Raw genomic sequence first — 57,671 nt, 5'->3', positions numbered from 1 at the left:
CAGAATGCAGTGAAAGCCCTATTGGCGGATGCTCAGGTAAAAGCCCGTTGGTTAGATTTAGCCAAACGCGAACCCACCGAGAAAAACCCGCAGCGCACGCTGTTGGAAAAAATGCTCACCAACTACACTGCCAAAAACACGGCGGATTATTTTATCCATAAAGATTTAGGCGGCTTTTTGCGCCGCGAGCTGGATTTTTACATTAAGAATGAGGTGATGCACCTGGATGATGTGCAACATGCCGAAACCTTTGCCGATATTGAGAAGAACCTGCGCCTGATTCAAACCCTGCGTGCAATTGCACTGGATTTGGTAACTTTTTTGGCGCAACTGGAAGATTTCCAGAAAAAGCTGTGGTTGAAGAAGAAGTTTGTGGTGTCTACGCAGTATTGCATGACGCTGGATCGTGTGCCGGAAAGCCTGTATCCGGCCATTGCCGCTAACCCGTTGCAATGGGAACAGTGGGAACAACTGGGTATGCTGGATGGTGACAAGGCGGATGTGTTTAAGCAAGCCGAGGTGGGCAGTGTTGATTATTTGAAAGAACACCCGTTTTTGATGGTCGATACGACGTTGTTTGATGTGGCATTTAAACACGCGCTGTTGGCGGCGGTGGATAATCTGGATGAAAGCCTGGATGGGCTGTTGATACATGGTGATAATTTTCAGGCATTGAATTTGTTGCAGGAGCGGTATCGGGAGCAGGTGAAGTGTGTTTATATTGATCCGCCGTATAATACGGGTGGGGATGGATTTTCGTATAAGGACAATTACCAGCATTCAAGCTGGATGAGTATGTTTGAAAATAGGGCGATTCTATCTCGTACTTTAATGCAGCAGGATTCAGTATTTTTTTGTAGCACTGATGACATTGAACAGGCAAGTTCGAAATTCGCTCTTGGCAATGTTTTTGGAATGGACAACTTTATTTCCAACATCATTTGGCAAAAAAAATATGCGCCTGCGAATGATGCTAAATGGCTTAGTGATGATCATGATTATGTGTCTTGTTTTGCGTTAGATAAAAATCAGTGGTACCCAACTAAGCTAATTCGCTCTGACAAACAAAACCAAGGCTACACTAATCCTGACAATGACTCGCGTGGTTCATGGATGTCTGATAATTACACCTGTAATAAATCAGCAGATGAACGACCTAATCTTTATTATCCAATAATTAACCCAAATACAGGTGTAGAAATTTGGCCATCAAATAAAGCTGTGTGGCGTTATTCAAAAGGCTTCCATGAAAAAAATGTGCAAGAAAATCTTGTTTGGTGGGGAAAGAATGGAGACAACTCAACACCAAGATATAAACGTTTTTTGAATAATTTAGGTGGAGTTGTTCCTCGTACAATATGGATGTACGAAGATGTAGGACATACTCAGGATGGTATTCGTGAATTACGAGCATTAATACCAGAAACGTTTTTTACATCTCCAAAAACAGTTAGGCTTATTAAACGAGTTATTCATATTGCAGGAGTCGGTAATATTCTCGACTATTTTGCCGGTTCTGGTACAACTGCCCATGCAGTAATTGACCTCAATCGCGAAGATAGTGGTAAGAGAAAATACATCCTAGTCGAACAAGGCGACTACTTCGACACCGTCTTAAAACCACGCATCCAAAAAGTCGTCTATTCAGCTGACTGGAAAGACGGCAAAGCCACCGCACCACATACTGGCCTATCTCATGCCTTCAAAACCCTAAAAATAGAAAGCTATGAAGATACCCTAAACAACCTGCAACTGCGCCGCACCCAAGCACAACAAAGTACCCTGGACAGCCTTTCAGAAGCCGCCCAAGAAGACTACCTATTGCGCTATATGCTGGATATAGAAAGCCGTGGCTCCTTACTATCCGTACAACACTTCAACAAACCGTTTGATTGCAAACTCAAAGTCGCCATAGATTCCGCAGGTGCCTACCAAGAACGCAACATAGACCTGATAGAAACCTTCAATTACCTCATTGGCCTGCGCGTAAAACACATCGACAGCCAGCGCGACAAAGGCTTTATAACCCTAACAGGTTGGTTACCCTGCGGCGAAAAAACCCTCATCTTGTGGCGCGATGTAGAACAAGTTGACTACGACACTCTAAACCGCCTGTGCGACAAACTCGCCATCAACCCCGCAGACAGCGAATTCGAAATCGTCTACATCAACGGCGACCACAACATCCCCGCCGTATTCACCAACCTGGAAACCGAAGGCGGCATCACTAAAACCCTTAAAATCCGCCAGATTGAACCGGAATTCTTAAACCGGATGTTTGCGGTAGAGGGGAATTAAACATGGCTAAGCCATCCACGCCCACGCTTTCTTTTGAACAACTGGTGGTTGCCATCGGGCAAGTTCATGCTGAAATGGCCGCACAAGCAGGCCGTGCGGTCAACATAAGCCTAACCTTGCGTAACTGGCTAATCGGGGCGTATATCGTCGAGTACGAGCAACAAGGTTCTGACCGCGCCCACTATGGCGACAGGCTGCTGGAACGTTTGTCACATGATCTTCTGAAGGCCGGTGTTGTTAGGACAGAAGAACGCGAATTGCGCCGCTACCGTCAGTTCTACACCACCTATCCGCAAATTCGGGATTCACTGCCCCCCGAATTAAAAGCGCAACTCTCGCAACATGGCACCACAGCAATTCCTAAGATTCGGGATTCACTGAATCCCGAATTGACAACCTTTAGCAAAGAGATAGTGGGCAAACTTTCCTTCACCCACATCGCCGAATTATTGAAATGCGACGACGCGACAAAACGAACTTTCTACGAAATGGAGTGCATCCGGGGTAATTGGACGGTGCGCGAGCTAAAGCGACAAATAGCCAGCCTTTATTATGAGCGCTCAGGGCTTTCGACCAATAAACAACGCTTGTCTGAACTGACACAGGCCAGTGCGGAAGCGGCAACACCCACCTTAATGATACGCGACCCGTATGTGTTCGAGTTTTTGGGCTTAAAGCCACAGGAGGTCATGAGCGAATCGCACCTCGAAGACCAATTACTCGACAAATTACAGGAATTTTTGCTGGAGTTGGGGCACGGCTTTTGTTTTGAAGCGCGGCAAAAGCGCATTTTGATTGGTGAAACCCATTATTTTATTGATATGGTGTTTTATCACCGTATTCTGAAATGCCATGTCTTGGTCGAGCTGAAACTGGCTGAATTTAACCATGAAAATATTGGTCAATTGAATACCTATGTGAGCTGGTATCGCCAAAATATGATGACAGAAGGCGATAACCCGCCAGTCGGTATTCTGTTATGTACGCAGAAAGACCATGCCTTGGTGGAATACGCGCTGGCCGGTATCGACAATGGAATTTTTGTATCCAAATACCTGCTGGAACTGCCCAAAAAAGAAGATATGCAGCGGTTTATTGAAGCGCAACTGGCCGATGACCAACTCGCGCAAATGGATAAAAAAGGACCAGCCCATGAGTAAAACCGCAAAACGAAGCTTCCACCAGGAACTCGTCCTTAACCAATGGATGATGAGCTTTTTTAAAGACGGTAACCTTGAGGGATTAAAAAACCGCTTGGGTGAAGATCGGCATGAGGGCATAGAAGACGATGGCCAAAGTGGATTTTTCCATGCCCTTCAACACAACTTGTTTGAAGTAGATCGTATTAGCCAGCACGATTTGCGCCGATACGACCTGAACATTGTGCAGCACTGGAACGCTATTACGGAGCAGCGCAACCAACAGGAAAATTCCGTGCTGAATATGAAATATTTTCAGTACCTGTCGCTGCTGTTTACCGAGATTTACCTGGACTGGTATTTCAATCACCGTCAGCAATTGCTGGATGGATTGAATGCACAGATGAAAATCTACAACGACGCTGAAAAAGATACAGCGCACCGTTTTCAGTCCTTTGATGCCGATGAACTTAACAAACTGGCGTTTTGGAATGCTACCGGTAGCGGCAAAACCCTGTTATTGCACGTCAACATCAAACAATATCTGCATTACTTCCAAAATGGCAGAACCACCGCTTATCCCGATAAAATCATTTTACTGACCCCCAACGAAGGCTTGTCACACCAGCATTTAGCCGAATTAAAACTGTCGGGCTTTGACAACTTCCACCTGTTTGCCAAAAACCGTGGCGACGTTTTCAAAAACGCTATTGAAGTCATCGACATCAACAAACTCGGCGACCAAATGGGCGATAAAACGGTCGCCGTGGAAGCGTTTGAAGGCAATAATCTGGTATTGGTCGATGAAGGCCATCGTGGTACAGGTACAGCCGCCGGTGCCTGGATGAGTCGGCGCGAGTCTTTAGTGCGCGGCGGTTTTGCTTTTGAATATTCGGCTACGTTTGGGCAGGCGGTCGCTAAAGGCTTAACAGTGGAAAAGGCCGAAGAAGACTTGCAGAAGAAAAAAGCCAAAATACTGTTTGAAACCACCAACCTAAAAAAACTCGACGATGATCAAAGGCAACGGTTAAATCTGTCCAGCGAAGAAAAGCGCAAGGCGCGAACTTTAGCAACACGGGAAATTTACGCCAAAAGCATTCTGTTTGATTACTCCTACAAGTTTTTTTATGAAGACGGCTACGGCAAAGAGTCGTTGATCCTTAACCTGAAAGACGAGGATTACGAACAAGAAGACATTAAACGCCAGTACTTCACCGCTTGCCTGCTGAGTTTTTATCAGCAGCAATACCTCTGGCACAGCAATCGTGCAAAACTAGCTGACTTCAACATTGAAAAACCATTGTGGATTTTTGTCGGCAACACCGTTGCAGGGGAAGATTCGGACATTTTGAATGTACTGAAATTCCTGGCCGGTTTTTTAAACGACGAGGCAAAAACCAAGCTGTGGATAAAAGATTTACTCGCCAATACCGCCCGTCTGCTGGATGGCAAAGGCCGCAATATTTTCCATGATCGTTTTACACCGCTCATGGCATTCAGCGCCGATGAGGTGTACGCCGATATACTCAAAAAGCTGTTTAATGCTGAATCCAGACAACGTTTAAAAGTCGTCAATCTGAAAACCAGTAAAGGCGAACTGGTATTACGCGTTGGCAATGCCGAGCCATTTGGTTTGATTAATATTGGCGATGATGCCGGTTTTTTCAAAGAAGCTGAAGCGATAAATCAAGTTCCAAAATCTGACGCTGATCCTGAAATAAAAAAGAAAAAAGCTTTAGAATCATTTGATACTGAAGCAGATGACTTCGGTGGCTCTCTATTCGGTACGCTCAACGGTAAAGACAGTCAGTTGCATGTCCTAATCGGCTCGCGTAAATTTACCGAGGGCTGGAGCAGTTGGCGCGTATCCACGATGGGCTTGCTCAACATGGGTAAAGGCGAAGGTTCGCAAATCATCCAGCTATTTGGACGTGGTGTGCGCCTAAAAGGTCAGGATTATTCACTTAAACGTAGCATACCGAGCCAGCGGCCAAAGGGAGCACATCTGGAACGTCTCGAAACACTGAATATTTTCGGTGTCAACGCTGGTTATATGGCCACTTTCAAAGATTATTTGAAAGAAGAAGGCGTTACAACACCCGATGAAATGATCCAGCTAGATTTTAAAACCCGTGCCAATCTGCCAAAAAACTCCCTGAAAACACTGGCATTGAAAGACGGTTACAAAGATAACCAAATCAAGGGGTTTAAACGCACACACTTTCCGTGGCTATACGAAGTACCCGCCGAATTTAAGGATAAAATCAAAAAAGCGCATATCGAGCTGGATTTATATCCCAAGATTGAGGCAATGGCAGCTGGGAAAAGCCTTGATGGTGTAGCATCCGTTGTCAACATCAGGCAAGTGGGCAAAATTGTAAAAACGATAATGGTAGTGTTCGATTTTGACCGCATTTACCTGGCAGTACAGGCATTCAAACAACAACGCAGCTGGAGTAATTTGCGTCTGGATAGTTCACGGCTGATGAGCTTCTGTTTAAGCCGTGATGACTGGTACACCTTGTATATCCCCTCATCTGAGTTGACGGTCATTACTATTGCTGATATCCGCAAACAAGAAGATATTTTGATTCGTTTGCTACAAGACTACACTGACCGTTTTTATAAATCGCTGAAAAACGCCTATGAAGGTCAGTTTTATGATGTGGTGCATTTAAAAACAGACGATGATAGTTTACTTAAAGTTGTTCATTTTGACATCGACAATAATGAAGACGGCGAAGCTTATGAGAAGAGAATCCAGGCGTTACAGGTGCTTGTAACAGATGAAAAAATAGGTGAAGCCAGCCAGTGGAATGCAGGGCAAATGGTTGCCATTTGTTTTGACCGCCATTTATATTATCCCCTGTTCGCTATTGAAGGCGATGTACCGCTAAAAATGCGCCCACTGGCATTCGATGCGCCTAGTGAAGTGCAGTTTGTGCGCGACCTTGAAACCTTCTACAAGTCACCATTGGGTCAGCAAATGATTGGCAAGCGCAGTCTTTACCTGTTACGCAATGCAGATACCAAAACCAAAGGTTTGGGCTTTGCTTTGGCGGGTAATTTCTATCCAGATTTTTTGCTGTGGCTGGTGGATGACGAAACCGGCGAGCAATGGTTAAATTTTGTCGATCCAAAAGGCTTACGCCAAATGAGCCTGAATGATCCCAAGCTTGGGCTTTACAACGAAGTAAAAGTGATCCAAGAAAAACTGGGTGATCCGAAATTGACCTTGAATGCTTTTATAGTTTCAGGAACTTCGTTTAATAGTCTTTTGAATGTTTCATGTGAGCAATCTGAGCTGGAAGAACGAAATGTGTTTTTTATGGTTGATGGGGAGCAAAGTTATTTGCACAAGATGTTCAAAAAATTTATTTGAATATTGATATTTTCACCGTTCGCCTATTTAGGTAGCCAGTTCGACAGATTGCAACTGAACTGCCTAGTAAATCACAGCAGGGAAACAACCAACTAACCTCAAAATATTTTGTTGTACGCATTCAGCGGGGTCATAAAGCTATGCTCAACCCCATCGATAATCAACATACTCAGTGTTATTCCCCGAAATGTCTTTAGCATCATTTCGGTAGTGGGTTTGGTTGTCGCCCGCTTGGGTTGCCTGCATAAATGCCCGCCAGTTTTTCATTTTGTTCCTGCAAAGTTTTACGCACCTCAAACTCCACTAGGCATAATACCCGTAGGCAAATGGTAAGCTGCCGTACCAGTCCTTTGACACGGGTTGTTGAGCTCAAATATATCGCAGTGTCAAGCCCAGCACTTTGCCCCGGAAGCGGTTGAAGCCACGCTCGACGATATATTGGTCTCGGGGAGTACCTATTTTTTAAGGCGAGCCTCCAATGCCCGTTTAAGCCCAGTGAATTAATAATCCGACGTGTGTATTTCCGCCTCCTGAAGATGGTTTTCAAATCGAGCACGCTTTCGTTGTCCAAGCCATTTATTTGGGGCATTAGCAGTTGTAAAATGTCACCATAAACAGCGAAAGATTCGCAGCATTACTGACGGAGTCCTCCTTGGTGCTCATAAATTTCAGGCTCCCAGTATTGTTTTGCGTCTCGGAAGTTGAATGTAAAATTTACAAGTGCTGATTTGTTTTTGGATTTATGATTGTTTTTTATAATTACTTGAATTTATTGAAATTAAGAGTCTTAATTAATTTTTTCTATGAATTCATTGATCGCTGTTTCAATTATTTGCTTGATAGCTGTAACTTGATTCTGATCTTTTAATTTTATTGCAATGATATCATTACGACTAGATAACTCTGCAAATATTTTCTTACCTATTTTAAAAGTTGTTGGTTCTGTTATTTCCTTTGTATTATTTTTTTGAAGTACAAACGCCACTAGCTGGGCTTCTGTTTGAAGCTCTCCTGATAGAAGCATATTTAATCCTTGAATGATTTTACTTTCTTCTCCCTTTGCTATTTTTGCTGCTTGCGTTGCTCCAAGACAAAATGGTTGGTTTTTTATTAACCCTATCGCATCTTTTGGTAGTTTTTCAAATGAAAATAAATATGAAATAAGTGTAGGTGTAACCCCTGCCCTTTCTGCTATGCTTTTTTGTGTTTCACCTGTGTTATTTTGAATAATTTTAAATCCTTCGTATTTTTCAAAATCAGATAAATCTGATGTGAAAAAATTTGAATAAAATGCGGCTTCAAATACTTCGTTATCAGATATCGTTTTAATATCAGCTTCTATATGTGTTCTTCCGAGTTCTTTATAAGCCGCTACTCTGTTATGCCCTGCTACTATTTCATATTTATCTTCTGCAATTTTTCTAACAATAATAGGATGTACTAGCTGATTTGAAGCCAAATTGGCTTTTAGGTCTTCAAACTCTCCCGATTTTAGTTTACGCATTCTTTCAGGTACAGAAACTAATTGTTCTATCGGTAATAATTTGTTTTTTAGAACCTCTATCTCTGCCTTCGCTTTTTCAAGTTCGGCTGCGGTTCTTTGTTGGCTCATCAATACGCCAGGCCCTGATTTTGGTGCAAATGGTTTGTCGATATCTGATTGTTGAGGGTTGATGCCGATTGTTTTGAGTAGTCGTTCATTTTTTTTCATATATATTTAACTTTTTGATTTTAAAGGAATTAAGACTCTTAATTTGATAATTTATGCTAGCCTCTTTTCCAGGCTTCGTAAAGTTCTAAAAGAACTTGATCAGCCAGCTTATCCAATGGCTCCCTAAATCTTTTATATGCAGTTGATTTAACCTCATCGTAAGAAAGGTCAAAAATGGTTTTTAATTGACTGGTTGTTTCTTTCGGAATTTTAGAGTCTGGAATAATGACATCCCAAAGATATTCTTTAAAGCTATTTTTAATCCAACTTTTAATTATATTGCCTGTTGTGAAATCATCCTTTTCTAGCTTAGCTTTATTTATGATTACGCCAATGAAATCAAATTTTTTATCTTCAAAATAGCCTGGTAATAATGAGGATATTTCAGTAAAAACCCCGTAGAATTGAGTAAGTGATGCGAAATCTAGAGCTTCAAGGGGACATGGCGTTAAAATACCATCTGCCATAGCCATAGCGTTTTGAGTAAGATATCCAAGTGATGGTGATGTATCCAAAACAATTACATCATAAATATCTCTTAGTGGTTTTATGCCTTGATTTAGTTGATCCCAAAATACATACCCTTCTTTGCTTGCATTTGCAGGTAAGATGTATTCGGCACCTAAAACTTCAGAAGATGCGGGTATAAGGTCAAGAAAATCCCAATAAGTATTTTGTACTGCATACATTAAATCAGGTTCATCCTGATAGATAAATGGCATAATAGTTTCTTCATACTGAACCTCTACTTCAGGACTTATACCAAAAAGCGTTGTGGCGCTACCCTGAGGATCTAAATCAATAAAGAGAACTTTTAATCCCCTTAATGTTAAAGCTTGTGCAAGTGAAACCGAAATTGTTGTTTTACCAACGCCCCCTTTGTAACTGGCAACTGCAATAACTTTTCCTTGTTTCTTTTTTGGTAGGGGAGGCAGCTTGCCAATAAGTTTAATTAGTTCAATTGTTTCTTTGAGGGTATATGATTTGTAATTGTCACTAGATTTAACTTTTCCTCTTGTACTTTCGATAGAAATTTCAGCGGATTTAAATTCTGATTTAGTCATTTCACAGAGATCTGCTACTTGGTTAGTAGTAAATTCAGGAGGTAATTTTCTAGGGAAAGGTTCAAGCATAACTTGTCTAACTGCTTCAAGAACAGCTTTTGCATCAGCTGCAATATTTGTAACTTGAGTTATGGATATTTTTGGCCTAGGTTCTAGAATAGCTTTTACAATACTTTTCTGTTCTTGTTCTTTTTTAGGAGAAAAGTCTTTTTTAGGGCGTGCCATGTTAATTTCCTTAAAATTTAGTTTTATGTATTTAAAACTAGAAATAGAATTTAAACAAGACATAATTAAAAATTAATTATTCAAGCGTAAATTTACTCACCTTTGATGCTGTTGGAAAAATACTTTAGTTTGATTATAAATTATATTTGTCTTACAAATTAATGAGTTGTATTAAAACTAATTAATTGTTATCGATTTTTATTGTTTGAGGGATTTATGTTGTTTAGTTTATAATAACAGCTTAAATAGTTTGAATTACGTTTAAATTATTTAATATCAATTGCTTGCGTTATTTTAGGTGAGTAAAATAACGTCTCTTGGTGGTGTTAAATCCGTATCTTTACGTTAATAGGTGAGTGAAATTACGTTTCTTGGTGAGTTAAAATCCTTTTGATGTGGTTCTTAAGGTGAAGTATAATTAAAATATCTCTCTTTAGGCTAGTGTTATGGCAAAAACTAAAATTATTCATAAACCTAATGAATTAATACATATTATGCCAACACTGGAGCAACGCGTTTCAGGCACAATGAGGTTGCTTTATAATGCGGTAATTTTACTTTCTCAGCAAATGGGTAAACAGGATGAATATGTTGCTGTTTTAAGTGATGTATTACATTTGTGTAACTTGTCTTCTGATTTTAGAACAATAAAGAAAACATTTAAAGACATCAGAAGATTGGATTTTGAATGGCGTTATGTTGATGGTGTTATAGATGAGACGAGAGTTTTGGGGTTAATTGATGAACCAAGATTTATTTCTCGTAAGGGTCATCCTACTCTTGTTACTTGGAAATTAAATAAATTAATACAAGATAGATTGCTTGATCCAGCGATGTTTTTTACACGCATTAATTTGGAGATGATGACTAAGCTCACTAGATCTGGGGCATCGTTGGCTTTATATGAGATTTGCGCAAGATACTTAACAAATAATAAAGCGGGTGGCTCAGGAAGAACTGGAAAGCATGCGCTTGATTGGTGGATTCCCAGAATTGTTGGATCGCTTGAATATAAGCCAGAATATAAGTTTTTAAAACGTGATTTTATTAAACCAGCGTTAGAAGAAATTAACAATTTAACTGAGTTAAGGGTTGAGTTACAGGAATATAAATTTGGTCGTACTGTTAGGGAAATTGAATTTATAATTTCTAAACGTGTTGATCGTTCAAATGCCATTGAATATAAGGTGGAAGATAATTTAGACGGGGGAGGGCAGGGACATCTTTTCGGTAGGGTGTTAAGTTTTGGCATAAAACCAGAAGTTGCAAAAAATATTTTAGAAAGCTATGAAAATCATGATTATATAGGCCGTCATATCGATGGTCTTGAAATTGCTATCACAAAAGGAAACGTAAAATCACCAGCTGCATGGCTAAGCTCGTCGCTTGCTAAAAATTGGGATCATTCGAGTGTAGGAAGTTTGTCTAAAAAAACTGTATCGAGAATAGGTGTTAAGAATTCGGATGATAACACTAATAAACATAATGGTGATTTGATAGTGAGTTCTCCAGTTATTTCTACTGAAGATAGAGCTTTGGCATATTCTAATTTTGAGGCGTTGGCTGAAAATTTAAGAACTGATTTAATTAACCAGTTTTTGAATAGTTCTAGTGGATTTGTAAGAAGTGAATATGCCAAAAAGAAACTAAAATCATCTATTTTTTTGATTGGTTTTAAACAATGGCTTGTGCTAGAAAGTCATATACTTGCAAGATGATGTGTCAACACTTTTCCGGACACAAAGTTAAGCAGCTTTGAACTGCATTTCATAGTCTACTGGTGACAAATAGTTATTGGTGGAATGCAAACGCTCCCGGTTGTAAAAGACTTCAATGTATTCGAATATATCCTGCTTCGCCTCACTTCTGGTCTGATAACGCCTCTGATGAATCAGTTCGGTTTTTAAGGTATGAAAAAAGCTTTCGGCAACCGCGTATCCCAGCAATTGCCTTTGCGGCTCATACTTTGGATAATGCCGTGTTCGAGAAGCAGCGTCCGATGACTATCAGGCGTACTGGCTACCCCGATCCGTATGCCAGATTAGCCCTTTACCCGGTTTACGTTTCCATATTGCCATCAATAACGCGTCGTTAACCAGCTTGGCTTGCATACGTTCTGACATTGACCAGCCAACCATCTGCCGTGAAAATAAATCAATCTGTAAATTGACACAATTAATGAAAAGCGTAGTATTGATTTAAAAGTGTTTTTTCATTAATTGTGTCACCGTAGTGTTGAAAAATGACACAATGAATGAAAAATTTTTATAAACATGACATAAATAATGAAAAATCCTTACCCAAAAAATTGCGTCTTACCGGGAGCTGACCGTCATGTTTTCCTGAGGGATTGACCGTTTTTTTCATTAATTCTGTCACTGCTTTTTCATGAATGGGCCGGCGTTTTCATTAATGGTGGGTGCTAATCAACAAAAGGCTCTAAAGTTTCACGGGATTTAGTGACAAATTTGTTGTTAATTTGATTTTTTCTGAACAAGATGAGCTTCAACTTTTTTACTGTACTACTGGTCAACACCCAGCACCCTTTTACCATATTCTCTTAATGCACCATTAGGTGCAAGGTAACGATAAAGGGTTGGCTTGGTGATGCCTAGCTCTTTGCAAAGCTCGGAAATGACGGTTTCTTTTTGCCCCATTGCGGATTGAGCTAATCTTACTTGAGCTTTAGTTAATGAGAATTTTGCACCACCTTTTCTCCCTCTTGCCCTTGCCGCCGTTAAAGCCGCTTTTGTTCGCTCACTGATCAATTCACGTTCAAACTCTGCCAAGGCCGCAAAAATACCGAAAATTAGTTTTCCACTGGAAGTAGCAGTATCAATATTAGCCCCCTGTCCAGCCAACACTTTAAAACCAACACCTTTTTCAGATAACTCATGAACGGTAGTAACCAGATGTTTTAGATTTCGGCCTAGCCTGTCGAGTTTCCAGACTATCAAAAAATCACCCGCCCTTAACGCCTTTAGGCAGGATAACAAGCCGGGACGTTCGTCATTCTTACCGGACGCATAATCACTATAAATATGATCTGGCGTGATGCCATGCTCTATTAGAGCGTCGATTTGGGGATCAAGAACTTGGGAGCCATCGGATTTTGAGACCCTCGCATAGCCAATTAACATAACTTTACCCGTTTCATAAACGACCGTTTCTGTAACTCATAATTTTATAGGCTTAACGTGGCTTAAACAGTAACATAACCAGTTAATCATACAAAGTATCATAAACATGATAACACTATGTGAAACTATGACACTATAAGAGGCCGTATTGTTTTCATGGTGTAAGTGTTAAATGCCTAAAATAAAGATTTTCAACACCTCAGAAAAAAATGCCTTTGAATCGCCGCCTGTGTTTAATAGTCTTGAGCGCAGGAGATTCTTTACCCTGCCGCAGATGCTCAATGAGGCAATGGGAAACTTGAAGTCTCCAACGAATAAGGTCTGTTTTACGGTGACGGCAGGTTACTTCAAGGCGCGGCACCGATTTTTTGCCCGGCAGTTCCATCAAACGGACATTGCGTATGTTGCCAGGCAAATAGGCGTACAGATTGATGATGTTGATACGAGCGTCTATGACAAGGCCACGTATCTTCGTCACCAACACATCATTTTGAATTACTTCGGCTTTACCCTCTTTGATACTGTCGCAAGGGCATTTGCCAAACACGAAATATTAATCATGTTGCGCGTTCAGTTCCGGCCAAAATTAATTTTATTGGATATCATCCAGGTATTAACGCGTAAGGAAATTTCCCTGCCCAGCTATAACGTGTTGGCCGCTTTGATTGTCGAAGCGATTAATGAACATCAGCACGGCCTAAATAGAATCATCGAAGCCAGTCTGAACAAAGCCCAGCAAGACACGCTTGATGCCTTGCTGGAAAAGGCAACAGGATCGGGTTCTGACGAAAAATGGCGTTATCAAATTACGCTGCTTAAAAAAGCGTCCCAATCAACCCGGCCTTCGAAAATCGAAGCCAATCTTGCTGATCTACAAAATTTGATGGCACTTTATGTCGAATTTAAACCCGTAGTAAACCAGCTCGGTTTAAGTTATGAATGCTTGCGCTACTACGCCTATTCCGTTATCAAAGCTCAGGTTCATCAGGTTTCTCGCCGAGCAAAGCAGGATCGCTATTTACATTTGATAGCTTTCATTGTCTACCAAACGCTGAAACTGCAAGACATGTTAATAGATGTTCTGCTACTGGCCGTCCAATCTGCGATCAATGCCACTTATAATGAACATAAGGAAATTTGTTACCAAGAGATGGAAAGCCGGAATCAGTCCGTCACACAATTGGTTGACGGCCTGCAGAACGATTTTAAAAGCACCTTGGCCACAATCAAAGCCATCATTGCTGATGCGGGATTAACCGCAGACCAAAAAGTGGTGGCAATAGGGGAAACCATTAATCACCCCGTATCCAAAAAATCCGGCATTGAGCAACGAATCAACAAATTCAAGGATGAACTGACCACCCTTCAGCAACAAGGCATCGGTTATTACGACCTACTGGAAAAACGATCCCTCAAACTACAAGGCCGTGTTGCCGATATTGTGCGGCAAACGATTTTTGATTCAAATTGCGGCAAGCCACTGTTGCTTGAAGCCATCGTGCATTACCAAAAAAAGTCTGGAAATATCGACAAACAGGCACCGATAGCGTTTTTAACGCCAGAGCAACGTAGCTTGATCGTCGCTCAAGACGGCAAGTTCCGGGTATCTCTGTATAAGGCGCTACTGTATCTTGCGGTTGCGGATGCTATCAAATCGGGTGTCCTCAACCTGATTCATTCAGAAAAATATCGCTCCCTGGATGACTATATGATCCCAAAACCCGATTGGGATGCAAACCGGGATGAATATTTGTACCGGGCAGAATTAACCCGCTATGCTGATTGTCAGGCAACGTTGAAGGCATTGTCACAGGCCGTTGATTTACGCTATGAGGAAACTAACAACCGCTTTACAGCCGGCGGCAATCCACACCTGACGTTTCGTGGTGATGGCACGTTCCATGTTTCAACGCCCAAGCTTGAGGAAATGGATAGCTTGTCATTGGGCAGCATATTTCCGGAGCGGAAATATATCCCTTTGCTTGAAGCGTTGGCCACGGTTGATAACGCGACCGGATTCCTGGAAGAATTTGAGCATTGGCAGATGAAACACCGGCAAACCAAACCGGCCAAGAAAGTTTTTTTCGCGGGAATCATGGCCTACGGCTGCGATATTGGCCACCGTAAACTGGCGCAAATTTCTAAGCAGATCAATGAAAATGAGTTGGATAACACGCTGAATTGGTATTTTTCGTTAGCTAACGTCCAAAGCGCGAATGACCGCATTTTACAATTCATGGATAAGATGGAGATACCGGATATTTACCGGAATCAAGCCGGCCAGTTGCACACTTCCAGTGATGGGCAAAAAGTCGGGGTGTCTGTTGATTCACTCAACGCCAACTATTCCTTCAAATATTTGGGGAAAGACAAAGGCGCAAGCGTAATCAGTTTCATCGATATGCGCCAGATGATGTGGCATTCAATGGTTATCAGCTCTGCTGAGCGCGAAGCCCCCTATGTGATTGATGGCCTGATGCACAACGATGTTGGATACGCACGGTTATTCAGAAGTGATATTTGCCTCCACTTTTTTCCTGAACTTCACGTTTGCACCCCGCATCAAAGGACTCGGTCGCCAGAAGCTGTATGCGTTCAGGAATGGAAAAACAAAAACAACGGGGCAAGACATTCAGGGCTTTCAACCTGATCGATATATCAATGAAGAAATTACTAGCGTCCAGTGGGACGAAATGTTGCGATTTATAGCGACAATCAAGCTAAAGAAAACGACGGCTTCGCAGCTTTTTAGGCGATTGAACTCTTACTCCAAGCAGCACCCGCTGTATAAAGCATTGAAAGAATTTGGCAAGATCCCTAAGACGCTGTTTATCTTGAAGTATGCAGACGACCTCGAATTCAGGCAAGCGATTGAGAAACAACTCAATAAAGTCGAGGGGGCGAATAAATTATCCAAGGCGATTTCACTGGGAAATGACCACGCGTTCTCTCAAGGCGAAAAAGAAGACCAGGACATTGCGGAAGGCTGCCGCAGGCTGATCAAAAATACCCTTATATGTTGGAACTACCTTTACCTTACAAAAGAACTCGGCAAGGATAATAACGAAGAACGTAAAAAGGAACTCATTGAAGCCATCCGCAATGATTCTGTCATGCGGTGGAGCCATTTTAACTTGCAGGGAGAGTATGATTTCTCGGATGAAAAAATGGTAGATTCCATCGGGTTGTAAGCTCTCGAAAAACTGCTTCTAAAAACAGCCAAAATTTGAGAGGTCGAAAATCGCCTATAGGCCTTTATGGATAGGAAGCTAGCCAAAATCCAGTGAAACTTTAGAGCCTTTTGTTGATTAGCACCCAATGTGCTGCCTGTACAAATGGTCATCAATGAAATCAAGGATATGAATTGACCGGCAAACATTTTCCAACTCCCACAGGGCTTTCTTGGTCTGGTTCTGCCGGGTATAGCTGGTCAGCTTGCGCACGATGGTTGCCTGGGTCACTTCCTTTTGGGCCAGTGAGGCCAGAATCCGTTGATTAATAGGCCATTCCTTAACGATCAATTGCTCTAAAACCTTGCGTGCAGGCCTGATCAGGACATCGCCATAGTGGCTTGGGTGATGGAACCCAACCAGTCCATCCATTTTCTTGTGCAGGTCACGATAACGCGGTGCGAATTGATATTGGAAGACGCGCAGGATCAGGAAATTCACTTGGTTGGTGCCGTGTGTCCGTCGAATGGCGCTCTGGCCTGATATCTGTTGTATTGTTGTGCAGGATGTCGAACACAAAATGTGATTCGTGTTCGTGCGTGCCGATAATCTTGGCATTGATCGGCACATGGTTCGCGGACAAGGTGTAGGAACTCACGCCCTTCTTCAGGCCGAAATACTTGTTGGCGTGCTGGGCGTTGATGGTGTTGATTTGTGTCTCGATACGCTGGCCATCGCTGCTGGAGTGTATTTGCTGGTCGATATCGTACTCGCGGAACACGGGTAATGCTGCCGTGGCATTGGAAATGGCATCATTTGCAGCATGCAGGGTTTCCACCCGTAGAAAATTGCGGGCCGTTGCCAGCAACGCCGAATGGCTAAGCCCGGAGACTTCCGCCATTTTCCATAACCCCATATTCGTACCCATGGCTACAATACAGGCAAGTATCAGACGCGGATCGGCATCTTGTTTGACGTAGCGCTCCAGTACATGGGTAAACGCCTTCAAGAACCCGGTTTCCCCTGCCACAAACCAGAGCAGGTCGGCAACGCCAATACCCGGCAATTGGCCATAGAAGGGGCTATTGGTTGTTTCTTCCTCGGTCGGATAGATTAATGACCACCGGCGCTTATCCCCAGCGCCTGTGATCTTAATGTATTTATTGTCGCCGTTATCAATGCGCTGGTTCACGGACTTGTATTTGCCTTCAAGCTCCTCCTGTAATTGAGCCAAGGTTTCCTGGATCGGTGCCAGTAACATAGGTGCCCCGATCTCGCGCAGTATCGCGTCCCTATCCTTCTTCCAGCGCTCAGTGCCGATCAAGTCATCCTCGAAACTGCGGAATTCGTCGCTGTCCTGGACAAAGACATCACATGCCTCCAGCGCTTTGCGGAGCTGGCGGTAAACAAGGAACTCATAACGGTCCACTTCCAGGTGTTTTTTCTTTTGTTTCTCCACCTTCGTATACAAATAGCGCAGCACATTTTTTGTGATAATACCGGTCGGGAAATTGTCAGGCTCGATTTGCCGGGGTGTCTTGCCCTGACGTAGGAGTTCCTGTAAAAATAGGATAGCCTCCAGAAGCGGTGCATCTTCCACCAGGCCGGTGAAATCCAGGTTACAGAACAAATGCCGCAGATTGAGCTTAAATTTGTGTTGCAGCTTGCCGTAATACGACCATTCAAAAGCGGCCTTGTCGAATTCGATATTACGCATATAACCGGACACCAGGGGGAAACTCTCGGCGGTGAGCAGTGAAAAGGCCTTTTGCTTGATAGCCGCAAACGGTGTTTCGCCCGGTATTGAAGCATCGGTGAACAGTTCGAGCACCTGCCCAGCCGCGTGAAGGTTGGCGCTGGCTTCGGTTATTGCTTGCTGAATGGCCTGCTCGGCGGCAAGCTTGGCCTGTTTTTCGTATTGGCCAATGAGATGGATAAGGGCATCGATCAGATTGTCGTTGATTTGCCGAAAGCGGTGGAAGGCGAAACACAACAGGTACAACCGCGTCGTGGGTGCCGCCATGCGCTGGAGTTTGTAGACGGTGTAGAACTGCACCATTGACAACACTCTCATTGGATAGCCCATTTGCGCCCAGAAAGGATTTGCCGAAGGCATATAGCGGTTGGATAGTTTTTCGGCGGCTAACCTCTTGGCGTAACTCACTGTAACTGAAGTCTTTCGGCTCGTGTTTGAGCATGCTGATCGGGTATATGCCTTCATCCGATTTTAGTAGGGCTTCCAGTTGTTCCTTGATTGCCGGTGTCATGGTTTTGTCCAACAAATCGGTAATCCGACGGTGTTCACCGGTGACAACCTGCCCCACCATATCCTGCAAATAGGTGTACCCTGGGGCGACAACGCGCTGATTTGCCAAGTAATTCAGGGCTTCACGCAGGATGTAGACCGGCTGTGTCGACAATTTGGCGACGCGCTGCGCCTTCAGTTTCAGTTCTGCCTTGGCAGTGCCATCGCAGAGTCGGAAATCGAACAACTGAAGTATGATCCGCTGTTGTTCGAGACGGGTGGGTTTAGACAATGCCTTGACCGTAGCCAATTCCTTGCCTGGGAAGTACTTTTGGAGAATGTAACCAAGATCGTCGAGCACAGCGTCCCGTTCGTAAACGAAAAACTGCCGCTTGGCCTTAAAATAACCGAGTTGGAGCACCAGGTGAGCAGCCGCCGAGCGGGTGTGGATACCGTCAACTGCACCCCGTTCGGCCGGACTTAAATCAAAGTACAGGCAACGGTCCTTATCGCTGAAACGCGGCAACCCGTAGAGGTCATCGATTTCCCTTTTTGTCAGGATCGCAAGGCGGCGTGAACTGGCCTTCATACTGGAACCACGTCCAGGGAGTGCAAAAAGTGTAGTTTTTGCACTGTCACACTATCGGCTTTTTTCAAGTGCATTTCCTTTGGTTTCAAGTGCAAAAACCTTTGCAAAAATCATAATGCATTTAACCCTGCTATGTGTTAAGTTTTTGCACTATGCCAACCGAATCCGCCCTTACATCAGTATCACCCCACCGAATCGGCTATGCACGCGTCAGCAGTCGTGGCCAGAATCTTGACTCCCAAATGGATGCATTACAAAAAGCAGGGTGCGGCAAAATATTTACCGACAAAATGACTGGTTCGCACATGGTAAGACCAGGCTGGGATCAGCTACTGGAATATGCCAGACCCGGTGATATTTTGGTCGTCAGCGAATTGAGCCGTATGACGCGCTCCTTGATGGACTTGCTGACAACAGCAAAGTTATTGGAACAACGGCAAATTAACCTGGTGTCTTTGCGTGAAAATATCGATACCACAACCGCCACCGGCCGTTGCTTTTTGTCGATGATGGGAGCCATCCACCAAATGGAACGGGAACTACGTGCGGAACGGGCGGCAGCAGGCCGTATATCCGCCAAAACGCGTGGTAAAACAGGGGGAAGACCTAAAATCGACCCCGAAAGATTAGAAAATGCCAGGATATTGTATGAAAACTCGGACAAGACTGCCGCCGAGGTGTGTGAGATTGTTGGTGTAGGGAGAAGAAAGTTCTTTTCGCATCTCGCTGCCAAACGGAATGACTCGGATAAAACTTAAAATTTCATTGGGTTTGCAAGTAGCTATAAAATATGGAATTGTTGCAAACTTTTACCTTTTCGAGGGGATGGGCAAAAATAGCCAGTTTACATAAGGTAACCCAGAGTGTGGAGGCTAAAGCTGCGATTTCAAACAGTTGTTACAAAAGGCAACAGCCCCTAAGGTTTGGTAATAATTCATTTAGGCCTTGGGCTATTTCTTCCGATAGTCTTTTTACTGTGCTCATCAATCGTTCTGAGAAAAATTTTAGTCAATGTATATTATCCACTAAAGCGATAGGTGTTGAGCCCACTTGATAATCGAAACGCTGCGAACTCTAGCCATACAAGAGAGAATGGCGTATGTCCGCAATAAAAGGGTAAGTTTCCGGCATGTTGGTTTTTCGGGATACTCTGAATTGCTGTGCGTTACGTACCTTTATGCAGAATGCCCCATTATTCAGTAGCCAGAGCTTTTAATACCGCCTCGGAAGCCAGGGAAAAAAGGCTTTCGAAGCATAGCAAGACATTATTCCACTTTTTTATTTAATATCCCAAAGCCCCGCCATGCCAATCTCTTCATGTTCGAGAATGTGACAATGGAACATGGTCGTACCGGTAAAATCCTTAATGGGCACTAACAGCTTAATGCGCCCCTTTTTAGGCACGATAACGGTATCTTTCCAGGCTGGACTTGTCGTGTAAAACTTTGTATAAGCCGTGTCGCCACCGGTAATTGAAATAACCTGGGCAGGATTGACGTGTTGATGGAAAGGGTGATCCATCCCGCTATTATTGATAATTTCCCATATTTCATAGCTGTTCAACTTGGAATGGGCGGTATAAGCCTTGGTCGAAGAATAGGCAATATCATTGATGGTGGCCGTATCGCCCATACCGCCCATACCCGCCATGCCACTCATCATTTGCATGTCCAGAACCATCTTTCGGGTCACTGTGCCTTTTGGAACAGTTAGCCGTACTGCCTTGTTGTTTATCTTGGCAGGAATTTTGTTAGCAACGACCTTACCGGTGACATTAACCGTCAGCAAAGTAATTTTCTGGCTGCTACTTGCGCTGGCCATCATGCTCTTATCATCGGTGGCATAAGGGCTTGACAGTAACTTGTAGTAACCTTTGGTAGCCGATGCCTTGACCATAATATCAATACGTTCGCCTGGCGAGAGCAAAATACTGCTTTGTGGATACGGTTTATCCAGTAAGCCGCCATCTGTACCGATGATTTGCAGGTTATGGCTGGCCAAACTGAGTTTATAAAAACGGGCATTGCTGGCATTGACTATTTTCCAGTGTTGCACTTGCCCGGGCTTCATGTTCAGCACCGGATTGACCTTGCCGTTGACCATTATGATATTGCCTTCCTTGCCGTGCATGGAATCAGCCATGACGTAAGGCGCTGGCGCTGAACCTTTCAGGGTAATGTCTTTTAACATCATCGTGTGCGTTTCATAACCCGCCAGAGCCGCGGTTTCATCAGCCACTTCCAGCGCACCGGCCATGCCGCCCCAGACTTGCTCTGCCGAATTGCCGTGAGGATGCGGGTGATACCAGTTCAAGTTGCCGCCAGAATGTTTTGACAAATCATATTCATAATTGAAGGTGTCGCCGGACTTGAAACTGAGCATGATGTTATCTGACTTGCCCTTAGGTGAAACATGCAAGCCATGCGTGTGCAAATTGGTCAAATCGCGGGTTTCGCCCATCGCGTTGACACCGCTATTGGGCAATGAGTTTTTAAAATGGACTTTTAATACATCCCCTTTTTTGACCTTGATAGTCGGTGCCGGATACGTACCGTTGTAGGTCATTAATTTGGCGGTTACGCCATTGACATTGATTGGCGCAATCTTGGCTTCCAGATTCACCTCGACAATACCGGGGATCTTGGAAATATTGGCCATTGCCACGGGATCTTTGAAAGCCATACCGCGTGGTGGGTCAATCGTAGTGATCGAGCCACCCATAACACAAGTTGTTGCCAATAGGCTGACCATACCGGCCAAAATCCCCGAAGTCTTCTGAATTTTCATGTTTATTTATCCTTATTACGGTTTCCTGTTGTAAACCGCTATCTTGAAACCGTTAATTTTCCCCAGTGCCTTAAATCCCAAGGCACTGGGTTCGTAAATTCATTTATAACTTTACTACTGCGCCGTGCCCCGATGCATCTCGGCCATCTTCCGGTTAGAGGCGACGACTTTTTCATAATCATCAACCAGCCTTTGGCAATGCGCTTTAAAATCTTCAGCCTGTCTACCGTAAAGATAGGCTTTTGACTGGTACTGACTGAGCAGTTTCTTGTGCTCATCAACCTTAAGCTGCATTTCATCGGCTGCTTCATCATAATGTTTCGCCAGCGCCTCATGATCGGCTTTGGATTCTGCATTTTGCACGGCTTGGCTCATATCCATAGGATGCGGGTTCATTTCGGCGCAAGCAGTCAGTAAGCCAGCAGTTAAAAGCAAGGTAATCAATAATTTTGTTTTCATGTGGATTCTCCAAGGTTATTCAATAGTTTAGTGACTTTTTTTTTCAGATTGTTAGTGGGGTTATCAGTTTTACCTCCTTTATAATTTACGGGTTGAAAAATAACGTATCGTTTCAGATTTTCTTTGCTTGGCTGCGGATGATTTTTCTCAGTTCTAGGGCTGTCAATGGTATAAATCCAACCCCGATCCAGGTTACGCACTGATGTAGCGACACTGGTTCGATCTGAAACAGCGTTTGCAGCATGGGGACATGGTGTATCGCCAACTGCAAGGTGAAGCTCACTGCCACAACCAGAAACAAACGCATGTTGGAGAATAGGCCTATCTGCCAGAGGGGGCGCTGCTCACTCCGTGCGCCGAAGGCACGCAACAGTCCGGTGATCACCAGGGCGGTAAAGGCGGCATCGCGGGCATGATCAAGGCTGTTGCCGATTATATATAATTCATAGGCAAACACGCCAAGTGTGACACTGGCGGCCAATAAGCCGGTGAACAGGGTTAGTTTGAGTAAATTCCGGTTGAGCAGCGCTGACTTGGAACATCGCGGCGGGCGATTTAACACGTCGGCATCAATTGGATCAGTCGCCAAGGCCAGTGCTGCAAAGCCGTCTGTTACTAGGTTGATCCACAAAAGGTGCAACGGCAATAGTGGCAGTGGCCAGCCCAGCAGAACCGCAATCAGCATCACGATCAATTCGCCGGTACTGCTGCCCAACAGATAAGCTAAAGTTTTGGCAATATTGTCATAAATGCCCCGTCCTTCTTCTACGGCGGCGACAATGGAAGCAAAGTTGTCATCGGTGATGATAATGTCGGCCGCCCCCTTGGTCACCTCGGTTCCGGTGATGCCCATAGCGATACCGATGGATGCTTCCTTAATCGCAGGCGCATCATTAACCCCGTCCCCGGTCATCGCCACGACTGCCCCCCGTGCTTTCCAGGCACGAACAATGCGGAGCTTGTGCTCAGCAGTAACCCGCGCATAAACCGAAACCTGTGCTACCCGTTGCTTCAGCGTTTCATCATCCAAGCGGTCAAGCTCAACTCCTACGAGAACTTCGTCACCCTTGCCCAGAATACCCAATTCACAGCCTATTGCCCGCGCAGTGTCTGGATGATCGCCAGTAATCATCACGGTTTTAATGCCTGCCCGTTTGCACTTGGCCACAGCCTCCTTAGCCTCACCTCGTGGCGGGTCTTGTAAGCCTACAAGTCCCAAAAAGGTAAGCGCCTGCTCGATCTCGGCATCGTTTACACCCTTGCCTTGTTCGAAACTGAAGCCGTCCAGCGGTCGCTCGGCAACGGCAAGCACCCGCAGGGCATCGCTCGCCAATAATATATTAGCGTGGAGGAAGCGGGTACGGTCGCTCTCAGTCAGTTCCCTTATTCCCTGGTCGGTACGAATTAAGGTACAACGGCTGAGAATAACTTCGGGTGCGCCTTTAACGAAAGCCCAGGTATGGTTATCCCGACTACGAATGACTGTCATGCGCTTGCGCTCGGAATTGAAAGGCACAGTAGCCAGACGAGGCATTTGGGTCTCGAAGACCCCACGGGTAATGCTGCCTTTTACAGCGGCCACCAGTAGCGCCCCCTCAGTAGGATCGCCGATCACTACAGGCCGGTTATCTATTAATGTCAGTTCAGCATCGTTACAGGCGGCCAACGTCCGCAGCAAAGCCAGGAGATCAGGTTTTTCTGATGGCATGCTTTCCACGTTGCCGGAAAAAAAAGTGCCTTCTGTGGCGTAACCTTCGCCGGTGACGCGATACAAATTTTCTGGAGTAATCAACTTTCGGGCAGTCATTTCACCCATCGTCAGCGTGCCGGTCTTATCCGTACAGATAACCTGGGCGCGGCCTAGCGTTTCGACTGAAGCTAGGCGCCGCACCAAGGCATGACGCTGCACCATACGCTGCACACCCAAAGCGAGCGCGATAGTCACCACCGCCGGTAAACCTTCTGGGATAGCCGCTACCGCAAGACTCACCGAACTCAAGAACAGCTCAAACGGCGGAATTCCACGCCATAAGCCGAGGCCGAAAATTAACGCGACGATGCCGAAACAGGCCATCAACAGCAGACGACCTACCCGTTCAAGTTGGCGTTGCAACGGGGTTTCTCCGCTTTCGGCAGCCTCCAGAAGTTTAGCGATATGGCCGAGTTCTGTTTCCATGCCGGTATTCACCACCAAGGCGCGGCCTGAGCCTCCGGTTACGCTGGTGCCGAGGAAAACCATATTGTTCCGCTCCGCCAGCGGCGTTTCCAGAGGCAAGCCATCGGTGAACTTGTCTACGGCTTGCGATTCACCGGTGAGGGGTGCTTCGTTGATACGAAGCACTGATGTCTGGATCAGGCGAGCGTCCGCAGCGACCAGATCCCCGCCTTCCAACAACAGGATATCGCCCGGAACGATTTCAGTTGCGGCGACCACTACGCTATGGCCGCCGCGCACCACGCGGCAATGAGGCGCAGTCAGACGAGCTAATGCGGCGGCCGCCTTCTCGGCACGATACTCCTGAAAGAAACCGATCACTGCATTCAGGATTACGATGGCAATGATGGCGATACCGTCTACCGTTTCACCCAGTGCTGCGGAAACTGCCGCCGCACCAATCAGTACCCAAATAATCAGACTTTTGAACTGACTTACAAAAATGACCAAAGCCGAAAATCGCTTACCTTTGCGCAGTTTATTTTGTCCATACTGGGCGAGCCGGTTTTTCGCTTCATTGGCCGAAAGTCCTTGCTCTACATCGGTAGCAAGAAGGCTTATGGCTTCGTTAACCGATAGCTTGTGCCATGCGTTCATAGTGGTGTTCCTCCCATTAACATTAGTAGCGCATCTGCAAAATTATTACCATACCTACTCAGGGATGCTTCCTAATAATGAGCTAACTGCAGCCGAAACAGCTATATCGCCCCTTCTATCATTTGCCAACACCCCAAATATCCCACCATCCCCGACCAGACAAATAGTTGTGTCCCGCCATAGGAGCTCGCCCTTCTCCTGGTCGTATAAAAAACCCGATACTTCCACCTTGTCGTTACTGCCAACCACATTTAGATCAATAAAGGCTAAGACCATGATCCAGCGTGTTCCGAGTGGGCTGAGGCGTTTGATCAAGGCCGAGTCGGCGGCTCGCAGATTATCGTTCGTCAGTTCAGCGGTTTCGCGCGAGGCACCACTCAGGACTACAGCGTATCCTTTATTCTTAAGGATCGTTGCCGCCTCTCCGCGTAATCGATCTTCGAGGTTTACCGTGACGCTCTTATCGATTCGCGCATCAACCGCTGGCAGCAGCGTAATCTGACCTATGGATTCAGGCTTAAATTCGGAAGCCCGGTAGAATGCTGGCTGGGTAACCGCACATCCCGCCAGCAAGAAAAGCGCACCGACCAAGGTGATTATGATTGGTTTATGCCAATGGCTAGTCATGATTCTCTCTCCTCTTTACTTATGTCATGCGGATTTTGCAATTTTATTCTGTATCTTGCCTCGCTCTTCAGGGTCACCGCCAACACGCCGACCACCGTCCAAATCCACATCCATCCGTTTGTAAAATTTATCATAAAGAGCCTTTCGTTGCGCTGCGACCAGTCCACCACCGGGCAAACAAGAACGTGATCGGGGGCAACAATGTCATTTGAAGTAGCGGCCATAGCCCCGCGCCAAGCATGGACACAATGGGCATGCGTTCGGTGTATGACCAGCGCCCTGCGGCCAGCGCCGCATGTTCCACCAACGCCGCATAAGCAAGCCCAAAAACAGCCACCGTGGCGTAGATGTTCCAGCGACCGCGAAAGCCCCAGACCAGATCGCCAGCGGCCAACACGCCCGCCGCGTAAATGCCCAAGATGATTCCCACATCACCCACCGCCGCCCGCGTGCAAAAACCGAGCGTTCTCGTCCAGGAGTATCCCGCCGTTTCGACGTAGGCGGGCATCTGCGCCATTTCCCAGATTCCGTTCAAAACGAAACTCACTAACGCCGTGGTCGCAAAGAACCGACCCAACCGCCACCAAGACAGACCGGAATGTGCTCTGGATATGCAGTCTCCGGTGTTTCCGGCTTGGTTGGTGTGGGGATTGTGCTGCGGTGTGTTGTGGCGGTCAGCAGTCATTTCTTGGACAGCTTGATAATCAGGACGACCACCAGTGCGCCGATCACCGTCCAAATCCACATTCCTCCGCCCATCCAACCATCTATATAATTCATCATAAAAAATTCCTTTCGTTGAACTGCGAATAACCCACCACCTGGCAGGGTGCTAATAAACAAAAGACTCTAAAGTTCCACTGGATTACAGTGGATCCCATTGTCAAGACAGTTTTAGGCCGAGTTTAAGAGGTTAACCGGTTTCCGCAACGGGATGGCCGTGGCCCATTTTTTATTTCAGATCGTGATTTTGATTTTAAAAAAATATTTATAGAGCCGTTTTTACTAAGAAGCTGTTTGGAAACTCCAAGCCAAAGCCACGAATGGTTTGGCTTAACGAGTCAAATTTAGATTTCCATTGAAACAATAAGCGAAGCCTTAATCTATCTTGCTTGCATCCAGAGTTTCCAAACAGCCTCTAAGACCTGTGTCTCTTGTTCACCTCATTAGGGAACCTCTATTAATTGTCCGAAGATTGTGGGCCACTATACGAGCGCCCCTTATCCCAAGGATGACCCTTGCCACCAGGATGTGACGAGTAGCCCTCATTTTTAAATCCTTTGGTACTTTTTGCGGCACATGCAGAAACCGTGAGAAATAAAAGTGTGATTAATATGACAAGATGTTTTTTAGTGTTCATGGGTTTTCTCCATCTTTATTCAAAATAGTTAAAAAGCTCTATTATTTAATATCCCATAAACCCGCCATGCCCATCTCTTCATGTTCGAGAATATGGCAATGAAACATAGTCGTACCGGTAAAATCTTTAATGGGCACTAATAGCTTAATTCGCCCCTTTTTAGGCACGATAACAGTATCTTTCCAGGCTGGGCTTGTCGTGTAAAATTTTGTATAAACCGTGTCACCACCGGTAATTGAAATCACCTGGGCAGGATTAACATGCTGATGGAAAGGATGATCCATCCCGCTGTCATTGATAACTTCCCATATTTCATACGTGTTCAACTTGGAAGGAACGGTGTAGGCTTTGGTCGGAGAATACGCAATACCATTGATGGTGGCTTCCTGCATCATATCCATGCCGCTCATCATTTTCATATCCAGGGTAATCTTACGTGTGCGTGTACCACTTGGAGCGTTTAGCCGCACTGCCTTGTTGTTAATCTTGGCAGGAGTTCTGTTGACAACGGCCTTACCGGTGACATTAACGGTCAGTAAGGTAACCTTCTGGCTGCTGCTCACGCTGCTCATCATGCTCTTATCATCGGTGACATAAGGGCTTGACAGTAATTTGTAGTAACCTTTGGTGGCCGATGCCTTGACCATAATATCGATACGTTCGCCTGGCGAGAGCAAAATAGTGCTTTGTGGATACGGCTTATCCAGTAAGCCGCCATCTGTACCGATGATTTGCAAGTTATGGCTGGCCAAACTGAGTTTATAAAAACGGGCATTACTGGCATTGACTATTTTCCAACGCTGCACTTGCCCAGGCTTCATGTTCAGCACCGGATTGACTTTGCCGTTGACCATCACGACATTGCCTTCCTTGCCGTGCATGGAATCGTCCATGGTATAAGCCGCTGGAGCTGAGCCGCTTAAGGTGATGTCTTTTAACACCATAATGTGCGTTTCATAACCGGCCAGCGCCTTGGTTTCATCAGCCACTTCCAGCGCACCGGCCATGCCGCCCCAGACTTGCTCTGAGGAATTGCCGTGAGGATGCGGGTGATACCAGTTCAAATTGCCGCCAGGTTGCTTAGACAAATTGTATTCATAATTGAAAGTGTCGCCGGACTTGAAGCTGAGCATTATGTTGTCTGACTTCCCCTTAGGCGAAACATGCAGGCCATGCGTGTGCAAATTGGTCAGGTCGCGGTTTTCGCCCATTGCGTTGACACCACTATTAGGCAATGAATTTTTAAAATGGATTTTTAACACGTCACCTTTTTTTACCTTAATAGTCGGTGCCGGATAAGTACCGTTGTAAGTCATCAATTTTGCCGTTACGCCATTGACATTGATTGGCGCGATCTTCGCTTCCAGATTTACCTCGACAATACCGGGGATCTTGGAAATATTGGCCATTGTCACTGGATCTTTGAAAGCAGCGCCGCGCGGTGGGTCAATCGTAGTGATTGAGCCACCCACAACACAAGTTGTTGCCAATAGACTGACCATACCGGCCAAAATCGCCGAAGTCTTCTGAATTTTCATGTTTATTTATCCTCATTGGTTTGAAGCCATTAATCTCTTCCCCCAGTGCCTTGAATTATAAGGCACTGGGCTTGTAAGTTATTTACTACTGCGCCATTCCACGATGCATCTCAGCCATTTTACGGTTTGCCTCGACGGCTTTTTCATAGCTATTAATCAAACTATAGCAATGCGTTTTAAGGTCTTGCGCCTGTCTACCGTAGAGATAGGCTTTTGATTCGTATTGGCTAAGAAGTTTCTTGTGCTCATCAACCTTAAGCTGCATTTCATCAGCCGCTTCATCGTAATGTTTCGCCAGCGCCTCATGATCCGCTTTGGTTTCGGCATTTAGCACGGCTTGGCTCATATCCATAGGATGCGGGTTCATTTCGGCACAAGCAGTCAGTAAGCCAGCAGTTAAAAGCAAGGTAATCAATAATTTTGTTTTCATGTGGATTCTCCAAGGTGATTCAATAGTTTAGTGACATTATTTTTTTCAGATTACGAGCAAATATATTGGTTTTACCCCCTATGATTTTAGATGAATGACTAAAAGCCTGCTGTTTTGTGTTTTTCCTGAAACTGCAATGTCAAACTGTAAATCACAGGAAACACCAGCAAACTCAAAATTAACACGGTCAACATTCCACCCAATGCAGGGGCGGCAATGCGTTGTGTGACATCTGCACCTGTACCCGTTGCCCACATAATAGGGATAAGCCCGACAATATTAGCCAGCGCGGTAATTGCCACAGGTCGCACCCGCAAGGCGGTAGCATTTTCAGTGGCGGTTCTAATTTCCTCAGCGGTCAAAGGAGCTTGTTTAATCTCCCGTAGCTTTTCGATTTCAATATCAATAAAACTCAACACCATCACGCCCGTTTCGGCTGCCGTGCCTCCAAGCGCGATAAACCCCACATAGACCGCAATAGATAGGTCATAACCCAGCCAATACACAAACCAAATTCCGCCTACCAAGCTAAAAGGGATGGTCAGCATCACCAAAGCAGGTTCGGTGATATTGCGAAACTCACAATACAACAGGACAAAAATCAGCAACAAGGTAAACGGTACAACTAGCCTTAAACGTTCGGCGGCACGTTCCATGTATTCAAATTGTCCAGACCAACTGACGGTATAGCCTGCGGGTATCGTGACGCGCTCTGCCACTCTTTTTTTAGCCTGCGCGACATAACCGCCTATGTCGGAGGTTTTAATATCCACATAAACCCACGCATTAGGTCGTGCATCTTCGGTTTTAATGACATCCGTGCCGCGTGTAAATTTAATATCCGCCACTGAAATCAAAGGGATTTGATTACCCAATGGCGTAGGAATTAATACGCGCTGCAAGGCTTCCAAGTTATCACGCGAATCACGCGGATAACGCAGATTGACAGGATAACGCTCCAGCCCTTCAACGGTTTGGGTGATGTTCATGCCACCAATCGCGCTTTGAATCACGTCTTGCACATCACCCACCGTTAAACCGTAGCGGGCGGCGGCTTCACGGTTAATGTCAAAATCCAGAAAATAGCCTCCCACCGCTCTATCACCATAAGCCGATAGGGTGTCGGGTAAAGTTTTCATCTCTTCGGCAATTTGCAGTGCCAACGCTTGCAGGATTTTTAAATCAGCCCCTGAAACTTTAATACCAATAGGGGTTTTAATCCCTGTAGACAACATATCAGTACGGTTTTTAATCGGCATTGTCCACGCATTGGCTAACCCAGGGAAATGAATCGCCTTGTCCATTTCATTCATCAGTTGCCGCGTGGTTTTAGTCGGGTTCGCCCATTGCTCTTGTGGCTTTAATTGAATGGTGGTTTCTACCATCATTAACGGAGCAGCATCGGTGGCAGTTTCTGCGCGTCCGATTTTGCCAAACACTTGCTGCACTTCAGGGAAAGTCTTCAGGATTTTGTCCGTTTGCTGTAATACTTCCTTGGCTTTGGTAATGCTGATACCCGGGAAAGTAGTTGGCATGTATAAAATATCTCCTTCCGCTAAAGGCGGCATAAATTCACTGCCCATTTTCGACAACGGATAAAGCGTAGATGCCATTAACAGCGCGACCAGTAACAGAGTGACAGCTCGCCATTGCATCGCCAATTTTAAAATAGGCGAATGGATAAAATGCAGGATGCGATTGGCAGGGTTTTTATGTTCTGGAATAATTTTTCCACGCACGAAATACCCCATCAGCACCGGAACCAGCGTAACGGTTAATATCGCTGCCGCTGCCATCGCATAAGTTTTGGTAAATGCCAGTGGACTAAATAACCGCCCTTCCTGTGCCTGCATCGTGACAATGGGCAGAAAGGAAATGGTAATGACTAACAGTGAAGAAAACAGCCCTGAGCCAACCTCACGCGCGGCATTACCTATCGCTTGCCAGCGTTCTTCTGTGGTCAGCTTGGCTTGTTTCTTTTCAACCGCTTGCGCAAGGTGTTTATGCGCGTTTTCCACCATCACCACTGCTCCATCCACCATATCACCAATAGCGAGGGCAATACCGCCTAATGACATGATATTGGCATTCATACCTTGCCATTTCATCACGGTAAATGCCATTAAAATACCCAATGGCAAGGTAATCACAATCACTAATGAGGAACGCAAATGCAATAAAAATAGGGCAACTAAACCACAAACAATCAACAATTCTTGAGTCAGTGCATCGTTTAATGTTTCTACCGCCCGTTCAATTAAACTGCCTCTATCATAAACAGGAACTATTTCCACGCCTTCAGGTAAGCCTTTTTTCAATTCCTCCAGTTTATTACGCACGTCTTTGATAGTGGCTAAGGCATTTTCACCAAAGCGCATAATCACCACGCCACCCGCGACTTCACCCTCTCCGTTTAATTCGGTGACACCGCGCCGCAACTCAGGACCGATTTGAATTTGCGCCACATCCTGCAAACGTATCGGCGTACCGTTGGCATCAACGCCCACCGGAACGATTTTAAGATCATCTATGGACTTGATATAGCCTAAACCTCTGACCATGTACTCAGTTTCGCCCACTTCCAGCAAACGACCGCCCACATCGTTATTGGAGCGTTTAATCGCTGTAATGACGGTAGATAATGGGATTTTATAGGTTTGGAGGGCATTAGGATTGACTTCGACTTGGTATTGTTTGACATAGCCACCCACCGAAGCCACTTCGGATACGCCAGAAACCGTTTGCAACGGATAGCGTAAATACCAATCTTGCAAAGAACGTAATTGGGCTAAATCATGCTTGCCTGTTTTGTCCACTAAAGCATATTCATAAATCCAACCCACGCCTGTAGCATCAGGACCAAGTGTTGGGGTAACACTTTGCGGCAAGCGATTTTTGACATAATTAAGATATTCCAGCACCCGTGACCGCGCCCAATAGATGTCTGTGCCGTCTTCAAAAATCACATAAATGAAGGATAAACCAAAAAAGGAATAGCCGCGTACCACTTTGGCATGAGGTACTGCCAACATCGCAGTGGTTAAAGGATAGGTCACTTGGTCTTCAATCACTTGGGGCGACTGGTCGGCATAGTCAGTAAAAATAATGACCTGTACATCGGACAAATCAGGAATAGCATCTATCGGCATGTTTTTAAACGACCAAACACCTGCCAACGCTAAAACAATCGCCGCCAGCAACACCATAAAACGGTCTTTCAAACACAGATTGATAATGAAATCAGTCATGTTGATGCGCTCCTTGTTCCATTTGTAACCGCTTGGGTTCGGTTTTTTGTGGAGCTGAAGGCTCAATCATCTTGGCGGTGGCTTCGTTTAATTTTGATTCCGAATCAATCAAAAATTGTGCGGATGTCACCACTTCCTCACCGGATTTTATGCCGTCAAGTACCGTCACATCACCATTGGACGATAAGCCTGTGGTAATCTCGCGCGGTTCAAATTTACCCGCACCACGCACAATAAATACTTGATTGTGTGTGCCAGAACGAATTACCGCCTCAGAAGGAATCACGATCGCATCCCGTTGTTTGCCTGCATAAATCGTGACTTCTGCGAACATATCGGGTTTTAACAACTGCTGCGTGTTATCAAAAATCAAACGTACTTTAATGGTTCTGGTTTTTTCCTCGGCGTAAGGATAAATAAATGACGTGTGTCCTTTAAAAACCCGCCCTGGTACACCTGCCAAGCGCATTTCTACAGGGTCTCCCTGTTTCACCCAAGGCAGTTCGTATTCGTAAACTTCTGCATAGACCCAAACTTTAGCTAAATCGGCAATCATAAAAAGTTCGGTTTCTGGGGTGACGTATTGTCCCTCCCGCGCTCCGATATTCACGACGATGCCATTGGTGGGACTATGAATATGCAAACTTTTTTTTATGTTGTGTGTAGTAGTTAAATCAGCCAGTTGATGGGCGGGAACATCCAACAGCTTTAGGCGTTCGCGAGAACTTTCGACCAAGTCTTGTGCGCCCCGCCGTATTTCTTCAATCGGGCTTTTTTCTAAAATTTTCACACTGTCCAACGCTAACAAATATTCCTGCTGACTTGAAACCAGTTGTGGTGAATAGAGGCTGAGTAATGGCTGATGACTGCTGACTTTTTCGCCAGTTTTATCCACCCATAAGGTTTCAATCCAACCTTCGATTTTAGGATGCAGGCGGGTAATATGCTCTTCATCATAAGCGATTCGTCCTACTGCTCGAACAATATGCGAAAGCGGCATTTTTTTGGCAATGGCAGTGCGAACCCCCATATTTTGTACAGTCACCGCGTCAATTTTAACGCTGCCCGCTGAATCCCCCGTTGTTGCCTTGTCTTCTGCATAAACAGGCAAATAATCCATCCCCATATCATCTTTTTTGGGTACTGGAGAAGTAACAGCCGGATTCATAGGATTACGATAAAATAAAATTTTAGGTTGTTTTTCCTCAACATAGACAGGGACATAATCCATGCCCATCGTATCTTTTGCCGGAACAAGCGAGGTGACCGATGGATTCATGGAGTTACGATAAAACAAAGGTTGCTTGGCATCGGTGGGTTGCACTGCCTGTGCCTGTTTTTGTTGTTGCGCCAGCCAATATCCGCCGCCTAAGCCTATAGCCAGAATGAAAGGGGCGGTTAACAAGAGCGGCTTATTCATAAATGTTGTCCTCCCCCACAGCCGCGCTTAACTGCGCCAGCGCTTGCTGCGCTTCCGTAAAGGCCTTCCAGTATTGGGTTTCGTATTCGAACAATGTTATTTGGCTGCGTACCAGGTTAAGGAAATCAACCTTGTTGACCTGGTAACCGACCAGCATGGAAGCAACAGTCTGCCGCGCCTGTGGCACGATGCCGGTATCAAACAGCACAAACTGCTGATTAGCACGCTGGTAATCACTGTGACTTTGTGAGATTTGCGAACGGACTGCATTCCATTGATCCTGCAGGGCATAGCGTTGTTGCATGAGTTCGCTCTTGCGCTGATCAATGGCTTTGGCCTGTTTTCTGCCTGCGAAAATCGGCAGGTTCATGCTGACACCAAAACTCAGTAAATCTGAGCGCCTGCTACCGTCAGGCATGTTATTGCGAGCGCCATAAGCCGCTTCGACAGTAAAATCAGGCAGCACATCTTTTTTAGCCAGCGACAGCTTTGATTGTGCCGCGTTAATCCCTTGGCGTTCGCTTTCCAGTAGCGGCCTTGAGGTTTCGGCTTCCTGATAAAGCCGATCTTCCGCCCTGATTTTCGGCAGCCGCAATTCTATCGTTGCGGGGAGTTGCACCGAGTTGTTAGCGGGTTGATCCAGCAGTGCGTTGAGTTTGGCAACAGTACTACGCCGCATCCCGGTCAGGCTGATTTTTTGATCCAGCAGTTTGGATAATTCCAGTTGGGCCAGCAACACATCTTGTTGCAAGCCTTCGCCTACTTCATATTTGGTTCTGGCGATAGCAACAAATTGCTGTAGCAGATTGTGATTGTTATCCACAATCTCCTGCGCCCGATCCAGATAAAAAATTTGCCACCACAGGGTTTTGACATCGCTTAACAACGCCAGGCGCAACTCGTCGGCATTGAGCGTTGCAGCAATCGCCTCGTACCTCGCCGCCTGTTCGCGCAACGCCAGTTTGCCGGGAAAAGGGATGGCTTGAGAAAGGCCAAAACTCATTTGCGTCATATCTTCTTGCCGGGTGTTAAAGCTATTAACCGGCAAACTCATCGCATTAAAGCTGATTTGTGGATCGGGGAGGCTACCTTCCTGTGACGGAATCGCGGCCATCGCTTCGGCACGCGCCTTGATTTCCGCCAGTCCGGGATTGCCGTTAAGGGCAATTTCAATCGCCTGGGCTAGTGTCAGAATGGATTCGCCCCTTTTAGCGGCGTGCGTTTCAGCTACTGCCTCAACCCACCCCACATGGAATGTGCCAGTTGGAACATGAAAGACCAGGCCGGGCGAAAACAACGCCAGCCCAAAAAATACAGCCGTCCACGCCGGATAAGCACGACGCAATAGCCACGGACAAATAACAAGAAACATTGAGTTTCCCTCTCAAATCGGAAAAAATAAGCCCCGCAAGCGCGGAACTACAGTACACCAAACCGTTTTAAGGGTGTGGCGCGGTTCGATTTAAAGGGTTGGCTAATTCAGCAGTCTACAGAATCGATAGATGAGCAAAACCCGTCGTCCAAGTGGCGGATCGGTTTTACGAGGAACTTGTAGCGGCGGGTAGGTAAGGAATAAGCACCAAAACGTCCAAATGAGACCCAGAATAAAAACCGGCAGCTCGGGGTTGGCTAAACGGTTAAAATCGGGGAACGAACTGGTTTGCGACTCAAGGCAGGGCTTGAGCGTGCAATCTGGCACAGACTTGGCGGCATGGTCTTGGTGATGTGAATATTCAAGTGTGCCTAAATCAGAACATCCCTGCATGTGTTCGGGCATTGCCGACAATGCCGAGGGCATAGACATGGTACAGGTCGCCGAAATGGCAAAAGAAATCCAGCTCACCAGCAACACGAACACTAACGTGTGCAGGTAAGGGCGGTTTCTTTTGGAATGCAACGCTGTTATCACAAAACCTCTCTGAATTGAAAACCAGTCGCTTTATAATCTAGCATACGAAAAGATAAACAGCAATTTATTGCTACGTTTATCCTGATTTAATACAACAGGATTGATGCTGTTAAATACTTTTTAACCGAAGCAGTCTCAACCCGTTTGCAACGACCAACAAAGAAGCCCCCATATCAGCGGCAATGGCTTCCCATAAGGTTGCCAGTCCTGCAAAAGCTAACAGGGCGAAGGCGGCTTTAACGGCGAGGGCAAAAGTAATATTTTGCCGGATGATGGCCAATGTCCTTTTGGAATGCGCGATCAGCCAAGGAAGCTTGGCAAGGTCATCGCCCATGAGGGCAATATCCGCGATTTCGATGGCTGCATCCGAACCCAATACGCCCATCGCGATCCCCAGATTAGCTCGGCCCAGTGCAGGGGCATCATTGACACCATCGCCAATCATCGCCACCTGTCCGTATTTTTCGACCAGTTGCGTGATGACCTCAACTTTGTCGGCGGGTAGCAATTCCGCGTAAACCTCATCAATGCCGATCTGTGCCGCGATATTATTGGCAGTCACTTGGTTGTCGCCGGTCAACATGGCCAAATGCTGGATTCCATTGTGCCGCAGGGCTTGCAAAATGGCTTTAATATCGTCTCGTGGCTGATCAGCGACGGCAATGAGACCGCAAATGTGCCGGTCATTGCCGATAGCAATGACGGTTTGCCCCGTCTGTTCAAGTTCAATTGCTTTTATACTGATTTCTTTGACTTCCTGGCTGCGCTCCAATAGATAACGGCGTGAACCCAGCCAGAATTCCGTGCCATTAAAAAGCCCGGTGATGCCTTTGCCGGGTAAAACCGTCACGTTGTCGGCGCTGGCTACTTTAATGCCCAGGTCTTCCGTGTATTTTAAAATGGCTTTCGCCAGCGGATGGCTGCTGCGGGCTTCCAATGCGGCCGCACGGCTTAGCAATTCTGCTTCACTGTGGTTGTTAAACGGGTAAACCCCCGTGACAATTGGCTCGCCACGGGTCAGCGTGCCGGTTTTATCAAAGGCAATCGCCTTGAGACGGGCCGGTGTTTCGATATGGATACCGCCTTTCACCAGCACCCCTTGTCGGGCAGCGCAGGCCAAGGCCGCGACAATGCTGACCGGTGTGGAGATCACTAACGCACAAGGGCAGGCAATCACCAATAACACCAGGGCATGGTAGAACGACTCGTTCCAGATGCCCCCGAAAAATAACGGCGGGATAACAAATACGGCTAGGGCTACAACCATCACGGCGGGCGTGTAAATACGGGCAAACTTCTCAACCCATTGTTCCGCTTCCGCCCGCTTGTTATGTGCTTCACCGACCATTTTAGTGATTTGCGCCAGGGTAGTGTCCGTGGCGAGTTTGCTTGACCGGACTTCCAGTGTGCCTTCGCCGTTGATGCTGCCGGCATAGACTTCATCGCCGGTTTGCTTGCTCACAGGCATGCTTTCGCCCGTGATCGGCGCTTGGTTCACGGAACTAACCCCCGCCATCACCTCACCATCCAATGGAATCTTATCGCCGGGCGCTAAAATGAAACGGGTTCCGATAGCCACTTCTGCGGCGGGTACTATACGTTCCTGTCCAGTTTCATCCTTGACCTTCACCGTAGACGGAGCCAAATCCAATAACGCTTCAACCGCGTGGCGGGCGCGGCCAATGCTCCAGCTTTCTATCGCCAGCGACAGGGCGAACAGAAAACTCACGGTGGCCGCTTCAAACCATTCATCAATGAACATTGCGCCGATAACAGCAACCGTCATCAATAGATTCATATCGGCACGCAATCGCTTCAAGGCATAAAATGCCTTAACAATGACATGCCGGACACCAAAAATAACCGCCAAAGCAAAGGCGATTTTTTCAGGCAAGGGCATCGCTTGCTGTGTATGTGCATTCAGCAAGCTAGTCAGGTATTGCGTGACAACCTCCCATTTTGGCGACCAAGTTTCAGGGTGGCTAAGTAAGGTTTGGATATCGGAAAAACCACCGGCCAGAGCGATATGGATCAACATGCCAACCACAATAAATAAGCCGCTTAACAAGGTATAAACCGTTTTTGAGCGGTGCAGATGGGTTTCATCTGCTTGCGGTTGTCCAGCTTGCCAGCGGGTGGCTTTCATGCCGGTCGCGGCCACCGCTTTAATAATGGCTTTTTCAGTAGCAACTTCGGCATCCGGCAAAAGCGTCATCCGGCCATTCAAGACATCAAAGGCCAGCTTGTCACCACCGCCCACTATCGGGCCGATGGCATTTTTTAAAGTAGCAACCTCTTCGGCACAGTCCAGCCCTTCGACTTTGAACGTCATACCAGATGCAGACTTGGCTTCGATGGCTTGATGGGTTTGTGGATGTTCCCCTGCACAACAGTGGGGCTTTTCAGCTTGATGGTTTGAGTTCATGATTCTTGCACCCGATAAGTTAAGGGACAGTACGCAATTGGCGGCAAATCCTCGAATAAATTCTGGTTTCTTTCCAGGAAAGCTAACATCTAAATGTCGTTAACAAGCATTAAATAAACATCTCAATCATCAACAACAGGATGAAGCCGACAAAAAACATGGCGGTCTGTGTGCTGGTTTCCGGTACTTCGTGCGCTTCAACAAGCAATTCTTCAACTACCAGATAGAGCAAAGCCGCCAAGGCGAAGGCGAGAACGGCATCCAATAAAGTATCCGAGGCACCGCTCAGTAAGGTCACACCGACCAGTGATCCTGACAATAGCAACAACGCAAAACCTGCCGTGATGAGCATTATATGCTTATTGTCCGCGCCCGCCCCGCGTAAGGAAACCGCCCCCGACAAGCCTAGAAACAATAGTTCCAGTGCTAGCGCGATAGTCAGCAACAGCCCTTGTTTTTGGCCAGCAACAAAACCGAAGCCAATAATCAACCCATCAAGTAAAATATCGATGCCTAATACCATGATAAGACTGGTGGATTGGGAATCCTGAGCAACGCTTTTTTGCTCGGCTTGTTCAGAGAAATGCTTGATGATTAACATAACAGCACAGCCCAAACTGAAACTGATCAGCGTCACCCACGGCATCTTCCGGTGCAACAGGTCAGGCAACAATTCGGTGGCGAGGACACAAAACAATATCCCGGCGGCAAAATGTTGCAGGCCACTGATGACCGATGGTTTCATCGGTCGCCAAAGCGCAACGACACCCCCCATCATAATTGCCATAGCCGGATAAAGCGCGAACCCCAAAATGTTTAGCGTCGCTTGCATTTTTATTTACTCCTTCGTTGAGGCAGTTATTGTTTCGGCAGTCGGCTTGTCATTATCGATGTCCCTTCTATGGGCAAACCAGTAGAGGATCGGCAACACTAACAAAGTCAGCATGGTGGATGACAAGATACCGCCGATCACCACGGTAGCCAAAGGCCGCTGGACTTCAGCCCCGGTTCCCGTGGCAATCGCCATCGGGATAAAACCGAATGAAGCGACTAATGCGGTCATCAGTACCGGCCTTAATCGGGTCAATGCCCCCTCAATAATGGCCTTATCCAGTGACATTCCCTGCTCACGCAAACTACGAATAAAGGCAATCATCACCAAGCCGTTAAGAACTGCAACCCCCGACAGCGCAATAAAACCCACTGCCGCTGAAATGGACAGTGGAATATCCCGCAACCACAGTGCAACCACTCCCCCTGTCAGCGCAAAGGGAATGCCGCTAAAAACCAATAAGCCGTCTTTGGCGTTCCCAAACATCATAAACAGCAAGGTAAAGACTAACAATAATGCCACTGGCACGACAATTTGCAGGCGTTGTGCGGCTGATTGCAACTGCTCGAATTGTCCGCCCCACGTCACCCAATAGCCCGCTGGAATCTTAATGTGCTGCTGTAACTGTTGTTCGGCTTCGGCAACAAACGAACCAATATCACGACCACGCACGTTAGCCGTAACCACAACACGGCGTTTACCGTTCTCGCGGCTGATTTGGTTGGGACTTGGAGCTAATTCAAGATTTGCCACTTCAGCCAGCGGAATGGATGTTGTACTGGCATTACCCGCTTGGGATTGTGGCAATGCAATCGGTAGCCTGTTGAGAGCTTTCAAATCATTGCGCAACTCATCGGGCAAACGAACCAGAATATCAAAACGGCGGTCGCCCTGAAACAAAGTTCCCGCTTTTGTTCCCCCCATTGCAGTAGTCACCGTATCCTGCACATCGCCAATATTCAAGCCATAACGCGCGGTTTTTTCGCGGTCAATATTAACCGTCAGCATCGGCAAACCCGTGGTTTGTTCGATTTTGACCTCGGATGCGCCCTGAATAGTTTTAATCACGGAGGCGATTTGAGTCGCTGTGTCATTCATGGTATTCATATCGTCACCAAATACTTTGATTGCCACGTCACTGCGTACCCCTGAAATCAACTCGTTAAAACGCAGTTGGATAGGCTGGGAAAATTCATAAATATTACCTGGCTGTTTTTCAAGTGTTGCCTGAATTGCTGCAAGCAGCTCATCCCTTGTTTTTTTCGGTTCAGGCCATTGTTCCTGCGGTTTAAGCATAACGTAACCATCTGATACATTAGGCGGCATGGGGTCAGAGGCAATTTCCGCTGAACCAGTACGCGCAAATACCCGTTCAATTTCTGGAAACTGCTGCATTAAGGTTGTTTCAATGCGTTGCTGCATGGCAAGCGATTGTGACAAACTGGTGCTTGGAATACGCATCGCTCCAATCGCAAAATCGCCTTCATTCAAGCTGGGGACAAACTCGCTGCCCATCCGTGTAGCCAACAAGCCTGACAACATCACCATGACCAGTGCAAAAGTTAATATCACCGACTTGTTGCTCATTACACTGTCAAGTATCGGCGCATAGAGACGTTTAGCGGTTTGCATCAGCCTGTTTTCTGTTTCTGAAACTTTATCGCCCATAAAAAGAGCCACAGCCGCTGGAATAAAGGTCACTGAGAGTATCATCGCTCCCAACAAAGCGATCACCACCGTAAAAGCCATCGGGTGAAACATTTTGCCTTCCACGCCCGTCAAGGCAAAAATGGGCAAATACACCACCATGATAATGAGCTGACCGAATAATAATGCCCGCCGCGCTTCTTTGGCTGCGATAAACACTTCATGAAAACTCTCACTGCGAGTCAATGAACGTCCGTGATGCGTTTGGGCATGAGCAAGCCGCCGCACACAGTTTTCAACAATCACCACCGCCCCATCAATAATGATGCCAAAGTCCAGCGCACCTAAACTCATCAGGTTAGCACTGACTTGATACGTTACCATGCCAGTAAAAGTAAATAGCATAGCCAAAGGAATCACCATTGCCGTGATAAGCGCGGCACGAATATTTCCCAAAAATAGGAACAAAATCACAATGACTAAAATCGCCCCTTCGGTTAAATTCCTTTTCACGGTGTTGATGGCTTTATCAACCAGTACCGTTCGGTCATAAACCGTCACCGCCTGAATTCCCTCTGGCAAGCTGCGATTAATCTCAGTCATTCTTTTAGCCACCGCTTGCGAAACGCTGCGGCTATTTTGCCCAATCAGCATCATCACTGTACCTAACACCACTTCGTGACCATTTTCAGTCGCCGCTCCCGTGCGCAGTTCCCGACCGATTTCAACCTTGCCTACATCATGAATACGGATAGGTACGCCTTGCACATTGCTTAAAATAATGTTGCCAATCTCTTCCATCGAACGGACTTGCCCAGGTACACGAATCAGATATTGTTCACCGTGTTTTTCGATATAGCCCGCCCCCACATTGTTATTATTACGCTCCAGTGCGGTGACAATATTTTGTAAGGTTAAACCGTAAGAAATCAGTTTTTCAGGGTTAGGCGCGACCTGATATTGTTTGGCAAACCCACCAATCGAGTTAATCTCGGTAACACCTGGCACATTGCGCAACTGCGGTTTAATAATCCAGTCCTGAATTTCGCGTAAATCAGTGGCTGTGTAAGGTAAGCCATCGGTTTTTTTCGCGCCTTTTTTGGCTTCAACCGTCCACAAATAGATTTCACCCAACCCTGTTGAAATAGGACCCATAGCTAGCGTGATACCTGCGGGAAGTTTGTCTTTAGCCTCTTGAATGCGCTGATTGACCAGTTGCCGTGCAAAATAAATATCCGTGCCATCGTGAAAAATCACAGTCACTTGGGATAAGCCGTAGCGGGATAATGAGCGGGTTTGTTCTAGCTGCGGCAGCCCTGCCATCACGGTTTCAATAGGATAAGTGATGCGCTGCTCAGTCTCCAAAGGAGAGTAACCCGCTGCGCTGGTATTAATTTGTACCTGCACGTTAGTAATATCTGGGACGGCATCAATAGGCAGGTTCTGGTAATTAAAAACCCCAAGTACTGCCATAGCCAATACAGCTAAAATAACTAGCCACCGCTGCTCAATCGCTAAATGAATCAGTTTTTCAAACATCGTAAAATCCTCAATCCTCTTCAACGCTACTTTTGCCGTGTTCTGCCTTAAGAACAAAGCTGCCGTTTACAGCGTAGGGTGTTCCTGATTTAAGCCCTGCCAAGATTTGGGTAACTTTGCCATCAGACAAACCCGTTTTAACCTCCTGAGCAATAAATCCATCGGATACGCGAATAAAAACAACAGGCTTGTCATTAATCGTTTGGATAGCATCGGAGAAGACCGTGATGGGGACTTCAATTTCTTTGGCAGCCACGTCAACTGAAATAAACAAGCCAGGTCGCCACACCATTTGAGGATTAGCCAGCGTTACGCGAGCTTTAGCTGTGCGGGTTTGCTCGCCCATCAGTGCGCCTACATACGACACCGTACCGATTGCTGAAGAATCAAGCGCGGTGGCGTTAATCGTGACTTTTTCTCCCACTTTAACCAGATTAAGGTCTTTGGCGGAAACCATGATTTCTGCCCAAACTGACGATAGGTCGGAAATCATAAAGATACTGGCATCTTCCTTAACCGCCTCCCCCAACGCGATATGTTTTTCAACAATCATGCCGTCAAACGGGGCGCGGATTTCATAGCGGTTTAGTTCGACGGCTTGAGTCACTGCCTTTGGATTTGTGCCTAACGCGATTAATTTTTGTTGGGCGTTATGCACAGCAATTTCCGCTTCTCGTAGAGCTTCTTGAGCTTGCAGGTAGTCTTTTTTCGCTAAAACACCTTCATCTGATAACATCTTTTGCCGTTGATAAGTGACCCGCGCCAAGTCCAACCGCTTCTGGGTAGAAAGCAAATCGCTACGATAGTCGGTGAGTCCCGTGCTGGCGATAACGGCTAAGAGTTGACCTTTTTTAACCTGTTGCCCCAGGTTGGCAGAAACACTTTCAACCACACCGCCGAGACGGGGTACAACATGAGCGGTTTTATCTTCATTAAAGCGAATTTCACCAGGAAGCGTTACAACGCTTTTGATGTGTGCTGCATCTGCGGTTTGCGTTGTGATGCCAGTTTCTTTGATTTGTTCATCAGTCAGCGCAATTTTGCCCTCTTGTTTTGCAGGAAGCTCATCATGGTTTGGTTCGGTAGGTGTTTGGGTTTCCGCTTGGCTTGGTTCGCCTTCTGGCATGGCTTTGTCAATCCTAAGAATAAAAAGACTTAATATCACCCCCACGATGATAATCAGGGCAATAGCTAGCCATTGTTTACGGCTAATCGCATTTGAAAACATATTAATTTTCTCCACAGCATAAATAAAACGCATAGCAGCCCAAAACAATTGGGCTGGGTTAATACGGGCTAGGGAGAGGGCGTTAAATCAAAAGAACGGTGCTGCGTAAAGCCAACAACCGTGAATCGGTAAACAGCGGGGCAAAAAAGAACGGCTGCCTGGTTATCAGCCTGGGAGAATACAGAACCAGTGAAATTAAGAAAAATAGCGGTAAAAATCCTATATCAAACGCTATTTTTGACACATCTAAAGGCAGTGGCGTGTGAGCATCGCCGTCCAAAGGAATATCGGCACAGGGCGAGAAGCAGGGTGAATTACTGTTAGCAAAATAGGTTTTGGCTTCGCTTTTAAATGAAACTTTAGCCTTGTCATGCTGTTCTTGTGCAACGCGTTCTACCGCAACATGACCGTCTGCACCAAAACACAGCACAAACGGTGAAACATCCTGATGACCAAAACCAAAATGGGTCAGAACTGTTAGTATCAGTACAAAAGAGAGCCAAGTTTTGCAGTTTCGTAGAATATCCATTTGCCTAATAATACACCACTAGATAAATCGTTGGCAGCATTCTTTTACAATTAACATAATTGGTTAACAAATTACTGTAATCACTTGGAATAAATTGATTATAGCCATTTTGCAAAGCGCTAAGTAGTTACTCATTGAGTGCTCAATTTAACCCTCTCAATGTTTCAACAAAAAGCGTACAGCAATATATAAATAACTGATGTTACGCAGTCGGTCAGAAGAATCAATGGCTGTAGCAAATTCAAAAATTCGTAACTTATTGATTTTTAAAAATTGGTGCGTAACATCAGTAAATAATAAATTTATTAGCTTATTAGCTATAAAAATATTTAAAAACCCGTTAGGTTTACCTATCTTCCCTGCCGTGCCAAAGGCGCAAAACCGTAATGAGTGTCTCCACCACCTCGTAGCGCAGCTCATAGTCACCGACAACCAAGCGCCTCACCTCGTGTGGTTCAAATTCAGTAAGCCGCTCACCCAGCTGAGGATAGGTACGAAGTTGTTCAGCGGAAGCCACCAACTTTTGTACGATTTTGGCCGCAGTACGTGGGTTGGCCGGATGAAGAAAGGCATGAAGGCGAACCAAATCACGGTTGGCACTCGTTGTCCACTGGAGAACCAAAGGCATTACCCCGAATGATCGAGGCTTTCAGCCCAAGCTGCAACAGACGCATGATCAACCACGCGACCCGCATCCACATCGGCCAAACCTTCCAGCGTGAGCTGATGGCGTTTGGCTTCCAATGCAACCCAGGAAGTCAATGCCTGTCGGACGATCCAACCTTTTGGGCGGTCGAGCCGTGTAGACAGCAAGTCAACTTGCTCGGCAAGGTCAACAGGGATATGGGCAGTAACAACACGGCTATTCATGGCGATTCATTTCAAATAAAAGTTAATCGATTATACTCACATTGATTAAAAAACCGCAAACAATAAACAACAGATTGAATTAAAAATCAAAAAGCTAATTATACGGCCAAGCCGCATTCTTCAAATTTGCCGTATTTTTCCATTTGCTTACGGTACATGAAATTGTTGTACTCTTTTTCACTGGCAAAACCGTTCTGTTGCCACAGTTCCAACGGTTTTTTCTTAACGGGTACTTGCTGTTCCAGTTCCCAATCGTGCCCCCCAATCTTCCTTGAGCGTGTTAACCAAAAACCCAGCGTTGACACCCATACGTTAAACGCCACAATTACCGCTTCGTGACCCGATAGTTTGAGATTTGCGTCGAATAAAACTTCGTTTTAAACCAATAAGCGACATTAACCAATAAAATTAATGCCGGTACTTCAATAAGAGGGCCAATAACCCCCGCAAACGCCTGGCCACTGTTAATGCCAAACACACCAATGGCTACCGCAATGGCAAGTTCAAAATTATTTCCGGCAGCAGTGAAAGCAACGGATACATTTTTGGCGTAGTCTTTTTCAAAATAGTACGCCAAGCCAAAGCTGCTGAAAAACATAACAGCGAAATAAATGGCTAACGGTAGCGCAATTTGCAACACATCTAATGGGATTGCGACAATCAATTGGCCTTTCAAGCTGAACATCAACACGATGGTAAATAACAGCGCTATTAATGTAATGGGCGAAATACGCGGTAGATAAACTTGTTCGTACCACGCCTCGCCTTTCCATTTAATTAAAGCAAAGCGGCTCAAGATACCCGCAACAAACGGAATGCCTAAATAAATAGCCACGCTTTGGGCAATTTGACGAATAGTAATATCAACTTCAAAACCCTTTAAACCCAATAACGGCGGCAACCAAGTAATAAAAATATAGGCATAAACACTGTAAAACAATACTTGCAGAATGCTGTTGATAGCGACCAAGCCAGCGGTGTATTCCCTATTGCCGCCTGCAAGTTCACTCCATACAATCACCATCGCAATACAAGGGGCAATACCAATCAGCATCAAACCCATCATGTATTCAGGCTGATTTTTCAGGAAAATAATCGCCAACGAAAACATCACCAAGGGCGCAATAACCCAAATCAAAAACAAGGTTACGCCAATGAGTTTGAGATTGGAAAACACCGTGCCGATCTTGCTGTAATTCACTTTTGCCAACGGCGGGTACATCATCAAAATTAGCCCGATTGCTAAGGGAATATTGGTGGTGCCACTGGAAAACGAATTAAAAAACGCGCTACTTTCGGGCAAAAAATAACCCAAACCTACACCAAACGCCATCGCTAGAAAAATCCACAACGTTAAAAAACGATCTAAAAACCTTAATTTTTTTCTTTCGGACATAACAACCTATTTAGCGAATTAATGCCCATCTTAATGATGGGCAAACTTTATTTCGTTTACGAGTTATTTATTCAGATTAGTTTTGTAAGAATAACCTGCGTCTATCCATGCGGAAATACCGCCTGGCATACGATACAAATTGGTATAGCCGAGTTTTTTTGCCCAAGAGGCAGCATTATGTGAGCGGCCGCACTTAGTAAGACCGCAATAAATAACGATTTTCTTGTTTTTATCACTCCCTAGTACGGCACGATAATCCTCTTTCGTAGGATTATTAGGCATTGCCACGTCCTTTTCCCAATTCCCCAAATGATTGGATTGAAAACCGAAATGCCGTGCGCCATCAATGTATGCCAGATTGTATTCCTCTGTAGGGTGCGCATCGATAAGCACAAAGTCTTCTTTAACATCAATCATCTGTTTCAATTCGGCGACACTCAAAAGATTATAACCAGCTTGTAGGGTTTCTTTAGCAACTTTAAATGAGACACCATTAAGCTGATGCGCTTATTTTTCATAGATTTTCCTTTGGGTTGTAATCAGTTAATAACGCTTTCTGAGCGTTTCAATCTACGCCGTAACCCGATAATTCCAGCAAGCAATCAATGCCAACAGGTTCTTTTTTAAGCAACGGAACGACGGCGTAGCGTTGGGAATAGCCGTCGGCCACTGACGCGATTTTGTCGAGTTCGTTTAAAGCCCGCTGACGTAATAATGGCGAATGAGGTTGGGCTAATGCCACGCTGTTATTGATAATCCAAGCCCAAGGCTCAATTCCAGCGCGACGCAAATCGACTTGCAAGTTTGCCGCTTCTAAAACTGGCGTAGTTTCAGCCAGCGTTACCAGTAACACTTTGGTTCGTTTCGGGTCTTGCAACTGCATCATCGGGGTTAGGTAATGTAGGCCGCTGCTCATTTGGCGTTCGACTTCACGGTGATACGCGCCTGTTGCATCAAGCAGCAATAACGTGTGTCCGGTAGGTGCGGTGTCCATCACCACAAATTTTTTGCCTGCTTCACGAATAATGCGCGAAAAGGCTTGAAATACCGCAATTTCTTCGGTGCAAGGTGAACGCAAATCTTCTTCCAACAACGCGCGACCTTGGGCATCCAGTTTTGCACCTTTAGTTTCTAAAACGTGTTGACGGTAGCGTTCCGTCTCGGCGTGTGGGTCTATGCGACTGACGGTTAGATTATCCAAAGCGCCATTCAAAGTTTCAGTTAAATGCGCTGCCGGGTCTGAAGTGGTCAAATGCACTGGCAAGCCACGGTGCGCCAATTCCACCGCAATGGCGGCGGCTAATGTCGTTTTACCCACGCCGCCTTTGCCCATTAACATCACCAAGCCGTGCCCATCCGCCGCGATGCCATCAACCAATTCAGACAAAGTAGGCGCGTTCAATTCAATGGGTGAATCCAGGGCTACCTCATTAAAATACCTGAGCCAAAACCTCGGTTAAAAGAGAGTCATCCCAACCAGCCGCCTTGCGCATACGTTTGACACTCATGCGTTTCTTTGGAGCTTGCCTGATCATGTTCAAGGCCGCATGGCGGATAATGGCGACATTGGCGGGGGCATTGTCTTTGCGTATGCGGCTTTGGTCTTCACCGAACGACATGTCCAGTACCCAATGGAGCTGGTTTTCTATGCCCCAGTGCAAACGCACGGCGGCCAGCATCCGAGCTGCCGGTGCCTGCGAGCTGCTAATAAAGTATCGGGTTTCCCGGGTTGTCGTGTCGCCGATGAGCCGCTCACTGTCAATCGCGATAATACTGCTTAAATTTTTCCACTCAGGATGGCGCTCCTTGAGCCATTCAATGTCTGTACTCAATCGGCACTGCCGGACTTCAATTCGCCCATGACCTTTATCAATGGTTTCTGCGTGGCTCATCCGGGTCAACGACGTGGGGGCGGGCTGTTCAAAATGCAGGCGCACATCATCATGTAGGCCGCTTTGATTGCCTTTGAGTGCCAACAAGTAATCGCCGCCTTTATCGATGATTTTCTCGGCAATAGCCTTTTGGCAGCCCATGGCATCAATGGTGACGATGGCACCGCGTACATCCAACCATTCCAATAGCTCAGGAATGGCGGTGATCTCGTTGGATTTCTCACTGGTTTTAACCTGTCCTAATACGATTCCCGCTTCGCTGGCAAAGGCTGACACTAAGTGTATGGGTGACTGCCCGCCCTCATGGCTGCCGCGTAGCGTTTTGCCATCAATCGCCACCACCTTGCCCGCCACTTCAGGGCTGAGCCATTCCTTAACCCATTGGATAAAAAGGTGTTGGAACTGGGTGGTATCAATGGCACGGAAAAACCGCCGCAAGGTGTCGTCGCTCGGAACACCGGACTCATACGGCAGATACTGGCGTAAAAACATCAACTTCGATTTGCCAAACATCTCTATGTCATCCCAGCTTTCTGCCCCGCAGATCACTGCGCATAACGTCAGCAGTAGTATTTCGGGCATCGGATGCAACTTTTTTCGTTCAATCCGGGGATCGTCGAGCTGGCCAAAAATATCTAAAAAATCCATTTCTTCCTCATCCTTGATCATTGTTTATGCCGCTATTATCTTAAATCCTGTTGGTTGGGTTGCTATTTTTAATGAGGGAGCCCTGTGGGTGAATCCATCACCACTTGCGTTTGCGGTGGTGGCTCGCTCAACGTTTCCCAGGCAATGCCTTGGGGATCAATCGTCCAATATTTATTGCTTTCGCTGTAACAGCAAGCCGCCGCTTTCTGTTCTTCAACCTGTAAGGAGGCCTTGGTGAGCTGTTGATTCAACGCTTCCAGTTCATTGTCTGAATCTACCTGGATTCCTAAATGATCCAGTCCGGCTTTGGCACCACGTTCGGAAATCGCAAAATTTATTCGCGGATCATCTAACATCCATTTTGCATAATCGGGTTTCGTTACACTCGGCCCAGTACCGAATAAAGCCGAGTAGAAGCCGATGCTTTCAGCAAGGTTGCTGACAGATAGATGGACATGGAAGCGTTTCATGAAAGTGGGTTTCCTGTTAAGAACATCAAAAGGTTAAGCGCCTTCTTCGCAACAAGGCGTTTCAACACCGCACGAAGCACCGGCACAACAATTTTCTGTGAGAAAGCCTAACAGTTCATTCATGGCTGCGAAATTGGCGGCATAGTAGATAAAACGGCTTTCCTGCCGAGCGGTAATTAGCCCTGCATTGGACAATTCTTTTAGGTGAAAAGATAAGGTGGCATTAGGGATGTTTAACTCCTTGGCAATTAGCCCTGCCGGAAGACCTGATTCCCCTGTTTGCACAAGCAATCGGAACAAAGAAAGACGGGTTTCCTGGGCAATGGCAGCCAAGGCTTTGACAGCAATATTTAATTTCATATTTCCAATATATTAGAAATATGAAATTAAGTCAACCGCATTTAAATGGCAAAGAACAATCCGAGAAAAAGAAAAATCTAAAGTGATGGGTACGTTTAAACAAACGACAGAATTGTTTCATAGAATTTCTTTAAAAACTAGAGATGGCGTGGCGTTAGGCTACTTTCAAGCTTCCCAATTTTAACCATGTTTAACCTGCTGTTTTTTGGGAAGCCGTTACCATCATCACTCAGTAACTCGAAAGGCATAGAAAAAACGAACGTTTAACCGATAAATAAAATTAGACGAAACTGTCTGATATTCCTATATGTTTTATTACAAAATAAGCCATAATTTCAGGTATTCATCGAATAGTACAGCAACGGCTGAGAGGCAAGGTAAATACACTGACAGTTTACGTCTTGTCGTTGCTCAAAATCCTATGAAACAATTCTGTCGTTTGTTTAAACTTACCCCAAAGACGGCAGCATCGGCCTATTGAATCTGGTATGCAGTGATTTGGCGTGCAACGGCGAACAAGTCGCCACGATCTACCAAAAACGGTGGAAAGTCGAGGAGTTCCATAAATCATTAAAATCCAATGCAGGGTTGGCAAAGTCACCGACCCGCACTGTTACCACCCAGAATAACCATGTCTTCATGTCGATCTATGCCGTATTCAAACTGGAATGTCTGAAGATAAAACACAAGGCCAACCATTTTGCACTACGGACTAAGCTATTCATCAAAGCCAACCAGATGGCATATGAAGAGTTGCAGAAATTACGGGCTGCGTAACATCAGTTATATAATTTGGCGTTAATTAACCCCTATCAGCTACCGCTAAAATTTGTAACGTTGCCTGGCAGCGACCAACAAAACCTTACAGCTTTACTCTTTGCCCCGCCCTTAATTGCTCTACAGGATACAATGTTCCCCGCCAATAGACCCCACGGTTTTGAAAACACTTCCAAGCCGCGTTGGCCATGATAGTGGCAATTAACAGGATGCCGATAGGCAGCAGCAGATAGAAGGGGATTTCCTTATTCGATTCTTTGGGTACAACAAAAGCAACGATGATATTGGTTAACCAAGCCAAAGAGCCAATTCCCATCAGAATAACATCGCCACTAAGCATACCCAGCGCCAATGCAACGGAGGGCAGAAGCCCCATAGCCAACAAGAACAACACAATCCCTATTTGTTTAAAGTAACTGTATTGCGAACCGGGACCGAAGGTGTTTTTTTCCAAACCGCTAAACGCTTGGCTGAGATTTTCATACCAGGCAAACTTTATGAGTCCCAAGCCATCCGCCACTCTGGATTTTGCACCATGTTGCTTGAGCATATAGCCAACACCCATATCATCGGCCGGTTCCATTTTCAGCCACTCAAATCCTTTGGTCTGATTAAATACCTTGGCTTCAACTAAATTAAACGCACCGATGCCAATGGCGTTATTCCCTTTATTTTCATTAATATCCGGAATTCGCGCAGCATTACAAAACAATAATAAAAATCCAATACAGGTAACATCTAGCCAAAAGTCGTTGTACAGCTCTGCTTCTGGTAGACACGTCAAATGTTGAACCTGTTGGCTTTGTGCATAATAGACAGCCGACCGTAACATGTCTGGTTTAAAGGTAATATCAGCATCGCTGAATAAATACCATTCTCCTTTTGCCAACTTGACACCTTGATGTAACGCATGTACCTTGCCGAGCCAGCCATTAGGTAATTCGGTAATATCAATGGGTCTCAGTCTGCCGTCCATTGCTGCAATTCGATCTATGATCGCTTTTGTCCCGTCGGTTGAGCGGTCATTAATAACAATTAACTCGAATCGAGGATAATCTTGATTAAGACGCGAAAGTAAAGACTCTTCCAAGTGTTCCTCTTCATTACAGGCAGGAATAATGATACTCACCATGGCGAGTTCAGCATCGTCATAATTGGCTGGTTTTACTTGCTTTTTAAGTACAGGTAAGGAATTCATCGTATAGTTAAGATATACCAGCATATACACCCAAATTACACAAATCGCCAAACTAAACAAATAAAAAATAATCAATTTCCTCCTCCCTTCTTCAACGTACTAATCAAACTTCGGCATACGCCAGATTTATTTATACCTCAGGTCACTTAAGTCTAAAATTATATCATTGCGACCTTTGTTGTGGATGGCTTTGTTGTTTGGGAATGTATCAAATAGCACACCCCTATCGCACCGTTAAAGTTAATTTCGGAGCCAAAGCTACATATAACCGAGTTTTCACTACCGTACACTTTTTGAAAGCCCCTTGCGATTTTTTAACAGTTTGATAATTTAGTGAATTTTTATGCAAATTCACCATGCCAAATTGTCATAAGGTTTATAGAGCAATACATCAAGCATTAATCAAAGTGTTGGGTTTTGATGTGAAAGGTAACCAAGCAAGACACCTGAATGTCATGGTGGGATTTATTTGTGGGATTGTCCAAAGTGGCGAGGTAAAGCTATCTGAAGTTGCCAGCGAAATACCCAAAGCAGGCCAAGAAGAAAGTAAGATCATGCAGTTGCGTCGCTGGCTGAAGAATGAGTCGGTTGATATTGACCTGTATTACCTGCCTTACATCAAACAAATATTGAAGGCGCTTGCGCGGCAAACGATAGTTCTTATTATCGATGGCAGTACGACAGGAAGTGGCTGTATCACCTTAATGGTTAGCGTGCTCTATAAAGGAAGGGCTATTCCGGTGTTATGGATGACTCGCAAAGGAAAAAAAGGCCACTTTCCTGAGGCGATGCACATTGAACTGATCCGGGCGGTGCAATCCCTCATACCGATAGGTGCAGATGTTATCTGTCTCGGAGATGGGGAATTTGATGGCCCAGGATGGTTAACCACAATCAAAGGTTTCGGCTGGCATTATGTGTGCCGTACCAGTAAGGATGCTGCCTTATACGAAGAAGGCGAACGTTTTCAGCTGCCTGAAGTATGCCCTAATCGGGGTGGTAAGCCAGTCTACATTGGAGGACTTGAGTTTACCGATAAGCGTAGCGCAATTGTCAATGCCGTAGCATGGTGGGGAAGCTCGCATAAAAATCCCATATTCTGGGTAACGAGTTTTGAAACGGCATATGAAGCACATTTTTGGTATTGCCAACGTTTCAGAATTGAAACTCTGTTATGAAAAGCCGAGGATTCAATTTGCATAAAAGCGGCCTAAAATGCCCAAAGCGAGTTTCTCGATTACTAATTGCAGCAGCCTTGGCTTACATTTGGATGATCTATCTGGGAGGGTATGCTTTACAAAATGGCTGGCAGATATTGATCCATCGTAAGAAACGGTGTGATTTGAGCCTCTTCAAATTGGGGTGTCGCCTATTAAAAAGGTTATTGTCCAGTAACTTAGCGCTACCCCCATTTAGCATAGACTTAAGGGTAACGCCATGAAATTAGCTAACTATGCCCTGATTTAAAAAGTGTACGGTACTCAAACCGAGTTACCCACAAAAATCGTGGGTAACTGGTATTTTGATGCCCTAAAAACATCGGTAACGGATATGAAAACTCCTTATTTCACATCTCAGGTTAAGTAAACATCCGATCAAGCAGCAACAACCGAAGCCACATGGCCTTCAGCATTAATGTTGACGACAAACGACTTATCATACAAAGACGGACAACCTGCAAAAACCGGCAACAACCGTTGCAGGGCATCCGCAGGATCGTTCGCGGTATTGGCCACCACGAATGACGCAAAAGCCGCCATATCCGCCTCGTGCGCTGATTCCTGAAAATCGTCATGCTCATTCCGGTACGTTGAAATTTGCTTGAGGACATAGCCCGACGCATCACTCTTCGGTACAATCACGGTCTCCTCGTTTTCGCTGCCCAAGTAACAGGCATCGTCGCTGATTTCAACACAATCATCACCGATCCGAATCCGGTAGGCTTCGCAAAAGCGCACACCTACCCAAACCCAATCACCTTGAAACTGGGCAGCGTGGGTTTCATCCACCAGCTCAAGCGACAGCGGTTCATCCTTAAGATTTCGCACCAGCGCATGTATCCAATGGCCACTGTCCAGCCCGCCGTTATAAACCAGGCTGCCCCGTTTCCAGGCAAACAGGTTGCGGGCGGCACCATCGGTCGCTATGTCATCACCCATGGACACCACTTCACCTGCCTCAATCTCTGCACGGGTCATGGCGTTATCGGGCATGGACACAAAGTCTGTGTAGATTTCCGTATTACATACCGGATAATCATTGATGGTTAACAAGGCTTCCCTGGGCACCACCGGCACATCATTGAGCAGTGCCAATAGGTGCCAATGGCGCAGCATCTCGTAAAACAGGATGAAGTCTTCCGCAGGCAGTTTCGCTTTAAGATCCACAAAATGGCGCTCAAGTTCCGCTGTCAAAATAGCCTTTATCCGAGCGACCACATCAATTTCATCAATTAGCTTGTCGCGATCCGGTAGCCGTGCATAAAAACGGGCCGAATCCAGATGGATGACATGCCGGTGTCGTGTTGAAAACCAGTGCTGGCAATAACTGTAAGAGCTGTACACAGGCAAGCCTTGTAAATACACCTCAAACTCGTTATGTACACCATCCGGCCTATCCACACCCGACAAATACACCGATCCGATTGCCGTGTCTATAAACATAAGGCCTGAATCCAGTGCATGTTTCCGATCCAGAACCTTACCGTTAAGTATCACCGGAACCGGAAAACCACGCGCCACATTTTGCAAAATGCTGTCGATGCGTTCCAGTTCCAGCTCAACCCCAGTTAAAGTGATCGTCGTCATGCCATCCCAGTCCAGCACCGGCTTAACAGCAACCGGTTTGAACGACAAGATATCCGCCGTAGCACAACACAGACTGCCGCTTTTGCTGACAACCGTGATGTGACTGCACGCAAACAGCGCAGATAAAAAACCTAGCCCAAAGGGATTTTCGATTGCCATTACCTCAGCATCCCAACCGGATTCTGCGACGGTCAGCAATGTTGCAATGGAATCGATTCCACAGCCATCATCGGTCACCCGAAGGATTTGGGTTTCGGGGGCAAATTCAAACACAACCTGGGTTGCCTTGGCACGACGAGCATTTTGCATGAGCTCGTTTAACACGTTCGTCTTATTGGTGAAACTGTATTTCAAACTTTTCACCAGATTGGCTTGGTTCACTTTCATCGCTATTTTGTTCATTGGTTTAATCTCCAGATTTTAAAATGAATACCGGGAGACAAAACAATCCCGCAGGGAAGTTTGTTCCCGGCGGGTAGTAAAAAGCGCGTCTCAACCCCACAGTTTTTTCAAGCACTGCGAGGTTAATGCACTGGGTAAAAAAGCCCCTGACATGTCAGAGGCTAAACAGGTAAAAGTGTGGTGCAACTAAAAAATCAATATTCGCCGGGTAACAGCAAAATATCGCCGGTCAGGTAAAACTTCCAGATACCGGCCTGAAGGTCGGTGTAAGTGATGTGGCTGGTTTTGATAACTCGGCCATTGCCATCATCGACGACACAATCGGCCTTATTGTCTTTGACGGTAATACTGACCATCAAAAACGCCTCTTTTTTTAATAACTGCCAAGTGTCAGTGGCAATCAGATCCAGCAACCAATAAGCGCCTTGTTCCCCGCCATTTTCAGCAAAGAACTTGATGCCGTCGGTATAGTGCATTTTCCTGTTAAGGCCATGCCGATACCAGTTTTCACTGCCGGTGTACTGGCGCAGTTCATGGGTTAATTGCTCAGATGTTAAACGTCTGGGCTGTTTTTCGTCATCATCAAGGGCGGGGTTTGATCCAGCGCCTTGGGGAGTTGAAAGAATTGCAGTAGTAAGTTCAGTGGTCATGGTGTTGCTCCAAAGGTTAAAAACGGGGCAACACAAAACCCTAATGGGGATTATTTAGCCCGTCAGGTTAAAGTTAAATAAAAGCAAAGTAGAAAACGCCTGCAACGATTCCCACGGGAACCGGCTATCGGCAGTGCAGGCTCGCGATAGCAAAAGGTGTTACTGAATACGCAGTAACCACGGGTAAAGCCGGTTGCATCAAAGATGCTTTTACCAATACCGGTGGTGTACACCGGCACTCGAAAAAGCTCCCTAAACAACAGGAGCTAAGGTTAAATTCACGACGGCCGCCAAGCAATGGAACATCACCCAACCGTCACCCTAAACCCTACCCATTATTAACGGGGTCGGGCAGTAAAAACATCCACCACTGTGACTCACCTAAATAACGCTGGGTGACCGGGTGAAATTCAACCAGTTCAGCCACCGCTGAAACCCCACGCGGTGGCCGGTAACTTCTTGGATCATGGTTGCCTACCCATCGCCCGGCTTTTTTGCCGTCACCAAGCGGGAAGAATTTACTGACATATCGTGTTGCCATGTGCTGCTCCGGATTAAGGCCGGGGCAGCACAATCCACCTGACGGGGAAAGGCATCCCCGGCAAGGTTTCAGTTAAAGTTTTACGCTGCGGCTTCGTGCAGCGCGGGGGTTAAAGGTGTAAGCGTGTACCATTCATTGCCGGTTGGCGAGTCATGGTGAAAGTTTTGAATCTTAAAACGACATCCGTCTTCAATATAAATGTGGAATGTGCAGTCGGTTTTCGGCAGGACATTGGCTAAAAAATCGCGGCCATTATCGGCAACAAATTCGGTAAAACCCTGACGGTTGTTCCAACCGAAGTTGATAACTTCGCCCTGCCAATGCCCACCTGCATTGATTGCCAGCATTTTCTCAGTCAACTCGGCCAGCATAAAATCCCATTCCAAAGTGACCAGGTCACTGTCTTCACAGGCCATGCGAAAGCCTTCGTCTTCATCGGCGGCTTGCCCATTTTCAACCAGAAACTGAGCCTGGTGTTGGGTGATGCCAAAAGTGTCCCAAGTTAAAAACAGCACCAGACCTTCTGGTGTTTGTGTGTCGTTTGTCATTAGTGTTGCCCTCGGTTAAAGCCGAGGCAACACAATCCGCCTAACGGGGAACTGTGTCCCCGGCAAGGTTAAGTTGTAAAAGTATAATCAGATCATCAAGTCAAAGCTGGCTGTTAAAACGCTACAAATAGCCATGTTCTTTTAAAGAATACACATCGCTACCACACACCAAATGGTCCAGCACCGTAATATCGACTAAATCCAGTGCCGATTTCAGTTTTTCGGTAATACTGATGTCGGCCTGGCTGGCTTCAGAAATGCCGGACGGATGGTTGTGTGCCAAAATCACCGCCGCCGCGTTGTGCAAAAGGGCCGCCTTGACGACTTCCCTGGGGTAGACGTTGGCCGCATTGATCGTGCCCCTGAACAGCTCATCACAACTGATGATCCGGTGTTGGTTATCCAGGAACAGCACCATGAAAACCTCGTACTCATACGCGATGAGCTTGAGTTTGATGTATTTCCCCGCTTCAATGGGACTCGACAACGACGTGCCGCGATCCAGGTACTGGTTATAAATATGGGTCGCCTCAGCAATGACATCATCGTTATGTGCAGGCTGGTATTGACCGGGTAAAATTTGAATGAATAACATGGGTTGCTCCAGGTTTAATGGGTTAAAACCGGGGCAACACAGCCACCTGACGGGGAATGGTTATCCCGGACAGGCTAAAGTTAAATAACAGCAGTAGAAGGCGCTTGCGACAATCCCCACAGGGATCGGCTATCGGCATTGCAAGCTCGCGATAGCAAAAGGTGTCACTGAAACCGCAGTGACCACGGTGAAAAAGCGTTGCTTTTGCCTTAGCAGCCAGGACTTGGCCATTAAGGCAAAAGCCGCCAGGCCAGATTGCCCTGGGCTGGCGGTGTATTTCTTTGTTAAAACAGGCTTGCAACAGACCCTCCGATAAAAACAGCGTACCGAGCTTCCCCAATAATAAACTGGCGACGCATGTTTTTGGTACACGGTTGGGCAGACAAACCCTGGTCATTCAGGCACGGTCAATTCCGTACAAAAGGAGCCGTCATTTCCCGGCGACGACAGCCGGTGGTGTTGAAATGAAGGCACAAGGCCTTCCAAAAATAGCCTGCTTTGGTAAGCCATTTTTGGAAAACGCCGGACACCCGATTTCTCTTGCACCCCAAACGACAAGCCGTCCACCGTGCAAAACCATCACGCATTCAATTGTTAAACAGCGTAAGCCTTAAGCTGCTAACGAATGATGCTCTTTCGTAACAGGGCTTGATGTTTGTAAGAATTAAGTGTTTTATAAACTGGTTTTATCCTGTGCTTAATCCCAGGAAACCAGGTTTCATCGGGCTTATAAAGTAATGCCGATGAGTAGGAGTATTTCGAGA

At 45.9% G+C, this 57,671-nt stretch carries 43 protein-coding genes and 4 pseudogenes (1 of these 47 running past the window's edge); 9 read left to right on the top strand and 38 right to left on the bottom strand.

Annotation, left to right across the window (positions count from 1 at the left end):
- The 3 genes in view from CRENPOLYSF2_RS04600 to CRENPOLYSF2_RS04590 are tightly spaced (at most 2 nt apart) and all read left to right on the top strand, a layout consistent with a single transcriptional unit that may run on beyond the window.
- On the top strand, positions 1 to 2,298 hold the 3' portion of the coding sequence (locus CRENPOLYSF2_RS04600) for a site-specific DNA-methyltransferase (RefSeq protein ID WP_087142773.1). Its footprint begins 753 nt before the window's first position; only the last 2,298 of its 3,051 coding nucleotides appear in the window; the start codon falls outside the window, past its left edge; it ends in the stop codon at positions 2,296 to 2,298.
- A 2-nt stretch (positions 2,299 to 2,300) separates the two neighbouring features.
- Positions 2,301 to 3,458, top strand: coding sequence for a PDDEXK nuclease domain-containing protein (locus CRENPOLYSF2_RS04595; protein WP_217884068.1), 1,158 nt, complete (start codon positions 2,301 to 2,303; stop codon positions 3,456 to 3,458).
- Complete coding sequence (locus CRENPOLYSF2_RS04590; protein ID WP_087142772.1) at positions 3,451 to 6,819, top strand: DEAD/DEAH box helicase family protein; 3,369 nt, start codon at positions 3,451 to 3,453, stop codon at positions 6,817 to 6,819. The genes CRENPOLYSF2_RS04595 and CRENPOLYSF2_RS04590 overlap by 8 nt, the downstream gene beginning before the upstream one ends.
- 144 nt (positions 6,820 to 6,963) lie before the next feature.
- On the opposite strand, the gene CRENPOLYSF2_RS19340 is transcribed toward CRENPOLYSF2_RS04590, so the two are convergent.
- From CRENPOLYSF2_RS19340 to CRENPOLYSF2_RS04580, 3 genes are all read right to left on the bottom strand, one after another.
- The gene (locus tag CRENPOLYSF2_RS19340) at positions 6,964 to 7,086 is read right to left on the bottom strand and encodes a hypothetical protein (protein ID WP_272867685.1); all 123 of its coding nucleotides are present in this window, start codon (positions 7,084 to 7,086) and stop codon (positions 6,964 to 6,966) included.
- A gap of 520 nt (positions 7,087 to 7,606) precedes the next feature.
- The gene (locus CRENPOLYSF2_RS04585) at positions 7,607 to 8,530 is read right to left on the bottom strand and encodes a ParB/RepB/Spo0J family partition protein (RefSeq protein ID WP_087142771.1); all 924 of its coding nucleotides are present in this window, start codon (positions 8,528 to 8,530) and stop codon (positions 7,607 to 7,609) included.
- Between the two features lie 56 nt (positions 8,531 to 8,586).
- Entirely contained in the window at positions 8,587 to 9,819 is a 1,233-nt protein-coding gene (locus tag CRENPOLYSF2_RS04580) for a ParA family protein (RefSeq protein WP_176371034.1), read from the bottom strand.
- Positions 9,820 to 10,265: 446 nt separating this feature from the next.
- On the opposite strand from CRENPOLYSF2_RS04580, the gene CRENPOLYSF2_RS04575 reads away from it, so the two are divergent.
- Positions 10,266 to 11,537, top strand: coding sequence for a replication initiation protein (locus CRENPOLYSF2_RS04575; protein ID WP_087142769.1), 1,272 nt, complete (start codon positions 10,266 to 10,268; stop codon positions 11,535 to 11,537).
- Positions 11,538 to 11,564: 27 nt separating this feature from the next.
- Here CRENPOLYSF2_RS04575 and CRENPOLYSF2_RS19155 read toward each other — a convergent pair.
- Positions 11,565 to 11,978 (bottom strand): annotated as a pseudogene (locus CRENPOLYSF2_RS19155) (IS3 family transposase); the annotation flags it as partial.
- A gap of 363 nt (positions 11,979 to 12,341) precedes the next feature.
- Positions 12,342 to 12,959: a recombinase family protein gene (locus CRENPOLYSF2_RS04560; protein ID WP_087142766.1), complete on the bottom strand. Its 618-nt coding sequence runs from the start codon at positions 12,957 to 12,959 to the stop codon at positions 12,342 to 12,344.
- Positions 12,960 to 13,131: 172 nt separating this feature from the next.
- On the opposite strand from CRENPOLYSF2_RS04560, the pseudogene CRENPOLYSF2_RS04555 reads away from it, so the two are divergent.
- Positions 13,132 to 16,150 (top strand): annotated as a pseudogene (locus tag CRENPOLYSF2_RS04555) (Tn3 family transposase).
- Positions 16,151 to 16,267: 117 nt separating this feature from the next.
- Here the strand turns inward: CRENPOLYSF2_RS04555 and CRENPOLYSF2_RS19540 are convergent.
- Both CRENPOLYSF2_RS19540 and CRENPOLYSF2_RS19535 read right to left on the bottom strand, forming a co-directional pair.
- Positions 16,268 to 17,390: pseudogene (locus CRENPOLYSF2_RS19540) on the bottom strand (Tn3 family transposase).
- 448 nt (positions 17,391 to 17,838) lie between these two features.
- Entirely contained in the window at positions 17,839 to 18,963 is a 1,125-nt protein-coding gene (locus CRENPOLYSF2_RS19535; protein WP_140396799.1) for a DUF4158 domain-containing protein, read from the bottom strand.
- Positions 18,964 to 19,115: 152 nt separating this feature from the next.
- On the opposite strand from CRENPOLYSF2_RS19535, the gene CRENPOLYSF2_RS04530 reads away from it, so the two are divergent.
- Positions 19,116 to 19,721 carry a recombinase family protein gene (locus tag CRENPOLYSF2_RS04530; RefSeq protein ID WP_087142762.1) on the top strand — a complete coding sequence of 202 codons (606 nt, stop codon included), beginning with the start codon at positions 19,116 to 19,118 and terminating at the stop codon, positions 19,719 to 19,721.
- Between the two features lie 520 nt (positions 19,722 to 20,241).
- On the opposite strand, the gene CRENPOLYSF2_RS04525 is transcribed toward CRENPOLYSF2_RS04530, so the two are convergent.
- From CRENPOLYSF2_RS04525 to CRENPOLYSF2_RS04405, 25 genes are all read right to left on the bottom strand, one after another.
- Positions 20,242 to 21,750, bottom strand: a complete 1,509-nt coding sequence (locus CRENPOLYSF2_RS04525; protein WP_245807896.1) for a multicopper oxidase family protein — start codon at positions 21,748 to 21,750, stop codon at positions 20,242 to 20,244.
- A 114-nt stretch (positions 21,751 to 21,864) separates the two neighbouring features.
- The gene (locus CRENPOLYSF2_RS04520; protein ID WP_087142761.1) at positions 21,865 to 22,209 is read right to left on the bottom strand and encodes a hypothetical protein; all 345 of its coding nucleotides are present in this window, start codon (positions 22,207 to 22,209) and stop codon (positions 21,865 to 21,867) included.
- A gap of 112 nt (positions 22,210 to 22,321) precedes the next feature.
- Positions 22,322 to 25,021, bottom strand: a complete 2,700-nt coding sequence (locus CRENPOLYSF2_RS04515) for a cation-translocating P-type ATPase (protein WP_087142760.1) — start codon at positions 25,019 to 25,021, stop codon at positions 22,322 to 22,324.
- A 54-nt stretch (positions 25,022 to 25,075) separates the two neighbouring features.
- Positions 25,076 to 25,648 (bottom strand): hypothetical protein, encoded by a 573-nt coding sequence (locus CRENPOLYSF2_RS04510; protein ID WP_087142759.1) that lies wholly within the window; start codon positions 25,646 to 25,648, stop codon positions 25,076 to 25,078.
- A 130-nt stretch (positions 25,649 to 25,778) separates the two neighbouring features.
- A complete protein-coding gene (locus tag CRENPOLYSF2_RS04505) occupies positions 25,779 to 26,333 on the bottom strand; it encodes a hypothetical protein (RefSeq protein ID WP_140396798.1) in 555 nt (184 codons plus the stop codon).
- A gap of 716 nt (positions 26,334 to 27,049) precedes the next feature.
- On the bottom strand, positions 27,050 to 28,546 hold the full coding sequence (locus tag CRENPOLYSF2_RS04500) for a multicopper oxidase family protein (protein WP_245807895.1): 1,497 nt from the start codon (positions 28,544 to 28,546) through the stop codon (positions 27,050 to 27,052).
- Positions 28,547 to 28,631: 85 nt separating this feature from the next.
- The gene (locus tag CRENPOLYSF2_RS04495; protein WP_087142757.1) at positions 28,632 to 28,976 is read right to left on the bottom strand and encodes a hypothetical protein; all 345 of its coding nucleotides are present in this window, start codon (positions 28,974 to 28,976) and stop codon (positions 28,632 to 28,634) included.
- 98 nt (positions 28,977 to 29,074) lie between these two features.
- Positions 29,075 to 32,224: an efflux RND transporter permease subunit gene (locus CRENPOLYSF2_RS04490; protein ID WP_087142756.1), complete on the bottom strand. Its 3,150-nt coding sequence runs from the start codon at positions 32,222 to 32,224 to the stop codon at positions 29,075 to 29,077.
- Entirely contained in the window at positions 32,217 to 33,644 is a 1,428-nt protein-coding gene (locus tag CRENPOLYSF2_RS04485) for an efflux RND transporter periplasmic adaptor subunit (protein WP_087142755.1), read from the bottom strand. The genes CRENPOLYSF2_RS04490 and CRENPOLYSF2_RS04485 overlap by 8 nt, the downstream gene beginning before the upstream one ends.
- Positions 33,637 to 35,016, bottom strand: coding sequence for a TolC family protein (locus tag CRENPOLYSF2_RS04480; protein WP_087142754.1), 1,380 nt, complete (start codon positions 35,014 to 35,016; stop codon positions 33,637 to 33,639). Before CRENPOLYSF2_RS04480 ends, CRENPOLYSF2_RS04485 begins: the two co-directional genes overlap by 8 nt.
- Positions 35,017 to 35,118: 102 nt before the next feature.
- Positions 35,119 to 35,553 carry a hypothetical protein gene (locus CRENPOLYSF2_RS04475; protein WP_087142753.1) on the bottom strand — a complete coding sequence of 145 codons (435 nt, stop codon included), beginning with the start codon at positions 35,551 to 35,553 and terminating at the stop codon, positions 35,119 to 35,121.
- A 109-nt stretch (positions 35,554 to 35,662) separates the two neighbouring features.
- Positions 35,663 to 37,978: a heavy metal translocating P-type ATPase gene (locus CRENPOLYSF2_RS04470; RefSeq protein ID WP_087142752.1), complete on the bottom strand. Its 2,316-nt coding sequence runs from the start codon at positions 37,976 to 37,978 to the stop codon at positions 35,663 to 35,665.
- Positions 37,979 to 38,087: 109 nt separating this feature from the next.
- Positions 38,088 to 38,810, bottom strand: a complete 723-nt coding sequence (locus CRENPOLYSF2_RS04465; RefSeq protein WP_087142751.1) for a ZIP family metal transporter — start codon at positions 38,808 to 38,810, stop codon at positions 38,088 to 38,090.
- 6 nt (positions 38,811 to 38,816) lie between these two features.
- Positions 38,817 to 41,996, bottom strand: coding sequence for an efflux RND transporter permease subunit (locus tag CRENPOLYSF2_RS04460; protein ID WP_087142750.1), 3,180 nt, complete (start codon positions 41,994 to 41,996; stop codon positions 38,817 to 38,819).
- 10 nt (positions 41,997 to 42,006) lie between these two features.
- Positions 42,007 to 43,224 carry an efflux RND transporter periplasmic adaptor subunit gene (locus CRENPOLYSF2_RS04455; protein ID WP_272867684.1) on the bottom strand — a complete coding sequence of 406 codons (1,218 nt, stop codon included), beginning with the start codon at positions 43,222 to 43,224 and terminating at the stop codon, positions 42,007 to 42,009.
- 82 nt (positions 43,225 to 43,306) lie between these two features.
- Positions 43,307 to 43,753, bottom strand: a complete 447-nt coding sequence (locus tag CRENPOLYSF2_RS04450; protein ID WP_087142748.1) for a hypothetical protein — start codon at positions 43,751 to 43,753, stop codon at positions 43,307 to 43,309.
- Positions 43,754 to 44,099: 346 nt separating this feature from the next.
- The gene (locus tag CRENPOLYSF2_RS04445) at positions 44,100 to 44,381 is read right to left on the bottom strand and encodes a type II toxin-antitoxin system RelE/ParE family toxin (RefSeq protein ID WP_245807894.1); all 282 of its coding nucleotides are present in this window, start codon (positions 44,379 to 44,381) and stop codon (positions 44,100 to 44,102) included.
- The gene (locus CRENPOLYSF2_RS04440; RefSeq protein WP_087142747.1) at positions 44,381 to 44,623 is read right to left on the bottom strand and encodes a CopG family ribbon-helix-helix protein; all 243 of its coding nucleotides are present in this window, start codon (positions 44,621 to 44,623) and stop codon (positions 44,381 to 44,383) included. Before CRENPOLYSF2_RS04440 ends, CRENPOLYSF2_RS04445 begins: the two co-directional genes overlap by 1 nt.
- A 98-nt stretch (positions 44,624 to 44,721) precedes the next feature.
- Positions 44,722 to 44,946, bottom strand: coding sequence for a hypothetical protein (locus CRENPOLYSF2_RS04435; RefSeq protein ID WP_087142746.1), 225 nt, complete (start codon positions 44,944 to 44,946; stop codon positions 44,722 to 44,724).
- 2 nt (positions 44,947 to 44,948) lie between these two features.
- Complete coding sequence (gene arsB, locus CRENPOLYSF2_RS04430; RefSeq protein WP_087142745.1) at positions 44,949 to 46,019, bottom strand: ACR3 family arsenite efflux transporter; 1,071 nt, start codon at positions 46,017 to 46,019, stop codon at positions 44,949 to 44,951.
- A 63-nt stretch (positions 46,020 to 46,082) separates the two neighbouring features.
- Positions 46,083 to 46,460 (bottom strand): rhodanese-like domain-containing protein, encoded by a 378-nt coding sequence (locus CRENPOLYSF2_RS04425; RefSeq protein WP_140396797.1) that lies wholly within the window; start codon positions 46,458 to 46,460, stop codon positions 46,083 to 46,085.
- 124 nt (positions 46,461 to 46,584) lie between these two features.
- Positions 46,585 to 47,421 carry an ArsA-related P-loop ATPase gene (locus tag CRENPOLYSF2_RS04420; RefSeq protein ID WP_473206028.1) on the bottom strand — a complete coding sequence of 279 codons (837 nt, stop codon included), beginning with the start codon at positions 47,419 to 47,421 and terminating at the stop codon, positions 46,585 to 46,587.
- Between the two features lie 28 nt (positions 47,422 to 47,449).
- On the bottom strand, positions 47,450 to 48,559 hold the full coding sequence (locus CRENPOLYSF2_RS04415) for an ISAs1 family transposase (RefSeq protein ID WP_272867686.1): 1,110 nt from the start codon (positions 48,557 to 48,559) through the stop codon (positions 47,450 to 47,452).
- Positions 48,560 to 48,627: 68 nt separating this feature from the next.
- Complete coding sequence (locus tag CRENPOLYSF2_RS04410) at positions 48,628 to 49,029, bottom strand: ArsI/CadI family heavy metal resistance metalloenzyme (protein ID WP_176371030.1); 402 nt, start codon at positions 49,027 to 49,029, stop codon at positions 48,628 to 48,630.
- Between the two features lie 33 nt (positions 49,030 to 49,062).
- Positions 49,063 to 49,389 (bottom strand): ArsR/SmtB family transcription factor, encoded by a 327-nt coding sequence (locus CRENPOLYSF2_RS04405; protein ID WP_087142742.1) that lies wholly within the window; start codon positions 49,387 to 49,389, stop codon positions 49,063 to 49,065.
- Between the two features lie 456 nt (positions 49,390 to 49,845).
- On the opposite strand from CRENPOLYSF2_RS04405, the pseudogene CRENPOLYSF2_RS04400 reads away from it, so the two are divergent.
- Positions 49,846 to 50,166 (top strand): annotated as a pseudogene (locus tag CRENPOLYSF2_RS04400) (transposase); the annotation flags it as partial.
- A gap of 85 nt (positions 50,167 to 50,251) precedes the next feature.
- Here CRENPOLYSF2_RS04400 and CRENPOLYSF2_RS04395 read toward each other — a convergent pair.
- Positions 50,252 to 51,439 (bottom strand): glycosyltransferase family 2 protein, encoded by a 1,188-nt coding sequence (locus CRENPOLYSF2_RS04395; protein WP_087142741.1) that lies wholly within the window; start codon positions 51,437 to 51,439, stop codon positions 50,252 to 50,254.
- Between the two features lie 281 nt (positions 51,440 to 51,720).
- Between CRENPOLYSF2_RS04395 and CRENPOLYSF2_RS04390 the strand changes: the two genes are divergently transcribed.
- Positions 51,721 to 52,542 (top strand): transposase, encoded by an 822-nt coding sequence (locus CRENPOLYSF2_RS04390; protein ID WP_087142740.1) that lies wholly within the window; start codon positions 51,721 to 51,723, stop codon positions 52,540 to 52,542.
- A gap of 417 nt (positions 52,543 to 52,959) precedes the next feature.
- Here CRENPOLYSF2_RS04390 and CRENPOLYSF2_RS04385 read toward each other — a convergent pair whose 3' ends face one another.
- The 5 genes from CRENPOLYSF2_RS04385 to radC all read right to left on the bottom strand — a co-directional run bounded on the left by CRENPOLYSF2_RS04385 (position 52,960) and on the right by radC (position 56,907).
- Positions 52,960 to 54,573 (bottom strand): ATP-binding protein, encoded by a 1,614-nt coding sequence (locus tag CRENPOLYSF2_RS04385; protein ID WP_245807893.1) that lies wholly within the window; start codon positions 54,571 to 54,573, stop codon positions 52,960 to 52,962.
- A gap of 194 nt (positions 54,574 to 54,767) precedes the next feature.
- Positions 54,768 to 55,223 (bottom strand): DUF6876 family protein, encoded by a 456-nt coding sequence (locus tag CRENPOLYSF2_RS04375; protein ID WP_087142739.1) that lies wholly within the window; start codon positions 55,221 to 55,223, stop codon positions 54,768 to 54,770.
- Between the two features lie 328 nt (positions 55,224 to 55,551).
- Positions 55,552 to 55,764 carry a hypothetical protein gene (locus CRENPOLYSF2_RS04370; protein ID WP_087142738.1) on the bottom strand — a complete coding sequence of 71 codons (213 nt, stop codon included), beginning with the start codon at positions 55,762 to 55,764 and terminating at the stop codon, positions 55,552 to 55,554.
- An 80-nt stretch (positions 55,765 to 55,844) separates the two neighbouring features.
- The gene (locus CRENPOLYSF2_RS04365) at positions 55,845 to 56,312 is read right to left on the bottom strand and encodes a hypothetical protein (protein ID WP_087142737.1); all 468 of its coding nucleotides are present in this window, start codon (positions 56,310 to 56,312) and stop codon (positions 55,845 to 55,847) included.
- Positions 56,313 to 56,433: 121 nt separating this feature from the next.
- The gene (radC, locus tag CRENPOLYSF2_RS04360) at positions 56,434 to 56,907 is read right to left on the bottom strand and encodes a RadC family protein (protein ID WP_087142736.1); all 474 of its coding nucleotides are present in this window, start codon (positions 56,905 to 56,907) and stop codon (positions 56,434 to 56,436) included.
- A gap of 281 nt (positions 56,908 to 57,188) precedes the next feature.
- Here radC and CRENPOLYSF2_RS18485 point away from each other — a divergent pair, with 281 nt between their 5' ends.
- Positions 57,189 to 57,521, top strand: coding sequence for a hypothetical protein (locus tag CRENPOLYSF2_RS18485; RefSeq protein ID WP_140396796.1), 333 nt, complete (start codon positions 57,189 to 57,191; stop codon positions 57,519 to 57,521).
- The last annotated feature ends 150 nt before the right edge of the window (positions 57,522 to 57,671 follow it).

The organism is Crenothrix polyspora, assembly GCF_900163755.1.
GTDB classification, from domain to species: Bacteria; Pseudomonadota; Gammaproteobacteria; order Methylococcales; family Methylomonadaceae; genus Crenothrix; species Crenothrix polyspora.
Note: the sequence above shows the minus strand (reverse complement) of the source record. Positions and strands in the feature narration are given on the sequence as shown.

What these genes read in the sequence shown, in the direction of transcription:
- CRENPOLYSF2_RS04595 (WP_217884068.1), top strand. Translation starts at nt 2,301, where the DNA reads ATGGCTAAGCCATCCACGCCCACGCTTTCTTTTGAACAACTGGTGGTT.
- CRENPOLYSF2_RS04590 (WP_087142772.1), top strand. Translation starts at nt 3,451, where the DNA reads ATGAGTAAAACCGCAAAACGAAGCTTCCACCAGGAACTCGTCCTTAAC.
- CRENPOLYSF2_RS19340 (WP_272867685.1), bottom strand. Translation starts at nt 7,086, where the DNA reads ATGAAAAACTGGCGGGCATTTATGCAGGCAACCCAAGCGGGCGACAAC.
- CRENPOLYSF2_RS04585 (WP_087142771.1), bottom strand. Translation starts at nt 8,530, where the DNA reads ATGAAAAAAAATGAACGACTACTCAAAACAATCGGCATCAACCCTCAA.
- CRENPOLYSF2_RS04580 (WP_176371034.1), bottom strand. Translation starts at nt 9,819, where the DNA reads ATGGCACGCCCTAAAAAAGACTTTTCTCCTAAAAAAGAACAAGAACAG.
- CRENPOLYSF2_RS04575 (WP_087142769.1), top strand. Translation starts at nt 10,266, where the DNA reads ATGGCAAAAACTAAAATTATTCATAAACCTAATGAATTAATACATATT.
- CRENPOLYSF2_RS04560 (WP_087142766.1), bottom strand. Translation starts at nt 12,959, where the DNA reads ATGTTAATTGGCTATGCGAGGGTCTCAAAATCCGATGGCTCCCAAGTT.
- CRENPOLYSF2_RS19535 (WP_140396799.1), bottom strand. Translation starts at nt 18,963, where the DNA reads ATGAAGGCCAGTTCACGCCGCCTTGCGATCCTGACAAAAAGGGAAATC.
- CRENPOLYSF2_RS04530 (WP_087142762.1), top strand. Translation starts at nt 19,116, where the DNA reads ATGCCAACCGAATCCGCCCTTACATCAGTATCACCCCACCGAATCGGC.
- CRENPOLYSF2_RS04525 (WP_245807896.1), bottom strand. Translation starts at nt 21,750, where the DNA reads ATGAAAATTCAGAAGACTTCGGGGATTTTGGCCGGTATGGTCAGCCTA.
- CRENPOLYSF2_RS04520 (WP_087142761.1), bottom strand. Translation starts at nt 22,209, where the DNA reads ATGAAAACAAAATTATTGATTACCTTGCTTTTAACTGCTGGCTTACTG.
- CRENPOLYSF2_RS04515 (WP_087142760.1), bottom strand. Translation starts at nt 25,021, where the DNA reads ATGAACGCATGGCACAAGCTATCGGTTAACGAAGCCATAAGCCTTCTT.
- CRENPOLYSF2_RS04510 (WP_087142759.1), bottom strand. Translation starts at nt 25,648, where the DNA reads ATGACTAGCCATTGGCATAAACCAATCATAATCACCTTGGTCGGTGCG.
- CRENPOLYSF2_RS04505 (WP_140396798.1), bottom strand. Translation starts at nt 26,333, where the DNA reads ATGACTGCTGACCGCCACAACACACCGCAGCACAATCCCCACACCAAC.
- CRENPOLYSF2_RS04500 (WP_245807895.1), bottom strand. Translation starts at nt 28,546, where the DNA reads ATGAAAATTCAGAAGACTTCGGCGATTTTGGCCGGTATGGTCAGTCTA.
- CRENPOLYSF2_RS04495 (WP_087142757.1), bottom strand. Translation starts at nt 28,976, where the DNA reads ATGAAAACAAAATTATTGATTACCTTGCTTTTAACTGCTGGCTTACTG.
- CRENPOLYSF2_RS04490 (WP_087142756.1), bottom strand. Translation starts at nt 32,224, where the DNA reads ATGACTGATTTCATTATCAATCTGTGTTTGAAAGACCGTTTTATGGTG.
- CRENPOLYSF2_RS04485 (WP_087142755.1), bottom strand. Translation starts at nt 33,644, where the DNA reads ATGAATAAGCCGCTCTTGTTAACCGCCCCTTTCATTCTGGCTATAGGC.
- CRENPOLYSF2_RS04480 (WP_087142754.1), bottom strand. Translation starts at nt 35,016, where the DNA reads ATGTTTCTTGTTATTTGTCCGTGGCTATTGCGTCGTGCTTATCCGGCG.
- CRENPOLYSF2_RS04470 (WP_087142752.1), bottom strand. Translation starts at nt 37,978, where the DNA reads ATGAACTCAAACCATCAAGCTGAAAAGCCCCACTGTTGTGCAGGGGAA.
- CRENPOLYSF2_RS04465 (WP_087142751.1), bottom strand. Translation starts at nt 38,810, where the DNA reads ATGCAAGCGACGCTAAACATTTTGGGGTTCGCGCTTTATCCGGCTATG.
- CRENPOLYSF2_RS04460 (WP_087142750.1), bottom strand. Translation starts at nt 41,996, where the DNA reads ATGTTTGAAAAACTGATTCATTTAGCGATTGAGCAGCGGTGGCTAGTT.
- CRENPOLYSF2_RS04455 (WP_272867684.1), bottom strand. Translation starts at nt 43,224, where the DNA reads ATGTTTTCAAATGCGATTAGCCGTAAACAATGGCTAGCTATTGCCCTG.
- CRENPOLYSF2_RS04450 (WP_087142748.1), bottom strand. Translation starts at nt 43,753, where the DNA reads ATGGATATTCTACGAAACTGCAAAACTTGGCTCTCTTTTGTACTGATA.
- CRENPOLYSF2_RS04445 (WP_245807894.1), bottom strand. Translation starts at nt 44,381, where the DNA reads ATGCCTTTGGTTCTCCAGTGGACAACGAGTGCCAACCGTGATTTGGTT.
- CRENPOLYSF2_RS04440 (WP_087142747.1), bottom strand. Translation starts at nt 44,623, where the DNA reads ATGAATAGCCGTGTTGTTACTGCCCATATCCCTGTTGACCTTGCCGAG.
- arsB (WP_087142745.1), bottom strand. Translation starts at nt 46,019, where the DNA reads ATGTCCGAAAGAAAAAAATTAAGGTTTTTAGATCGTTTTTTAACGTTG.
- CRENPOLYSF2_RS04415 (WP_272867686.1), bottom strand. Translation starts at nt 48,559, where the DNA reads ATGGATTTTTTAGATATTTTTGGCCAGCTCGACGATCCCCGGATTGAA.
- CRENPOLYSF2_RS04410 (WP_176371030.1), bottom strand. Translation starts at nt 49,029, where the DNA reads ATGAAACGCTTCCATGTCCATCTATCTGTCAGCAACCTTGCTGAAAGC.
- CRENPOLYSF2_RS04405 (WP_087142742.1), bottom strand. Translation starts at nt 49,389, where the DNA reads ATGAAATTAAATATTGCTGTCAAAGCCTTGGCTGCCATTGCCCAGGAA.
- CRENPOLYSF2_RS04390 (WP_087142740.1), top strand. Translation starts at nt 51,721, where the DNA reads ATGCCAAATTGTCATAAGGTTTATAGAGCAATACATCAAGCATTAATC.
- CRENPOLYSF2_RS04385 (WP_245807893.1), bottom strand. Translation starts at nt 54,573, where the DNA reads ATGAACAAAATAGCGATGAAAGTGAACCAAGCCAATCTGGTGAAAAGT.
- CRENPOLYSF2_RS04375 (WP_087142739.1), bottom strand. Translation starts at nt 55,223, where the DNA reads ATGACCACTGAACTTACTACTGCAATTCTTTCAACTCCCCAAGGCGCT.
- CRENPOLYSF2_RS04370 (WP_087142738.1), bottom strand. Translation starts at nt 55,764, where the DNA reads ATGGCAACACGATATGTCAGTAAATTCTTCCCGCTTGGTGACGGCAAA.
- CRENPOLYSF2_RS04365 (WP_087142737.1), bottom strand. Translation starts at nt 56,312, where the DNA reads ATGACAAACGACACACAAACACCAGAAGGTCTGGTGCTGTTTTTAACT.
- radC (WP_087142736.1), bottom strand. Translation starts at nt 56,907, where the DNA reads ATGTTATTCATTCAAATTTTACCCGGTCAATACCAGCCTGCACATAAC.